Origin of the sequence: Calidithermus chliarophilus DSM 9957 (genome assembly GCF_000430045.1) — a bacterium.
Classification (GTDB): domain Bacteria; phylum Deinococcota; class Deinococci; order Deinococcales; family Thermaceae; genus Calidithermus; species Calidithermus chliarophilus.
Map to the genome: position 1 here is coordinate 1,516,891 of NZ_KE387023.1, position 57,501 is coordinate 1,574,391.

A 57,501-nucleotide genomic window follows, 5' to 3' on the forward strand; every position below is an offset into this window, starting at 1 on the left:
CGTCGTCACGGGAGCGGCCGGAGCCGGAGGAGCGGCTGCTGCGCCCGCGGTCGTCGTCGTCCTCACCCCAGCGGGCCCGCGCCCCCATCCGCCCGATCTCGCTGACGCGCTCCCGGCTCATCGAGGCGAAGCCGCGCCCGCCGCGGTCGTCGTCATCGTCATAACGGGACCCGCCGCGGCCAGAGCCGGAGAAACGCCCCCCGCGCCCACGGTCGTCGTCGTAGTCCTCGCCCCAACGCGCCCGGGCGCCCATCCGCCCGATCTCGCTCACCCGCTCGCGGTCCATGGAGGCGAAGCCCCGCCCGCCGCGGTCGTAATCGTCGTCCTCGTCGTAGCGGGAGCCGCCGCGCGAGCGCGAGCTGTAGCCGCGGTCGTCGTCTTCCTCGTAGCGGGAGCGGGAGCTCGAGCCGTAGCGCCCCCCGCGCCCGCGGTCCTCGTCGTCGTAGTCCTCGCCCCAGCGGGCGCGGGCGCCCATGCGCCCGGCCCGGCGGGCCTCTTCGGAGTCCCACTCGTAGGCGTCGCCGTACTCGTGGGCGGCCCGCCCGCCCCGGCTGGCGATCTCCCGCCGTTCCTCGCGGCCCATCGAGGCGAAGCCCCGGCCACCCCGGCCGTAGTCTTCTTCGTCCTCGTAGCGCGACCCGCCGCGCGAGCGCGAGCTGTAGCCGCGGTCCTCGTCGTCGTAGTCCTCGCCCCAGCGCGCCCGGGCGCCCATCCGCCCGATCTCGCTGACGCGCTCGCGGTCCATGGAGGCGAAGCCCCGGCCGCCGCGGTCGTAATCGTCGTCCTCGTCGTAGCGGGAGCCGCCGCGCGAGGAACGGGAGCTGTACCCGCGGTCGTCATCGTCGTACCGGGAGCGGCCCCCGCGCCCGCCGCGGTCGTCCTCGTAGCCCTCGTCGTCGCCCCAGCGGGCGCGGGCGCCCATCCGCCCGATCTCGCTGACGCGCTCGCGGTCCATGGACGCGAAGCCCCGCCCGCCGCCCCGGCCGCCCCGGTCGTCGTCCTCGTCATAGCGGGAGGAACGGGAGCTGTAGCCCCGGTCGTCGTCGTAGTCGCCACGCCCGCCGTGGGAGTGGCGCCCGCCTCGAGCGCGGTCCTCGTACGTCAGGTTCGAGCCGCGGCCGCCGCCTCGGCGGTCGTCGTCGTAGTCACGGGTGTTGCGTCCGTTCGCCATTATTGGACTCCTCAGGTGAGGGCGGGGTTGGCCTGGGCAGGGCTCGAGCACACCCCATCGGCTCGCTGCCCGTTCGCTGGGTGCCGGGGTGGGCGCGCCGAAACGCCCCCGCCCCGGGTTACGTCGTTTTGCCCCGGGCTTCCACCGGGTGCCCCGAGAGCAGGGCCCCCAGCTTCTCGAGGTCGTGCTCGAGCATCTTCTGCGGGTCCTTGAACACGCTGGCGAAGGCCTCGCCGATGGCGCCGCCCGGCGGGTCGTACTCGACGTGGACCGTGATCCTCGAGCCCGTGCCCTCGGGCCGCACGGTGATAAAGCCCCGGGTCTTGATCGAGCCCTCGACCGACTCCCACGCCAGGGTAGAGGGCGGCTCGAAGGTCTTGGTCACCGCCTTCCAGGACACCGGGATGCCCAAAGGCCCCGCCAGGTGCCACTCCGACGTGTTCTCGTCGAGCTTTCGCACCTCGCGCACGTTGGACATGAAGCGGTCGAAGTTCTGGTAGTTCGACACGAAGGCCCAGGCTTCCTGGACGCTGGCTTCGACCCTTACGCTAGCCTCTGCGACGTACATCGTCATCCTCCGGTTCAGCCCGGCATCCCGTTCCCCAAGAAGGGGTGAGGCCGGGATGGCCGCGCTCGTCTGGCCCGGGGCTTCCCCGTGAAGGGGGTCTACCCCGGGATCTGCGCTCGCCAGGGGCGAGCCGTCGTTCGCGCTGGCTTTCGGCCCGACGTCGGGCCGCGGGGGCGGGCGGGGGGCGCGCCGGTCGGGGTGGTTGCCGTGGGGGTGATCCGGTTCACGCTCTAAAGCCCTCCTTCCGCGCCGACGTGCGTCCAGTGTGGCACCGGGGCTATCTGCTGCCATCAGCGTGTGGAAGGGGCAAACCTTAACACTAAAGTGCCAACCCGGAAGGACTCAGGGTGCCTTCAGCATGATCCGGGAGACTCCTTAACGAGCATTAATTCGGCACCCGGCCCGGTGCCCTAGAAAGGAACGCGCATGAACTCCAGGGTTCGCATCCTGTTGGTGGACGATCATCCGATGGTACGTGAGGGGATCAAGCTCTTCCTCAAGCAGGACGGCTCGCTCGAGGTCGTGGGCGAGGTCTCCAACGGCGAGGAGGCCCTGCGCGCCGTCGAGCAGTTACAGCCCAACGTGGTGCTGATGGACCTCCTGATGCCGGTGATGGACGGGGTGAGCGCCATCCAGCAGCTCAAAAGCCGCCACCCCGAGGTCGAGGTGCTCGCCCTCACCAGCGTGCTCGAGGACGAGAAGGTGATCGGGGCGGTGCAGGCGGGGGCCAGCGGCTACTTGCTCAAGGACAGCCAGCCCTACGAGCTCATCGAGGCCATCCACGCCGCCGGGCGGGGCGAGGTGCGGCTGCACCCCGAGGCCGCCAAGCGCCTGATGCGCCAGGTCAAGACCCCCGAGATGCGCGAGCCGCTCACCCCGCGCGAGGTGGACATCCTGTGCCTGGTGGGCAAGGGCTACTCCAACAAGCGCATCGGCAAGCAGCTCAACCTCTCGGAGAACACGGTCAAGGCCCACGTCAGCTCGATCCTCTCCAAGCTGGGGCTCACCTCCCGCACCCAGGCCGCGCTCTTCGCGCTGCGCGAGGGCCTGATCCAGCTCGAGAACTGAGGGGGCGGCCCGTGGCGGAGCCCGCCCTCCCCGAGCCCCAGCACAGCGCCGCGCTGCTGGAGGGCTTCTTGGGCAGCGCCACGCTGGCCTTCGCCTTCTTCGACCCCGACCTGCGGCTGCGCCGCGCCAACCCCCGCTTGGCCGAGCTCGCCGGCCACGCCGAGCTGCTGGGCCGCCCCGTGGCCGAGGCCTTCCCCGACTGCGCCGCCGCGCTCGAGGCCCCCCTGCGCCGGGCGCTGCGGCAGGGCGAGCCGGTGGAGGGCCTGGAGATCGTGACGCCGCGGGGCTGGTGGCTGGTGAGCTGCTTCCCGGTGAGCGGCCCGGGGGGCGAGCGGCTGGGGGTGGGACTGGCCGCGCAGAACATCTGCGCGCAGAAGCAGGTCGAGGAGGCGCTGCGCAAGAGCGAGGAGCGCTTCCAGCTCGCCGAGGCCTCCTCGAGGGGCTTCCTCTACGAGTGGCGCCTGCCGGAGAACACGGTGTGGCGCTCGCGGGGCTTCGCGGTGACGCTGGGCCACCTGCCCGAGGAGGTGCCGCAGGACCCACAGTGGTGGGCCGCCCAGATCCACCCCGACGACGCAGCCTGCGCGCGGCAGGCCATGGAGGAGGCGCTGCGGCAGGGCGGGGAGTACTCCACCGAGTACCGGGTACGCCACCGCGAGGGGCGCTACGTCCACCTGTGGGACCGCGGCCGGGTGCTCTACGACACACAGGGCCGGCCCGCGCGGGTGCTGGGCACCGCCACCGACATCAGCGAGCGCAAGCGCCTGGAGGCCGAGCTGGAGCAGGCCAGCCGGCACGTGCGCGACGTGATCAACAGCCTGGTGGCCTTCGTGGGGGTCACCACCCCCAGCGGGGTGCTCATCGAGATCAACCGGGCGGCTTTGGAGACGGCGGGGCTCGAGGCGGGCGAGGTGCTGGGCCAGCGGCTGGAGGACACCTTCTGGTGGGGCCACAGCCCCGAGGTGCGCGCCCAGCTCTTCGACGGGTTGCGCCGGGCGCGGCAGGGCGAGGTGGTGCGTTTCGACCTCCCCACCCGCACCAAGGACGGCGGCATCACCCTCGACTTCATCATCTCCCCGCTCAAGGACGCCGAGGGCCGGGTGGCCTACCTCGTCACCTCCGGCATCGACATCAGCGCGCGCAAGGCCGCCGAGGCCGCCCAGGAGCGCCTGATCGAGCTGCTGCAGCAGTCCGAGCGCGAGGCGCTGGCCCTGGCCCAGATCGCCAACAGCCTCAGCCTCTCCGACCCCATGCAGACCAACCTCGACAGCCTGGCGGCCCAGATCGCCGAGGTGACGGGAGCCCTGGCCTGCACGGTCGAGCTGATGCGCGAGGATTTGAGCATCACCAGCATGGGCTCTTTCGGCCTCCCCGAGGCGCTGCTGGCCGGCTTCACGGCGGTGCAGGCGGCGGGCGAGCGCCTGCCCAGCCAGCGCACGGCCCAGCGGCGCGAGATGGACGTGGCGCGCCGCTTCCGGGACAACGCCCTGAGCGACCCCCGCTACGCCCCGCTGCACGAGGCCCTGCGTGCGGTGCGCTGGAACACCGTGGCGGCGGCCCCGCTGGTGCAGGGCCAGCGGGTGCTGGGGGCGGTGGTGGCCTACTACGCCGAGGACGACGAGCCTGCCATCTCCGACCTGCTGCAGCTTTCCACCATCACCTCCCAGGTGTCGCTGGTGGTGGAGAACATGCGGCTGTTCCAGGAGGTGCGGGGCAAGGCCGCCCTCGAGGAGCGCACCCGCTTAGCCCGCGACCTGCACGACTCGGTCTCGCAAGCCATCTACGGAATCAACCTGGGCGTGCACTCCGCCCGCGCCGCCCTGCCCCACAACCCCGCCGACGCCCTGCGATCCCTCGACTACGTGCTGCACATGGCCGAGACCGCCACCGCCGAGATGAAGAACCTCATCTTCGAGCTGCGCCCGGAGTCGCTCGAGCGCGAGGGCCTGGTGGCCGCCCTGCACAAGCAGACCCGCGCCCTGCGCCTGCGCCACAACCTGGAGTTCGACCTCGAGCTCCCCCGCGAGCCCGAGCTCCCCCTCCCCGCCAAGGAGGCCCTCTACCGCATCGCCCAGGAGGCCCTCAACAACGTCATCAAGCACGCCCAGGCCCGCCGCGTGAGCCTCGCCCTCGAGCCCCGCGAAGGCCGCTGGCGCCTGCGCGTCCGGGACGACGGCAAGGGCTTCGACCCCCACCGCGAGTTCCCCGGCCACCTCGGCCTGCACTCCATGCGCGAGCGCGCCCTCAGCGTGGGCGCCGAGTTCGTCCTGCACAGCGCACCGGGGGAGGGGACGTGCGTGGAGGTGTGGCTGGGGGTGGGGGGTGGGTAGTAGGGGACGGCAGGCTCGTGGCTCGTGGTTTGTGGCCTGTGGTAACCCCACCCCAGCCCTCCCCGCGTGCGGGGAAGGAATATCCCCCCTAGCCCCCCTTGCTAAGGGGGGAACAAGGCGTCTGGCGTTTAGCGTTTAGCGTTCGGCGTCCCCCGCCCCCGCCCGCGCCCCCTCGAACCACCCCAGCACCTCCAGGATGAGCAGCAACAGCAGCGTGGTGCCCACGGCGAGCAGGTAGCGCTCGAGGCCCACCGCCACCCCGACGCCCGCGGCGGCCAGTAGCGAGGCGGCGGTGGTGAGGCCGCGCACGCCCTGGCCGCGCGAGACGAAGATGGTGCCCGCGCCCAGGAAGCTCACGCCCGCCACCACGGCCTCGAGCACGCGGCTGACGTCGAGGCGCGACGAGCCGTCGGCGGCGGGGTAGCGCTGGAGCATCACCTCGCCCAGGATCATGAACAGCGCGGCGCTCACCCCCACCAGCATGTGGGTGCGAAAGCCCGCGGCCTTGCCCTGGGCCTCGCGCTCCCAGCCGATCAGGCCGGTGAGCCCGGCCGCGACGAGGAGGCGCAGGAGCAGGCTGAGGTCGTGGCTGACGGCGGGGTCCATGCGGTTTCCAGGGCAGTATTTACACCCGCGTAGCCCCTGGGTGCAAGCCCCTTTAGTGGGGACGCGCGGGGTACTATAGAGCGATGCACCGCCCGGGAGCGCCGGGCCAGACTGTTGCGAAGCCGCCCCTAGCGGGGCGAGGGGGGTATTCGTTGGGCCTTATTCACTTCATCGCACTCACCGAGGACCGGGGGGCCGTGGCGAAGGTCGGGCGGATGCTCGAGCGCCACCACCCGCGGGCGCAGCTCTCGGTCGTCGCCCGCGCCCCCCGGGTGCCCCTGGGCGGCAGCCGCGCCGAGACGCTGGAGAACGGCACCACCCTCATCCGCACCGCCGACGTGGGGGCCGTCGCGGCCGACGGCTTCGCCGCCGAGTGGCTCGAGCGCCTCGCCGAGGAGGTGAGCGCCCCGCACCGGCCGGGGCTGGCGCCGCTGGGCCGCCTGCTCACGGAGATGGGCCTCACGCCCGCGGAGGCCCGGCGCTACCTGGGCGAGCTGTACCAGGGGGCCACGCTGGTGCTGCTGCGGGGCTCGGCCGAGGCCGTGTGGCAGGTCTTGAACGCGCTGGAGTGGTCGCGCACCCGGGTCGTGGAGCACCCCGCGGCAGAGGGTGACCTGGCCCCGGGCGCCACCCCTTCCGTGGGCGAGGCCGACGGGAGCTGAGCCGCAGAGCAAAAAGAAGGGCCGGGACTCCCCGGCCCTTACCCCTTAATCCCCGTGGGGGATCAGCGTGAGCCGCGCGCGCCGCTCGAGCCGCCCTCGGCCGCCTCCGGGTTGATGAGCGACTCGGCCAGGCGGGTGAGCTTCTCGTCGGTGGCCTCCTCCTCCTCGAGGGTGCTGCCCAGCAGCTCTTTGTCTTCGCGCTTGCCCAGCATCTCGGCGAAGGTGCAGACGCTGCCGTAGGCCGCGATCTCGTAGTGCTCGACCTTCTGGGCCGCCACGATGAGCGCGGCGTCGAAGACCGCGGGGTCGGCCTCCTTCCGCTTGCCCAGCAGCTCCTCCCCCTCCTTCAGCAACCCCTCGATGCCCTCGCAGTGCTCGCCGGCGGGGTCTTCGCCCATGGCCTCGAAGACCTTCTCCAGGCGCTGGATCTGTTTCTTGGTCTGCTCGAGGTGCATCTGGAAGGCCCGCTGCAGCTCGGGCGAGGAGGCGGCCTCCATCATCTTGGGCAGGGCCTTGGTGATCTGCTTCTCGGCGTCGTAGAGGTCGCGCAGTTCTTCGAGGTATAGGTGTTCCAGGCTGTGCATTCGTCACCTCCTAAGGTGGTTGTCGTGAATAGCGTCCACGAAACGCTGCGCCGTGGACCCCTCCCAGCCTAGGCGGCGCGGCGGCGGCCCACATCGCCCCCATGGGTGGCGGGGGTTAACCCTTTAGTGTGCGCCCCGCCCGGCCGCCTCGAGCACCACCGCGCCCGCAGCGGGCACGTGCAGCACCCCGTCCCGCAGGGCCGGCTCGCCGTCGCTGGCTAGCAGGACGCGCCAGGGGCCTGCTGGAAGCTCGACGCGGGCGCCTTCGCCCCAGTGGGCCACCAGCAGCAGCACCTGGGGCGGGGTTTCCCGCCGCAGCAGCAGGGTTTCGCCGTCCGCGGGCCAGGCCCGCTGCCCCGAGCGCAGGGCCGGGTGGGTGCGGCGCAGGCGCAGCAGGGCGCGGTAGAACTCGAGCGTGGCCCGGTGCTCGCCCGCCTCGAGCTCGTCCCAGTTCAGCTTGGAGCGGAGGAAGGTGTCGGGGTCCTGGGGGTCGGGGATGGGCCCGCCCGCCGCGAAGCTCGAGAAGCCCGCGAACTCGGCGCGGCGCCCCTCGCTCACCCGCCGCCCCAGCTCGGCGTGGTGGTCGGTGAAGTAGAGGAAGGGGCTGCGGGCGGCCCACTCCTGGCCCATGAACAGCAGCGGGGTGGCCGCCTCGAGCAGCAGCAGCGCCGAGGCCGCCCGGAAGGCGCCGGGGCTCAGGTGGTGGTTGAGCCGTTCCCCGTGGGCGCGGTTGCCCACCTGGTCGTGGTTCTGGACGCAGTGCACGAAGGCGGGCAGGGGCACGCGGGCGGGGTCGCTGCCCCGGGGGTGCCCCTTGCGGCGGGTGGGCTGGCCGCAGTAGACCCAGCCCTGCTCCAGCGCCCGCGCGATCTCGGCGGCGGTGCCGTCGTACTCGGCGTAGTAGCCCTCCGAGTCGCCGGCTAAGGCCCGGCGCAGGCTGTGGTGGAAGTCGTCGGCCCACACCGCGTCGAGGCCCAGCCCGCCTTCCTCCGCCGGCAGCACCAGCCGCGCCTCGTTGCGCTCGTCCTCGGCGACGAAGAGGAGCTTGCGCGGGATGCGCTCCCTGGCCCGCTCGGCGATCTCCCGCAGCACGTGGCGGGGGGAGTCGTCGAGGATGGCGTGGGTGGCGTCGAAGCGCAGGCCGTCGAGGTGGAACTCCTCGAGCCAGTACAGCGCGTTTTCCACGAAAAAAGCCCGCACCGGCCCCAGCTCGAAGTTGGGCCCGTCGCCCCAGGGGGTCTTGTGGCGGGCGGTGAAGTGGTCGCGGCTGTAGGACCACAGGTAGTTGCCGTCGGGGCCCAGGTGGTTGTAGACCACGTCCAGCAGCACCGCCAGCCCGTGGGCGTGGGCCGCGTCCACCAGCCGCTTGAGGTCTTCGGGCCGCCCGTAGGCGCGGGAAGGGGCGTAGAGCGAGACCCCGTCGTAGCCCCAGTTCCAGCGGCCGGGGAAGTCGGCCAGGGGCATGAGCTCGAGCGCCGTCACCCCCAGCTCGCGGTAGTGGGGCAGCTTCTCGGCCAGGGCGGCGAAGGTGCCCTCGGGGGTGGCGGTGCCCACGTGCACCTCCATCACCACCAGCTCCTCCAGCCCCAGCCCCTCCCACGCCCCGTCGGTCCAGGGGAAGGCCGCCTGCACCACCTCGGAGGGGCCGTGCACGCCCTCGGGCTGGAAGCGCGAGGCGGGGTCGGGGAAGGGCCCCTCCCCGTCCACGCGGTACTTGTAGCGCTGCCCGGGGACCACGCCCTCGAGCCAGGCCGTGAAGTAGCCTTCGCCCTCGGGCTCCATGAGGTGGTAGGACTCCTCCCCCTCCCCGTAGAGCACCACCTCCAGCCGCTCGTGCCCCGCCGCCCACACCCGGAAGCGCGTGCCCGCGCCCTCGAGCCAGGCCCCCGCCCGTTTCACGTCTCCTCCTCGAGCTGGGCCAGCAGCACCAGCGAGAGGGGCTCCAGGGTCACGCCCCGGCCCCCGTTCACGCGCTCCTCGCCTTCCTCGAGCTCGGGCCGCGCGGTGTCGAGCAGCACCTCCCAACCGGCCCCGGGGGCGAAGCGGGGCATGTGGAAGGTCACGGGGTCCTTGCCGCCGTTGAGCAGGAGCAGCAGGTTGCGGCCCCGGATGGGTTCGCCGCGCTCGTTGGTGATGTTCTCGAGGTGGCCGTTGAGGTAGACCCCCAGCTCGTTCACGTCGGGGGCCTGCCACTCGGCGTCGGTCATGTCCTCGCCGCTGGGCTTGAGCCAGTGGATGTCGCGGATGCCCTCGCCGCGGATGCTCTGCCCCTGGAAGAACTTGGGCCGGCGCAGCACCGGGTGCTCTTGGCGCAGCCGCACCAGCCGGCGGGTGAAGCGGAGCAAGTCGCGCTGGCGGCGGTCGAGCCTCCAGTTGACCCAGGAGACCTCGTTGTCCTGGCAGTAGGCGTTGTTGTTGCCCCGCTGGGTGCGCCCGATCTCGTCGCCGCCCAAAATCATCGGCACCCCCTGGCTGAAGAGCAGCGTGGCCAGGAAGTTGCGCTTCTGCTTCTCGCGCAGGTAGTTGATCTGGGGGTCGTCGGTCGGGCCCTCGGCGCCGAAGTTGAGGTTGTGGTTGTGCACGTCGCCGTCGCGGTTGCCCTCGCCGTTGGCCTCGTTGTGCTTCTGGGCGTGGCTCACCAGGTCGTTGAGGGTGAAGCCGTCGTGGGCGGTGACGAAGTTGATGGAGGCGTAGGGGCGGCGCCCGCTGTGGCTGTAGAGGTCGCTCGAGCCCGACAGCCGGTAGGCCACCTCGGCCACCCCGGTGTCGAAGCCGTTCCAGAAGCGGCGCACCGAGTCGCGGTACTTGCCGTTCCACTCCGCCCACAGCACCGGGAAGTTGCCCACCTGATAGCCCCCCTCGCCCAGGTCCCACGGCTCGGCGATGAGCTTGACCTGGCTGAGCACGGGGTCCTGGTGGATGATGGTGAAGAAGCTCGAGAGCTGGTCCACCTCGTGCAGGGTGCGGGCCAGCGCCGCCGCCAGGTCGAAGCGGAAGCCATCGACGTGCATCTCGATCACCCAGTAGCGCAGGCTGTCCATGATGAGCTGCAGCGTGCGGGGGTGGGGGGCGTTGAGGGTGTTGCCGGTGCCGGTGTAGTCGACGTAGTAGCGCGGGTTCTGGGGGCTCAGCCGGTAGTAGACCGAGTTGTCGATGCCCTTGAAGGAGAGGGTGGGGCCTAAGTGGTTGCCCTCGGCGGTGTGGTTGTAGACCACGTCGAGGATGACCTCGATGCCGGCGGCGTGCAGGGTCTTGACCATGGCCTTGAACTCGCGCACCTGCTCGCCCAGCACGCCCGAGGAGCTGTAGCTGCACTCGGGCGCGAAGTAGCCCAGGGTGTTGTAGCCCCAGTAGTTCGACAGGCCCTTCTCCACCAGCAGCCGGTCGTGGACCTTGTGGTGCACGGGCAACAGCTCCACGGCCGTCACGCCCAGCGACTTGAGGTAGTCCACCACCGGGGGCGAGGCCAGGCCGGCGTAGGTGCCGCGCAGCGCCGGGGGCACCTCGGGGTGGCACATGGTGAAGCCGCGCACGTGCAGCTCATAGATCACCGAGCGGTGCAGCGGGGTGCGGGGCGGGCGGTCGTCGCCCCAGGGGAAGGCCGCGTCGGTGACCACGCACTTGGGCACGAAGGCCACGCTGTCGCGCGAGTCGGGGGCTAAGTCGGCCTTTTTGTGCCCGATGCGGTAGCCGAAGGGCACGTCCGACCAGCGCACGTGGCCGCTGATGGCCTTGGCGTAGGGGTCGAGGAGCAGCTTCTTGGGGTTGAAGCGCAGGCCGCGGCCGGGGTCGTAGGGGCCGTGGACGCGGTAGCCGTAGAGCTGCCCCGGCTGCAGGCCCGGCACGTAGACGTGCCAGACCTGGTCGGTGTGCTCGGTGAGCCGGATGCGCTCGGCCTCCTTGGTGCTCTTGGGCGAGCTGAACAGGCACAGCTCGACCGCCTCGGCGTTCTCGGAGAAGAGGGCGAAGTTGACCCCGGTGCCGTCCCAGGTCGCGCCCAGGGGGTAGGGGGTGCCCGGCCAGGTGCGGTTCAGGCTCATGGGGCGGCCTCGAGGTGCAGCATCGCCACCGGAAAGTGGGCCAGCAGGTCCGAAAGTTCGATCACTCCGTCCACGGTGAATACCTCCCCGGTGAAGAGGTGGTGGTAGCGGCCTTCGGGCAGCTCGAGCCGGGTCCCGTGCCAGGGCTGCGCGCCCAGCGCGGGCACGTCGGCCCCGGCCGACAGGCGCACCCACAGCCGGGGGGCCACGGCCACCAGCCGCGCCGCCCCGGCCTCGCGGGCGAAGGCTACGGCGTGGGCGGCGGCCGGCCCGTCCACCCCCAGCGGCCGGTAGCCGCCCTCACGGTACACCCCGGGGTTGGCCCGGCGGTGCTGCAGGGCCTGGTGGGTCACCCACAGCTTGACCCGCCCGTCGGGCCAGCTCGCCAGCAGCTCCCCGGCGAGCCCCACGCCGGGGTAGCGCCCCTCGAGCCCCCCCAGCAGCGCCTCGAGCCGCGCGAAGTCCACGGGGCGGCGGTTGTCGGGGTCGACGAGCGAGAAGTCCCACGCCTCGTTGCCCTGGTAGAGGTCGGGGACGCCGGGCGAGGCGTACTTGAGCACGGTCTGCGTCAGCGAGTTCAGCATCCCGTACACGGCCACCTTGCGCCGCAGCGGCTCGAAGCGGGCGAGGAACTTGGGGTCGTCGAGCACGGCCCGCACGAAGAGCTCGAGGGCCTGGTCGTAGGCCGCGCTGGGCGCGACCCAGGAGGTGTGGACCTTGGCCTCCTTGGCCGCCTTGGTCATGTAGGCCACCAGCCGCTCGGGCAGGCCGGGGTCGGGCTGCAGCGGCCACACCCCCAGCAGGGTCTGGTAGAAGAGGTACTCGTCGTCGCGGCCGGGGGCGGCCTCGCCCTCCACCACCGTCTTCTTGCCCTTGTTGTGCCGCGCCCAGGCGAACACCGCCCGCCGCCACTCCTCGGGCAGCTCCGAGAGCACCGCCAGCCGCGCGCGCACGTCCTCCGAGCGCTTGGTGTCGTGGGTGGAGGTCGAGATCATGGTGTGGGGGAAGCGGGCGACGCGGGACTGGTTCTGGCGGTGGAAGGCCTCGAGCGAGGTGCCGAAGCGCCCGGGCTCGCCCCCCACCTCGTTGAGCGCCACCAGCCGGTTGTAGCGGTAGAAGGCGGTGTCCTCGAGGCCTTTAGCCGTCACCGGCCCGGTGAGCTGCTGGAATTTGAGCACGAAGGCCCGCGCCTCCTCGCCCAGCTCGGGGATCTCCAGCAGCAGCAAGCGGCGCAGGAACTCGAAGACCGAGGCCTCGGCGGTGGGGTTGCGCCGGCGGGCGGCGCGCACGGCGAGCTCCACGGCCTCGCGGTCGTGCTCGTCGGGGCGGAGGGTGTCGGGCCGGACGTAGGTGCGGTAGACCCCGAAGGCGGCGATGACCTCGCGCAGCGCCTCGGTGAGCGAGCCCAGCGTGAAGTCGCGGTAGTGGCGGTGGCGCTCGGAGAGCCGCGCCAGCCGGTGGGCCAGCACCTGCAGCTCCGAGGCCAGCGAGCTCTGCAGGATCAGCCGCTTGGCCTGGTAGACGGTCTCGCCGTAGCGCGGCTTCTCGCCGGTGAAGCGCTGGTAGGTGTCGGTGAGGGCGCGGGCGTTGGCGCTGTCCACCAGCAGCCCGGTGGCGGCGTTGAGGAACTCGTAGCCGGTGGTGCCGTGGATGGCCCAGTCGGCGGGCAGCGCCTCCTCCGGGGCCACGATCTTCTCGGCCACCACGTACAACCCCGCACCCGGCCCCTCCTCCCGTTGGGCCAGGCCCTGCAGGGCCTGGAAGTAGCCGGCCGGGTCGTAGAGACCGTCGGGGTGGTCCACCCGCACCCCCCGCACCCGTCCGGCCCGGACCTGCTCGCGCAGCCAGGCGTGGGTGGCGGCGAAGACCTCGGGCTCCTCCACGCGGATGGCGGCGAGCTCGTTGACGTCGAAGAAGCGGCGGTAGTTGATCTCCTCGGCCGCCACCCGCCAGTAAGCCAGCCGGTAGGCCTGGTCCTGGAGCAGCCGGTCGAGGCGGTCGAAGGAGGCGGGGTCGCCGGGGGTGCCGTTGTACTCGGCGAGGACCGCCTCGAGCGCCCCCTCCAGCGCCGGGCACTCCTCCAGCAGCCGCGCCAGCCGCCCCTTGACCACCTCCTTCTCCCGCTGCCGTTCCTGCCGCTTGGCCTCGTCGGTCGTCGGGCGGGGGGGCAGGTTGCGCAGCGCGGTGAGGATGCTCTGCAGCTCGACGTAGGCCGCCTGGGGGCCGGGCTCGAGCCGGGCGGCGGCCTCCTCCAGCAGCGGGACGTAGCTGCAGGGGTCGAGGGGCAGGGCGCGCTCGTGGTAGCGGCAGAAGAAGGCCCCGCGCTCGCGCTCCAGCCGCAGCTCGCCGCGCTCGAGCACCCGCCCGTACTGGTCGCCCAGCAGCGGCAGCAGCACCCGGCCGTGCAGTTCGGGCTTGAGCGGGGCGAAGTCGATGTCGAAGTAGCGGGCGTAGGGCGAGGCCGGGCCGTTCTCGAGCACCTCGTCCCACCAGGCGTTGCCCTGCCGGATACCCATGTGGTTGGGCACCACGTCCACGATCAGGCCCAGCCCCAGCTCCCGCAGCCGGTCGCTCCAGGCCAGGAAGTCCTCGGCGCTGCCCAGCGCCGGGTTGACCCGGGTGGGGTCGGTGACGTCGTAGCCGTGGGGCGAGACGGCGGCCATCAGCGGCGAGGCGTACACGTCGCTCACGCCCAGGCGGGCGAGGTAGCCGGCCAGCGCGGCGGCCTGGGCGAAGCCGGAGGCCCCCATCTGCAGCCGGTAGGCGGCCAGGGGGAGCTCGGCGGGGAGGGGGCGGGGGAGGGTCATGGCGGGGTTCAGCCCAGGTAGAGGCAGGGGTCGTCGAATTCCTCGCCCTCGCCGGGCTCTTCCCCCTGGCCCGGCCAGGCCTCAGGGCCGGGGCCGGCCTCGAGCAGCTCCAGCGGGGGCGCTTCCAGCAGCAGGTAACGCCAGTAGGCCTCGAGACCGGCCTCGGGGTCGGGCGTGTTTGTGGGGGGCAGCTTCGAATCTCGGTTATCTTCCATGTTTCGTCCCGCTCACGCAGAGTTAACCCGCCCTCACTGAGGCTGCCCTGAGGCGGTGCTGATCCCGTTACCGCCCTAAGGCTTCAGCGCTTCATGTAGTAGCGGGTCAGCCAGCGGGAGAGCCCGTCGAGGCCGGGGAAGAGCACCCGCTCGGTGACGCCGGCCTGGTCGAGCTTGTCGCGCACCTCCCACTTGAGCGCGGCCGGGACACGGATGAGGCGGTAGGCCCCGGGCGAGCGCTCGCCCAGGCCCTCGAGCCACTCCCGCAGGTCGAGGTCGGGCCTCGAGGCCAGCGAGAAGAGGGCCTGCTGGTTAACGATGCGCTGGTCGAGCGAGGGCGGCTCGAAGAAGACCACGAAGTCCTCCTCGCCCAGGCGGTCGAACTCGCGCAGGCCGCGGGCCACGCGGCTGAGCATCTCGGCGGTGAAGACCGGGGTGCCTTCCTCCCGCAGCACCCGGCGCAAGGCCCCGGGCAGCAGCTCGTTGGTGCGGGAGAAGTCCACGGCCCACACCGCCCCGTCCTGCTCGAAGTGCGCGGGGTCGTGGGTGGCGAAGTGCAGCGCCACCAGCGGCGAGTAGCTCCAGTCGAGCAGGCGCGTGGGCAGGCCGTGGTGCTGGGCCAGGGCCAGCCAGTTCCACTCCGCGTCGTCCACGCGGGCCTCGTAGGCGTACTTGCGGAAGGCCCGCAGGACGTGGGCCTCGAGCTCGTACGAGCGCCCGGCGACCAGCCGCGAGAGGCTGCTCTGGAGGCTGTGGTCGGCCTGGGCGGTGCCGCGGAAGGCCACGTTGAGGCGGTGGCGCCCGATCTGCGGGTTCCACGAGCCCTGGTAGAGCACCTCGAGCAGCTCGGCCCAGCTCGATACCACGACCGTGTTGGCGCTGTTGCCCTCCGGCACGGCCTCACCTCCCCCACGTGGCGAAGAGCCCCACCGCCGCCAGGGCCATCACCGCCGTCGCCAGCCAGCCCAGCAGCTTCAGGCGCGGCGAGAGGGTGAAGCGGCCCATCACCTTGGGGCTCGAGCTCATCAGCATCATCAGGGCCATCACCGGCACCGCCACCAGCCCGTTGACCACCGCGGCCCACACCAGCGCCTCGATGGGGTTGACGGGGGTGAGGTTGATCGCCAGCCCGATCAGGGTGGCGGTGGCGATGACGGCGTAGAAGCCCTTGGCCTCCAGCGGCTTGCGCCCCAAGCCGGTCGGCCAGCGCAGCGCCTCGCCCAGGGCGTAAGCCGCCGAGGCCGCCAGCACCGGCACCGCCAGCAGGCCGGTCCCGATGATCCCGGCGGCGAAGAGCAGCTTGGCGAAGGGGCCCGCGACGGGCTCGAGCGCCGCCGCGGCCTGCGCGGCCGAGCCGATGTCGGTGGCCCCGGCCGCGTGCAGGGTGGCGGCGCTGGTGAGCATGATGCACCAGGCGATGAGGTTGGAGACCCCCATGCCCAAGTAGGTGTCGGCCTTGATGCGCCAGAACTGGGCCGGGGCCTGGCGGGGCGCACGGCGCAGGGGCTCGTCGTCGGGCTCCTTCTCGATCTCCTCGACCTCGGCGGAGGCCTGCCAGAAGAAGAGGTAGGGGCTGATGGTGGTGCCCAGCACCGCCACGACCATCGCCAGGTGGGCGGCGTCGAGGCGCAGGGAGGGGACGAGGGTGCTGGCGAGCGCGGTGCCCCAGGGGACGCCCACCACGAAGGCCGCGGCCACGTACACCAGCAGGGCCAGGGTGAGCCACTTGAGGACGGCGGCGTAGCGCTCGTAGGGCATCCAGACCTCCAGCGTCAGGCACAGCAGCGCGAAGAAGGCGGTGTAGAGCAGGGCCTCGCCGCCCAGCAGCAGCTTGGCGGCCGCGCCCATCGCGCCCAGGTCGGCGCCGAGGTTGATGGTGTTGGCCACGAGCAGCAGGCCCACCACGGGGTAGGTGAGCCAGGGCGGGTACTGGCGGCGCAGGTTGCCCGCGATGCCCCGCCCGGTCACCCGCCCGATGCGCGCGGCGACCTCCTGGATGGCGCCCATCAGCGGGTAGGTCAGCAGCAGCGTCCACAGCATCCCGTAGCCGAAGGCGGCCCCCGCCTGCGCGTAGGTGGCGATGCCGCTGGGGTCGTCGTCGGAGGCCCCGGTGACGAGACCGGGGCCCAGGGCGTGCAGCACGTTGCGGTCGGGCGGGCCGGGGGCGGCGTCGGAAGGCGGCGGTTCCACAGTGAGGGCCAGCTTACGTTTGACGCCTGAAGCCGCCCTGACGCCGGGCTGAGGGCGGGCGGGCCCGGCCGGAGCCCTCGGTCTTAAGACCTAGGCCCGCCTCGGCCCGGGGCCAGACGCCGCCCGCGCCCGCTTCCCCTACCCTTGGCTTCGGAAAGGGAGGAACCGAAGATGCTCGACCTGTACAACCTGCTGGTCATGGTCCGGCCCGAGCGCCAGGCCCAGCGCGAACGGGCACGCCTCGAGGCCGAAGCCCGCGAGCCCCGCCGCTCCCCCGAGCCCGCCCAGGCGCTCCAGCCCGCCCCCCAGGAGGAGCCATGCGCCTAGAGCCCAAAGTCGCCCTCGTCACCGGTGCCAGCCGCGGGTTGGGGCTGGCCCTGGCCCGGTCCCTGGCCGAGCGGGGCTGGTCGCTGGTCATCGACGCCCGAGAGGCACAGGCCCTCGAGCTCGCCCGCGCCGAACTCGCCGCCCGCACCCGGGTCGTCGCCCTCCCCGGCGACGTGGCCGACCCCCGCCACGCCCGGGCCCTCGTCGAGGCCGCCCGCGAACTCGGCGGCCTCGACCTGCTCGTCAACAACGCCAGCGTCCTGGGCCCCAGCCCCCAGCCCGCCTTGGCCGACTACCCCCTCGAGGCGCTCGAGCAGGTCTACCGCGTCAACGTCTTCGCCCCGCTGCGGCTCATCCAGCTTGCCCTGCCCGCCCTCAAGCCGGGCGCCCGCCTCCTCAACGTCACCTCCGACGCGGCGGTGGAGGGCTACGCGGGCTGGGGCGGCTACGGCTCGAGCAAGGCCGCGCTCGAGCAGCTCTCCCGCGTGCTCGCCGCCGAGCACCCCGAATTGCGCGTCTACTGGGTGGACCCCGGCGACATGAACACCCGGATGCAGCAGGAGGCCTTCCCCGGCGAGGACATCTCCGACCGCCCCCCGCCCGAGGCGAGTGTGCCGGGGCTCCTGAAGCTGATCGAGGGGGATTTGCCGAGTGGGCGCTACAAAGCCCGTGAGATCGGCCAGAAACCCAGCCGGGTCCGGGAGTTTCGCTTCGCCGTCACGGTGCGGGACTTCGACGGCGTTCTGCGGCTTTTGCGCGAGGGGCTGGGCCTGGAGGTGGCCCAGGAGTGGGACAACGGCGGGCGCGGGGTGTTGTTGAACCTGGAAAAGGCCACGCTCGAGCTCTTTGACGAGCCCCAGGCCGATTGGGTGGACCGGCTCGAGGCGGGCGAGCGGGTTTCGGGGCCGGTGCGCTTAGCCCTTGAGGTCGAGCGCCTGGAGGAGGCGGCCAGGGCCCTGCAAGAAGCCGGAGCCCAGGTGGTCAAGTCGCCCGTTCTCACGCCCTGGGGCGACCATAACCAGCGCTTGCGAGCCCCCGGCGGGTTGCAGATCACGCTGTACGAGGCCGGGAAGACCGAGGAGCCCGTTTCATGACGCTGAAAGGGCCTTCGCTCGAGTTCGCCCTCCCCAAGGAGCTCGAGGCCCACGCCCCCCCGGAGGCGCGGGGCCTCAGCCGCGACGGGGTGCGGCTGATGGTCTCCTACCGGCAGGGCGACCGCCTGGTCCACGCCCGCTTCCGCGACCTGCCCGAGTTCCTGCGCGAGGGGGACGTCCTGGTCATCAACACCTCGGGCACCCTGCCCGCCGCGCTGCCGGCCTTCCGGGAGGACGGGAGCGAGCTCCGCCTCCACCTCTCCACCCGCCTGCCGGGCGGGGTGTGGACCGTGGAACTGCGGCGGCTCGAGGACGGCGCCACCAAGCCCTACGGCGGGGGCGAGGCGGGGGAGACCCTGCGCCTGCCGGGCGGGGCGTCGGTCACGCTGCTGGCCCGGCACCGGATGGAGGAGGCCGGAAAAGCTGGTTCGCGCCTGTGGGTCGCCAGTTTCTCTCTCCCCGAGCCCTACGCCCCCGACCCGCTGCCCTACCTCCTCGAGCACGGCAAGCCCATCCGCTACGGCTACGTGGCGGGGGAGTGGCCGCTGGAGTTCTACCAGACCGTCTACGCCACCGAGCCGGGCAGCGCCGAGATGCCCTCGGCGGGGCGGGCCTTCACGCCCGAGGTCCTCACCCGGCTGCTGGCGCGGGGGGTGCTGGTGGTCCCGCTGCTGCTGCACACCGGGGTGGCCTCGCTCGAGTCCCACGAGCCGCCCTACGAGGAGTTCTACCGCGTGCCCCCCGTCACGGCCCAGGCGGTGAGCCAGGCTAGGGCCGAAGGAAGGCGGGTGCTCGCGGTAGGCACCACCGTGGTGCGGGCGCTCGAGACCGTCGCCGACCCGCTGGGCCGGGTTCACCCCGGCGAGGGCTGGACCCGGCTGCTCGTCACGCCCGAGCGCGGCGTGCGGGCGGTGGACGGCATCCTCACCGGCTGGCACGAGCCCAAGGCCACCCACCTGGCGATGCTCGAGGCCATCGCGGGGCGGCGGCACCTCGAGGCCGCTTACCAAGCCGCGCTCGAGCACCGCTACCTCTGGCACGAGTTCGGGGACTTACACTTGGTCTTGCCGTAGAACGCTCGTCGATAGTCGATAGTCGATAGTCAATAGTCGATAGCCGATAGCCGATAGCGATATCGGCCCGCGAGTCCAGCACGGCTTCAAGCGTTTTATTCGAGAAAATCGGACATCTGGAGACTTCATGCGGATTCATCAACTCTGGCTTTCCACCGGGCGGCTGGCCGAGCTCAGGGCCTTTTACGCCGGCGTGCTCGAGCTGCCCGTCCTGGACGAAACCCCCGGGGCCGTCACCTTCGGGGTGGGGGCTTCGCGCCTGACCTTCGAGCAGGCCGCGGACGGCCCCAGCCCTTTCTACCACTTCGCCTTCAACGTTCCCGAGCACCGCTTCGCCGAGGCCGAAGCCTGGGCCCGCGAGCGGGTGCGCCTCATCCCCGACGCACAGCGCCAGGACACCTTCCGCTCGGAGAACTGGAACGCCCACATGCTCTACTTCTACGACCCGGCGGGCAACGTCGGCGAGCTCATCGCCCGGCACACCCTCCCGGGCGACGGGGGCGGCTCCTTCTCCTCGAGGAGCCTCGAGTGCGTCAGCGAGATCGGGGTGGCCTCCGAGGACGTCCCGGCCACCGTAGCCCGTTTGCAGCGGCGCACCGCCGCCGCGCTCTACCGCGCCGAGCTCAACGACACCTTCGTGCCCGTGGGCGACGAGCACGGGCTGTTCATCGTGGTTAGGCGGGGGCGCGTCTGGTTCCCCGACACCGGCAAAGCGGCGCAGCCCGCCCCGTTCCGGGTGTCGGTGGCGGGCCCGGACGGCGCCCCCCTCACCCTCAGCGACGCCGACCTATGAGCCCTGTCCTTGTGCTTGTCCGCGAGCCGCGCTGCTTCCCGGTCTGCGCGCTGGCCCCCGAAAACCTGCCCAACGCTTACCGGGAGGCCCTACGGCAGGGGCGAAGGCCCGGCTACACGAACCCCCGGCTCGAGGCCGAGGCCGCACGGGAGGAAGCATGATGCGCTACAAACTGTTGGGACGCAGCGGGTTGCGGGTGTCGGAACTGGCCCTGGGGACCATGACCTTCGGCGAGGACTGGGGCTGGGGCGCGAGCCGCGAGGAGAGCGGGCGCATCTTCGAGGCCTACGCCGAGGCGGGCGGTAACTTCATCGACACCGCCTGCAACTACACGGGCGGCACCAGCGAACGCTATGTGGGCGAGTTCGTGAAGGCCGACCGCGACCACTTCGTCCTCGCCACCAAGTACACCCTCTCCGACCGGCAGGGCGACCTCAACTTCGGCGGCAACCACCGCAAGAACCTCATGCGCTCGCTCAAGGGGAGCCTCGAGCGCCTCCAGACCGACCACGTTGACCTGTTGTGGCTGCACGCCTGGGACTTCACCACCCCGCCCCAGGAGGTCATGCGCGCCCTCGACGACGCGGTGCGAAGCGGGCAGGTGCACTACGTGGGCATCTCCGACAGCCCGGCCTGGGTGGTCGCCCAGGCCAACACCCTCGCCGACCTGCGCGGCTGGAGCCCCTTCGTGGCGCTGCAGGTGCCCTACAGCCTGGCCTCGCGCGACGCGGAGCGCGACCTGCTGCCCATGGCCCGCGCCCTGGGCCTGGCCGTGACCCCCTGGGCGGTGCTGGGCGGCGGGGTGCTGAGCGGGAAGTACAACCAGCCCGCCGCCGGCCCCACCCGCCAGCAGCGCGAGAACATCGCCCCCGAGCGGCTCAGGCTTGCCGAGGCCGTGATGGAAGTGGCGCGGGAAATAGGGCGCAGCCCGGCCCAGGTCGCCCTCAACTGGGTGCGCCAGCAGCAGCACCGCGCCCAGATTATCCCCATCCTGGGGGCGCGCACCGAGGCGCAGGCGCGCGACAACCTGGGCGCCCTCGAGTTCACCCTCGAGGAGGCCCACCTCGAGCGCTTGCGGGAGGCCAACCCCTTCAAGCCGGGCTTCCCCCACGAGTGGTTCGGGCAGGACCACGTGCAGCAGCTCATCTTCGGCGACCTCAGGGGGTCGCTCGAGCGGAGGACCTGACATGGCGCACTACCTCGTACGGGCCAAAGCCCTCCCCCACAAGCTCCCCGAGCTCCGCTCCCGGCTCGACAGCGGGGAGATCCGCGCGATGCAACCTTTCGGCAAGGCCCTGGACTATTCGCTCAGGAACGCCCGGCTGGAGGGCGAGTGGCTGGTGTGGGAGGAAGAGGACTACTGCCGCCCGCCCCTGGCGATGGAGCGGGCCGCCGTGCTCGACGCCTACTTCACCGACCTCGGCGTGGAGCGCGTGGAGGGGGGCGAAGGCTGGAAGCGCCTGGAGGGGCTGCCGCGCCTGTGGGAGGTGCCGTGAGCCTGAGGCGGGAGGGGCTCGAGCGCTGGCTCCGTGCCTTGGGCCAGGCCTGGGAGCAGGCCGACGCCGAGCGGGCCGCCGGGCTCTTCGACCCCGGCGTGACCTACCAGGAGAACCCCTTCGACCCCCCGGTCCGGGGCTTCGACGCGGTGAAGCGCTACTGGCTCGAGAACCTCGCCACCCAGCGGGACGTGAAGTTCGAGGGCGAGGTCCTGGCGGTGGAGGGGGACGTGGCCGTGGTCAACTGGCGGGTCGAGTTCACCCGGGTGCCCGGCGGCGAGCGGGTCCGGCTGGACGGCGTGAGCGTGGGCCGGTTCAGCGCGGAGGGGAGGCCGGTCGATTGGCGGGAGTGGTGGCACCGGGGAGAATTAAGGCATGAACGATAGGCGCGTGGTCATCGTGACGGGGGGCGGCACCGGGATGGGCCGGGCTATCGCCGAGGCTTTTGCCCATGACGGGGAGCAGGTGGTGATCCTGGGCCGCCGCGAGGAGGTGCTGCGGGACACGGCCGAGGCCGTCGGGGCGGCCTGGCGCCGGGCCGACGTGAGCTGCCGGGAGGAGGTCGCGGCCGCGGTCGCCGGGGTGGTGCGGGAGTTCGGGCGCATCGACGTGCTGGTCAACAACGCCGGCTTCGTGCGCGGCGTCAGTACCCGCATGGCACTCGAGGAGGCCGAGCGCGCGTGGGACGATGAGATCGGCACCAACCTCAAGGGCGCCTTCCTGATGAGCCTGGCCGTCGCGCCGCACCTGGCACGGCCCGGGGGGCGTATCGTCAACGTCGGCTCGATCGCGGCCTACACCGGGGGGAGCCGGGGCGGGGCCATCGGCTACGCTGCCGCCAAGGCCGGAGTCCACGGCCTGACCGTGGGGCTGGCCCGGGAGCTCAGCGCCGAGGGCATCACCGTCAACACGGTGGCCCCCGGGCTCGTCGCCGGGACCGAGTTCTTCGGCGGGCCGCTTCCTGACGAACGCCTGCGAAGCCTCGTCGGGCAGATCCCGGCGGGCCGCTCCGGCAGCCCCGAGGACGTAGCGGCCGCCGTGCGCTTCCTGGCTTCCCCCGAGGCCGCCTACGTCACCGGGGAAGTCCTCAACGTCAACGGCGGCTGGCTGTTCGGGCGGTGAGTGGCGATGCCCCGCTCCGCCGCCCTCCAACGCCGCCTCAGGGAACTGGCGACGCTCAACCAGATCCTCGAGGTGCTCAACAAACAGGCCGACTTCAACCAGGCCTTGCAGGCCGCGCTGGAGGAACTGGTCGAACTGCTGGGCCTGAGCACGGGCTGGGTGTTCGTGACCCAGGTAGACCCCGGCGACGCCCGGCAGGGGCAGCTATCGCTGTCGAGCTGCACCGGCCTGCCGCCCGCGCTGGTCGCCGACGAGCAGCGCAGCCTGCGCGAGAAAAGCTGCGACTGCCACTGGCTCTTCCGGCACGGCGAGCTCGACCGGGGGGTCAACATCGTGACCTGTAGCCGCCTCGAGAGCGCCCAGGGCGACAAGGGGGGGCTCGAGGTCCACGCCAGCGTGCCGCTGCTGACCAAGGATGGCCCGGTGGGCATCCTCAACCTGGCCGCGCCGGGACGTGAGCCCTTCGACGCCGAGACGCTGGAGTTCCTCACCGCCGTGGGCCGCACCCTGGGGCTGGCCTTCCGCCGCGCCCGTCTGCAGGAGCAGCAGGTGCGCGAGCGCGAGGCGCTGGCCGCGCTCGAGGAGCGGGCCCGGCTGGCGCGGGAGATGCACGACTCGGTGGCCCAACTGCTCTTCGCCGCCGAGCTCTCGCTCAACGTGGCCCGCGAGAGCCCCAAGCAGCGCGAGGCCGCCCTCGAGCGCTCCGCCGAGCTGGTCTCCTCGGCGCTGTCGGAGCTGCGCGGCCTGGTCGAGCTGTTGCGGCCTGCCGACCTCTCCCAGGGCCTCGCCCCAGCCCTCTCCCGCCTGGCCGACCGCGTGAACGGGGTGGTGCGGGTCCACCTCGACGCCCAGCCCCTCGAGCTGCCCGATGGCCTGGCCGAGACCCTCTACCGCGTCGCCCAGGAAGGCGTGCACAACGCGCTGCGCCACGCCCACCCCAAAAACCTCTGGATTCGCCTGGACCGTCACCGCGGACAGGCCCGGCTGCGCCTCGAGGACGACGGGCGCGGCCTGCCCCAGCAGGTCACGCGGGGGATGGGCTTGCTCTCGCTCGAGCAGCGCACGCAGGCCCTGGGCGGCAGCTTGCGCGTGAGCAACCGGGCCCGCGGGGGCGTGCTGCTCGAGGCCCGCATCCCCCTGCGGGCCGCGCCGGCGGGCGCCAGGGAGGTCGAGTGATGCCCACCCGGCTGCTGATCGTGGATGACCACCCCATCGTGCGCGAGGGCCTCAAGGCCTTCCTCAGCCTCTACGACGACCTCGAGCTCGTCGGGGAGGCCGAAGAGGGTCACGACGCCCTCGCCAAGGCCCACAGCCTGCGCCCCGACCTCGTGCTGCTCGACCTGCACCTTTCTGACGGCCATGCCCTGGCCTGGGTCCGCCGCTTCCTCGAGCTCGACGACGCCCCCAAGGTGCTCATCCTCACCAGCTTCCTCGAGGAGGAAACCCTGCGCCAGGCCCTGCACGCGGGCGCCTCCGGCTACCTGCTCAAGCACGCCGGCCCCGCCGCCCTGCTCGACGGCATCCGGGCGGCAGCCCGGGGCGAGGTGCCCCTCGACCCCGCCGCCGTGCGCCTGCTGGCCCGCCCCCACCACGACCGCCTGGCCGGGCTCACCGCCAAGGAGCGCGAGGTGCTCGCCCTCGTCGCCCAGGGCCTCTCCAACAAGGCCATCGCCCAGCGCCTGGGCATCGCCGAGAAGACCGTCAAGACCCACGTCAGCAGCCTCCTCGCCAAACTGAACCTCAAGGGCCGCACCCAGGCGGCGCTGCTGGCCCGCGAACTGGGGCTATAGTGGACCCATGAGCGAGGAACTGGGGGCCCTCTACCTGCGCAGCAGCCTCGAGACCTTCCGCGCCTACAAGGAACTCGCGGAGGGGGCCTTAGCCCAGGTCTCGCCCCAGGACTGGTTCTTCACCCCCGACCTCGCCTCCAACAGCATCGCCGTGATCCTCAAGCACGTCGGCGGCAACCTGCGCTCGCGCTGGACCGACTTCCTCACCAGCGACGGCGAAAAGCCCGACCGCAACCGCGACGCCGAGTTCGAAGTCCACGGCGACAGCGCCGAAGAGCTGTGGCTGGCCTGGGAGAACGGCTGGACCGCCCTGCTCATCACCCTCGAGAACCTCCGCCCCGAACACCTTACCCAGAAGGTGCTTATCCGCAGCCGCCAGCTAAGCGTGCTCGAGGCCATCGACCGCTCGCTCGCCCACACCGCCTACCACGTGGGCCAGATTGTCTACCTCGCCAAGCACCTGCGCGGGGGAGAGTTCAAGTCGTTGAGCATTCCCAAGGGGAAGTCGGAGGCGTGGAAGAAGGGGAAGCGCTGAAGGGCTGATAGCCGGACGCCGGGTGCGGGTCGTACGTCCTACGTCGTACGCCAAACGCCAAACGCCAAACGCCAAACGCGAAACGCGAAACGCAAAATGCAAGACGCCTTGTTCCCCCCTTAGCAAGGGGGGTTAGGGGGGATAAACCCTCCCCGCCGGCGTCGAGGGCCGGGGAAGGGGCAACCACGAGCCACGAGCTGGCGGCTGAAAGCGGACTGCTGACAGCTTGTCGCTTCCCCAAACACCAAACCCGCCCCGTAGGGCGGGCAGGAATTCGATAGATGCGTTAGCGCCGACCGCGGCCGCCTTTGCCCTTGCCGGGCTTCTTGCTGCCTCCGCCGCCGAAGCCGCCTCCGCCCGAACCGCGCAAGAAGCTCTTGAGCTTGTTCTCGAACTCGGGGGCCTGGCGCGGCAGGCGCTTGGGACGCGGGGGTTCGACGGGCGCGGGGGTGAGCTCCTTGATGGAGAGGTCCAGGCGGCCTTTTTCGTCGCGGCCCAGCACCATCACCTGCACCACCTCGCCCTCGGAGAGGTGATCGCGCACGTTCTTGACGAACTCGTGGGCGATCTGCGAGATGTGGACAAGCCCCGACTCGCCGTTGGGCAACTCCACGAAAGCCCCGAAATCCATGATCCGCGTCACACGGCCTTCAACGATGGCACCAGCTTCGATCTGCATTCAGCTATTCCTCCATGGGGCGTGAGCTTTCTTCCCCAATGGGGACAGCATTGGTACTTGGGGATGTCTCACGGTGTCCTCACTATAGCACGAGGGGATGACAAAGGGATTTGTTCAATCACCAAGCTCCACAACCACGAATCGAATTTCGTCAGGGACGTGCTCGGCTCGAGGTGTTTTGCGCAGGGAGCGGTAAGCCGTCAGCCATCAGCACAAGGCCCGTGGCGCTCGAGGTCGAGGGTCAAGGATCCAGGGCCAGGGCGTCTTGCGTTTTGCGTCTCGCGTATTGCGTTTTGCGTACGACGTACGACGCAGGACGTACGACCCGCGCCCGGCGCCCGGCCATCGGCTATCGACTATCGACTATCGACGCAGAACTCCCATACCCCCATACCCCCACCCCCGATTGATATATGACGCTTTTACGTTATGATGTTCCTAAAGCGTTATGTTTGTCGGAGGTCAGGATGCTGCTCACTGAAAAATCCCGCGAACTGTGGTTCGAGCTCGGCCCCGAGGAGCGCCAGATCGTCGGCGCGTTGCGCGACTTCTTGCAGGCTGAGGTGGCCCCGGGCGCCGCCGAGCGTGACCGCACGGGCGAGTTCCCCATGGAGATCGTGAAGAAGCTGGGCGAGCTAGGGGTGATGGGGGCCAACGTGCCCGAGGCTTACGGCGGGGCCGGGCTCAGCACGCGCGTGTTCGCCCGCATCGTCGAGGAGGTCGGGGCCGTGGACGGTTCCTTGGGCCTCACCGTGGCCTCGCACAACTCGCTGTGCACCGGGCACATCCTGATCGCCGGCAGCGAGGCCCACAAGCGCGAGTTCCTGCCCAAGCTGGCGAGCGCCGAACTGCTGGGCGCGTGGGGCCTCACCGAGCCGGGCTCCGGCTCCGACGCCGCCGCCATGCGCACCCGGGCCGACGAGACCCCCGAGGGCTTCGTGATCAACGGCTCCAAGCAGTTCATCACCCAGGGCTCGGTGGGCGGGGTCTACGTGGTCAACGCCCGCACCGACGCCGCCCCCTCCCCCGACAAGAAGCACCTGGGGCTGTCGGCCTTCGTGTTCTACCGCCCGGCGGAGGGCCTGCGGATCGGCCGCAAGGAGGAGAAGCTCGGCCTCAACTCCTCCGACACCGCCCAGCTCATCTTCGAGGACCTGCGCGTGGGCAAGGACGCGCTCATGGGCGAGCGCGGCAAGGGCTTCTACGACGTGATGAAGGTGCTCGAGGGCGGGCGTATCGGCATCGCCGCGCTGTCGGTGGGGCTGGGGCGGGCCGCGCTCGAGTTCGCCGCGAAGTACGCGCTCGAGCGCGAGCAGTTCGGCAAGCCCATCGCCGAGTTCCAGGGCGTGAGCTTCAAGCTCGCCGAGATGGCGACCAACCTCGAGGCCGCCCGCCTGCTCTACCTGCGCGCCGCCGAGCTGCGCGACGCGGGCCGCCCCTTCGGCACGGAGGCCGCGCAGGCCAAGATGTTCGCCTCCGAGGTCGCGGTAAAGGCCTGCGACGAGGCCATCCAGGTGCTCGGCGGCTACGGCTACATCAAGGAGTACCCCGTCGAGCGCTACTGGCGGGACGCCCGCCTCATGCGCATCGGCGAGGGCACCACCGAGGTACTCAAGGTCATCATCGCGCGCAACCTGCTGGCGCGGTTCAGGTAAGGCGCAGGCCGAGCCGTGCGAGTGATGAGCTATTTACACATCATGTGTATAATGCTCAAAAGCCATGATCCGCCTCGCCGCCAACGGAACGCCCGAACTGTTCGAATTGCTCTACACCCACGACCTGCCGCTCGACTACATCAAGTGCCCGCTCAGCCCGGACTCCCGGCGCGAGGTCCTGCGGGCGCGGCACTACCTGCCGGTGCTGCTGCACGGCTGGGGACCGCCGGGCTACTCCCTCACCATGCCGGAAATCCCAGAGCCCGGGCTGTTGTGCGAGCTCGCGGGGCTCAGCGGCACGCCCTTCGTCTCCGCCCACCTCGACTACCTCCCCGGGCGCGACGGCGAGCTAAGCCCTGAAGCCCTGCTGGGGCGCGTCGCCTCGAGCGCCTCCCGGCTACGGGCCCTCACCGGGAAGGAGGTCCTGCTCGAGAACCTCCCCTGGTACGCCTGGAAAAGCCGTCCCCGCTACACCACCGACCCCGCCTTCATCGCACAGGCGCTCGAGTGCAGCGGGAGCGATCTGCTGCTGGACCTGGCCCACGCCCGCGTGGCGGCCTGGAACCGCGGGGAGGAGGTCCGGGACTACCTCGCCGCCTTGCCGCTGGGGCGGGTGCGGGAGGTCCACGTCTCGGGGCCGCGGCTCGAGCCGGAGGGCCTGCGCGACCGGCACCGCAGCCTGAGCGAGGAGGACTATCGCCTGCTGGAGTGGGTGATGCCCCGGCTTCCCCGCCTGGAGGTGCTCACGCTGGAGTACATGGGCTCGAGGCCCGGCGGCGAGGCGGGCGGCCCGGAGGTCTGGCTCGAGCAGATCGAGCGCCTCGAGCGCGTGCGCGAGGCCCAAATGAGAGCGGCCTAGCATTCGCGTCGCCTGTTATTGCATACCCTGAAAAACGTGAAAGCCTACTGGTCTGGCATGCCCCGCAGCCCCCTGGCCTGGGTGGGCCTCGGGTTGGCCTTGGTCATCGGACTGTTCCTGGCGGTGTGGCTCTTCGCGACGCTGTGGGTGCTGGGCCTCATCGGCGCGGCCCTCGCCGCCTTGAGCTACGGCGGCCGCCGTTTGTTCCCACAGCGCTGGAAACGCCGCAGGCTCCCCCAGCCCTGGCGGTAGGAAACTGATTTTTTTGTGGCGAGTCCGCTTTAGGCGGGCTCGTTCCTTAATGGTCTGTTGAGGGATCAATTAACGGCCTTAATGTATTTATATGCCTAATTTATGGTCTGATTTCGCTTGGGTAACGCAAGAACAGGCTGAATTTTGCCGTTCATCCGGGCCAAAGGGTTTTCTCATAGATGAGACGTGATGCAGAGTTTGGCTAATTGCAGCCTCAGCTAGTCCTCTGACTTCCTTCAGCCCCTACGGGTACACCTTGACATAGAGCGATTGCGCAACGGCATTAGCCCCTGTGGGCTAAGTTAGGGCGCGCTCTAGGAGGAACGATATGCACAAACCATTGGTTCGCGCCGCGGTTATGGGCGCATTCGGCCTGGGCATGATTCTCGCAGTGCAGCAATCGACTCCCAGTTTCCGCGACGTTCCCGCGGGTCACTGGGCCAAGGAAGCCGTGGATTTCATCGCCGAGTGCGGTCTGATCCAGGGTTTCGAGGACGGTACTTATCGAGGAAACCAGAACCTCACGCGTTATCAAGCGGCTCTGATCTTCTACCGCTTCATCCAGGCGGGTAGCACCTGCCCGGGCCAGGCCGCGACCCCGGAGGACCAGGCCACCGTGCAGAAGGGCATGGAGGAGGTGAGCCGGGAGCTCGAGACCCTGCGCACCCAGATCGCCGGGTTCGGTGAGACCAACACCGCGCAGGACGCCCGCCTCCAGGCCCTGGAGGAGCAGATCAAGAACCTGAGCACCGCGCAGGCCCAGCCCGCCCAGCCGGCGGCCCCCGCCCCCGACACCAGCGCCCTCGAGGCCCGCATCGCCGCCCTGGAGGAGGAGCTGAAGAAGGTCACCGAGGCCCAGGCCCAGCCGGCCCAGCCCGCGGCCCCTGACACCAGCGCGTTGGAGACCCGCATCGCCGCCCTGGAGGAGCAGATCAAGAACCTGACCGCGGCCCAGGCGCAGCCCGCCCAGCCGGCCCAGCCCGCGGCGCCCGCGGCCACCACTACCGAGCAGGAGGCCAGCCAGCAGTCCCGCCTGGAGGCGCTCGAGGGCCAGGTCCGGGCGCTCAACGACCAGGTCAACACGCTCCGGGGCGAGCTCAACACCCTCCGCACCGACATCGACACCATGCGCTCGACCGCTGCTACGCCTCCGGCCCCGACCACCCCGCCCGCTCCCGAGGTGACCACCCCGGCCCCCGTGACCCCCGAGCCCGTCCCGGCTCCGGCCCCCTTGCCCCGCCTGTACTTCGGCCTGGGCGCCGCCTACCCCATCGAGCCCCCGGCCGCCGGCCCCGTCGAGCAGGCCCTGGGCATCAGCGCCTTCATTGGCGCGCACGACGTGATCTTCGGCTTCGGCCCCCGCGTGGGCGTGGATTACTCCCTGGGCACCGGCTCGGTGAACGTCACCGCCTACCTGGTGCGCAACTTCAACCGCGGCGCCTTCTTCGACCCCTACCTGGGCCTGGGCGTGCGCTACGACACCACCAGCGCCGCCGCGCTGCCCCTCTACGGCGACGCCGTCCTGGGCGCGGGCTTCAACTTCTCCCGCAACTTCGGCCTCTTCCTCGAGGGCAACCCCGGCTTCGGCGACGACCTGAGCTTCCGCTTCGGCGTGCGCGCGGGCCTGAAGGTGGCCTTCTAGGCCCAGAGCATCCGCTCCTGTTTCCACGAAGCCCCCGGAGTGATCCGGGGGCTCGGTTTATTGATCGCGGGTAGCTGGGCTTCTAATGCCGATAGCCGATAGCCGAACGCTAAACGCGGTCGTACATCGTACGCCGTACGCAAGACGCAAAACGTGAAACGCAAAACGCGAAACGCAAGACGCCTTGTCACCCCCCTTAGCAAGGGGGGCTGGGGGGGATAAACCCTCCCCGCGCGCGGGGAGGGAAGGCTGATCGACGCGGTGGCGGTTTTGCTCACGCCCAAACCCTCCCCGCGCGCGGGGAGGGAAGAGGAAGGGTTCACCACAAGCCACAAGCCACAGGCAACCAGCGTTTTGCCTGTGGCGTTCGGCATTCGGCGTTTAGCGTTCGACGCTCAGCACTCGGCGTTTAGCGTTCGACGCTCGGCATTCCGCGCCCGATCACTCCCACTTCCAGTCCTTGAACTGCTCGCGGAGCTGAGCCTTGAGGAATTTGCCCGTGCTGGTGCGGGGGATTTCGCTGATAAACACGAAGGCGTCGGGGAGCCACCACTTGGCGACTTTGGGCTCGAGGAAGGCCCGCAGTTCCTCGGGGGTGGCGTTCATGCCTTCCTTGAGCACTACGGCGGCCAGTGGGCGTTCGGCCCACTTAGGGTGGGGGATGGCGATGACGGCGGCTTCCTTGACGGCGGGGTGGCCCATTAGGGCGTTCTCGAGGTCCAGGCTGGAGATCCACTCCCCGCCCGACTTGATGAGGTCCTTGGTGCGGTCGGTGATCTTGACGTAGCCCTCGGGGTCGATGGTCACCACGTCGCCGGTGCGGAACCAGCCGTCGGGGGTCCACTTGTCACGCTCGCTCTCGAGGCGGAAGTAGCTCTGGGCCACCCAGGGGCCGCGCACCTCGAGTTCGCCCATGCTCTTGCCGTCCCAGGGCACCACGCCCCTCTCGCCCACGGCCCGTACCTCGACCAGCGGGGTGGGCAGGCCCTGGGTGGCGCGGTAGGCGTATTGCTCGTCGGGGGAGCGCTGCTTGAGGTGGGGTTTGAGGCGGCTCGTCGTACCCAGCGGGCTGGTCTCGGTCATGCCCCAGGCGTGCAGCACCTTGAGGTTGAACTGGTCGAAGCCCCGGATCATCGCCTCTGGGGCGGCCGAGCCGCCCACCACCATCTCCATGCCGGGCACCAGCTTGAAGCGGGCGGGGTCTTTCTGCAGGGTTTGCAGCACCCCCAGCCAGATGGTGGGCACCCCGGCGGTCTTGGTGACGCGCTCGCCCTCGTAGAGCTCGAGCAGGCTCACCGGGTCGAGGTGCGGCCCCGGCAGCACCATCTTGGAGCCCATCATCACCCCGGTGAAAGGCAGGCCCCAGGCCATCACGTGGAACATCGGCACCACCGGGCACAGCACGTCCTGGGCCGAGAGGTCGAGCGCGTCGGGGAGGGCGGAGGCCAGGCTGTGCAGGATGGTCGAGCGGTGGGAGTAGACCACCCCCTTGGGCTTGCCGGTGGTCCCGGAGGTGTAGCACATCCCCAGCGCCTCGCGCTCCTCGAGCTCGGGGTACTGGAAATCGCCGCCGGCTTCCGCGATGAACGCCTCGTAGTCGGTGAGCCCCTCGGGCACGGGTTGCCCGGTGAGGGGCACCACGATGACCTTCTCGAGCTTCACGTGGTCCTTGATGGCCTCGTAGAGCTTCAGGAGCACGTCGTCCACGATCAGGAAGCGGTCTTCGGCGTGGTGGATGATGTAGGCGATGTCGGAGGGGTGCAGCCGCAGGTTGAGGGTGTGCAGCACGCCCCCGGCCGCCGGGATGCCGAAGTAGGCCTCGAGGTGGGCGTAGGTGTTCCACGACAGCGTGGCGACCCGGTCGCCCTTGCGTAAGCCCGCCTTCTGCAGCGCCTCGGCCAGCGCCCGGCTGCGCCGGTAGAAGTCGGCGTAGGTGTAGCGGTGCAGGCTCCTGTCGGGCAGGCGCGTAACGATCTCCTGCCGGCTGAAGAGCCCTCCGGCCCGCTCGAGCAGGTGGGGCAGGGTGAGGGGAAAATCCATCATGGTGGACTGCATGGCGTTCTCCTTTATCGTGCGAAAAGCCTACCGCTTTTGGCGTGAACAGAGTGTAAAAAGGCCGGGCTTCACCGCTAGGGGATTGACTCGCTTTTTGGACTCCTGGGTATAAGGCATAGACCGTGAACGGGTAGCAGAGGTTAGTGGCCCGTGGCCTGTGGCGTGTAGTTGACCCCTCTCCTGCCCTCCCCGCGTGCGGGGAGGGGGTATCCCCCCCTGCTCCCCTTGCTAAGGGGGGAACAAGGCGTCTTGCGTCTTGCGTTTGGCGTACGGCGTAGGACGTAGGACGTACGCCGCACGACCGCGTTTAGCGTTCGGCTATCAGCTATCGGCTACCGACCATCAGCCCCCGCCATAAGCCATACACATTCCACATTCGTCGTCCAGGACAATCGTCTCTTGCCCCGACCCCCTTTCCGGCCGAGCATTAACCCAAAGTTCCGAGCCGCGACGACCCACGGGGCCGCCCTGGCCGAGGAGCCACCCGATGCGGGTCATGCCGGGCGGCCCCTCCAGGGCCAGCCGGGCGACCGACTGACCTGCTGCTCGCAAAGGAACTGCCTCCGGGCGGTTCTATCGTTTTTTTGCGCCAGGGGGCCGGGAAGGGGTGAGGGCGTGGGACGAGGGACGGTTCGACTCGGGCTAAAGGTTGGGCTCGGCATCGTGATGGCGGGTCTGCTGGTCTGGGCGCTCGGCCAGGGGCGTACGGCCTACACGGGCGCGGCTACCAGCCTGCTCAGCGCGCCCAAAGGGGCCAACCTGGGGTCGCTGACCCCGGGAACCCGGGTGGCCGTGCTCAAGGAGCAGGCCGGGTTCAGCCAGGTGCAACTCCAGGGCTGGTCGCCGCAGGGGGGAGCCACGGCTTTGTTCGAGGCCAAGGGCCAGCGCGTCCTGCTGGCGAGCTTTACGGGACAAGTGCAGCGGCGGGTGAGGGGCCAGGGCAAGGACGAGGGGGGCACGGTTTGGGAGCAGGTGGAGGTGGTGGGGTGGGTCGCCAAGTCCGCCCTGATTGCTGACGTGAACACCCTGTGGAAGCAGGCGGGTGTGCTCTACCAGCAGCGGTGCAGCACCTGCCACGCCCTGCCGGAGACCGGCAAATTCACGGCGAACCAGTGGCCGCCGATCATGCGCGGGATGGGCCCGCGCTCGGGGCTCACGGCCGAACAGACCCAATTGCTCACGCGCTACGCGCAGGCCCACGCCAAGCGCTGATGGGGGAGGATCGTATGAAGAAGATTTCGCGGCGGAAATTCTTGCAGGCCACGGCGGCCACGGCGGCGCTGGCCTCGGCGGCGGCGCAGAGCCCTTCGGGAGCCATCCTCGAGCGCTCCAACCGCATCAGCGCCAACCACTGGGGCGCTTTTTACGTCAACGTGCGCGGGGGGCGGATGGTGGGCGTGACCCCTTACGTCAAGGACGCCTACCCCACGCCCATGCTCGAGGCCATGGCCGACCGGGTCTACGCCCAAAACCGCATCCAGTACCCCATGGTGCGGGCGAGCTACCTGCGCGACGGCCCGGGCGCCGACCCCACCCTGCGCGGCGCCGAGCCCTTCGTGCGGGTGAGCTGGCGCGAGGCCTTCGACCTGGTGGCCAAGGAGCTCAACCGGGTCAAGAAGGAATTCGGCCCCGCCAGCATCTTCGCCGGCAGCTACGGCTGGTACGACGCGGGCCAGATCAACAACCCCCCGGTGCTGCTGCAGCGCATGCTGCGTCTGCACGGCGGCTTCGTGGGCGGCAGCGGCGACTACAGCACCGCCGCGGGCCAGGTCATCATGCCGCACGTGGTGGGGACGCTCGAGGTCTACGAGCAGCAGACCGCCTGGCCGGTGATCCTGGACAGCACCCAGCTCATCGTGCTGTGGGGCGCCGACCCCTTGCTCAACTGCCAGATCGGCTGGGCCCCCGCCGACCACTACGCCTACGGGGCCATCGAGGAGCTCAAGAAACGGCGGGGCCGCATCGAGGTGGTCTCGATCGACCCCCGCGTGACCGACACCGCCCGCTACCTGGACGCCCGCTGGATCGCCCCCCGCCCCGGCACCGACACCGCGCTGATGCTGGGCATCGCCCACGCCCTCTACAGCGAGAAGCGCCACGACCAGGCCTTCCTCGACAAGTACACCGTCGGCTTCGCCCGCTTCGCCGAGTACCTCACCGGCAAGAGCGACGGCACCCCCAAGACCCCCGAGTGGGCCGCGAACATCAGCGGGGTGGAGGCCTCGGTGATCCGCAACCTCGCCCGCCAGATGGCCGCCAAGCGCACCATGCTGATGGGCGGCTGGGCCATCCAGCGCCAGCACCACGGCGAGCAGGCCCACTGGATGCTGGTGACGCTGGCGGCGATGCTCGGCCAGATCGGGCTGCCCGGCGGCGGCTTCGGCCTGAGCTACCACTACGACTCCGGCGGCAACCTCACCGCCAACGCCCCCGGCCTGCCCGGCATCACCTCCGGCGCGGCCTCGGGCGGGGCGGCCTGGCTCTCCAAAGACGCCAACGCCATTCCCGTAGCCCGCGTGGCCGACATGCTCCTCAACCCCGGCCAGCCCTTCGACTTCAACGGCAAGCGCCAGACCTACCCCGACATCAAGCTCGTCTACTGGGCGGGCGGCAACCCCTTCGTCCACCACCAAGACCGCAACCGCCTGATCCAGGCCTGGCAGAAGCCCCAGACCGTCATCGTGCAGGACCCTTTCTGGACCCCCACCGCCAAGTTCGCCGACATCGTGCTGCCCGCGAGCACCACCTTCGAGCGCGACGACATCGCCCAGGTGGGGAGCTACTCGAGGGTCCGCATCGTCGCGATGAAGAAGGCCGTGGAGCCCCTCTACGAGTCGCGCAGCGACTTCGAGATCTTCGCCGAGCTCTCGCGCCGGCTGGGCTTCGGCCCCAAGTTCACCGAGGGCCGCGACACCCTGGGCTGGGTCCGCTTCGTCTACGGCGAGGCCCGCAAGCAGGCCGCCCAGCTCAAGCTGCCCATGCCCGACTTCGACACCTTCTGGAACGGCACGGGCGTGGTGGAGTTCCCCATCCCCGGCGAGTCCCGCAGCTTCGTGCGCTACGGGGACTTCCGCAAAGACCCCATTCTGAACGCCCTGGGAACCCCCTCCGGCAAGATCGAGATCTACTCCAAGACCATCGAGGGCTTCAAGTACGACGACTGCCCGCCGCACCCCACCTGGCTCGAGCCCGCCGAGCGGCTGGGCAGTGAGAAGGCCCGCCAGTACCCGCTGCACCTGTCCTCCCCCCACCCCAAGTACCGGCTGCACTCCCAGCTCAACAACACCTGGATCCGCCGCTGGTACGAGGTGCACGAGCGCGAGCCGGTGTGGATCAACCCGGTGGACGCCGAGGCGAGGGGCATCCGGAACGGCGACGTGGTGCGGCTGTTCAACGAGCGCGGCCAGACCCTGGCCGGGGCCGTGGTCACCGACCGGGTGCGCCGGGGCGTGGTGGTGATGGCCGAGGGCGCTTGGTACGACCCCGCCGAGCCCGGCAAGGTCGGGGCCTTGTGCAAGCACGGCGACGTCAACGTGCTGACCATCGACCGGGGCACCTCCAAGCTGGCCCAGGGCAACATCGCCCACACCGCGCTGGTGCAGCTCGAGAAGTTCGGCGGCGAGCTCCCCGAGGTCACGGCCTTCGACCCGCCCAAGAGTGCTGAGCGCGGCTGAACCCGCTCGCTCCGAGGCTGAGGCCGGAAAGCCTCAGCCTTTCGTGTGTGTCTAAAAGGCCCGTAGCCCCGCCGGGGTCTCGAGCTCGGCCCTGAGTTCGGTCCGGTCGGAGGGCTCGAGCTCCAGCTCCAGCCCCAGCGCCCCCAAGCGGGCCCCGACCCGCTCGGGGTGGGGATGCAGGCCCCACAAGCGCCGCAGCCGGCAGCCCACGTCGGGGAGGCGGGTGGTGGGGTGCGGGGCGTCGCCCCAGGCGATCAGGGTGGGGACCAGGCCGCCCCCCAGCAGCTCCCCGTCGTCGGGGATGGTGATGTCCCACTCGAGGTCGCCCCGGCTCATGCGGTGGACCCGGCCCAGCTCCGGCACCGCCGCCACCGCCGCGCGGAGGTCGTCGGCGCGGGCGACCCAGTGCAGCAGGCGGGGGGATTCGCGCAGCTCGGCCTGGAGGCGGGGGTTGTCGAGCCCGAACCAGCGCGGGCGGCCCGGGTCGGCGCCTTCGGGGTCGAGGGCGATGACCTCGAGGTAGACCCCCTCGCCCAGGCTCAGCAGGCGGTTGTGGGTGCCCATCCGGAGGTGCCGCCCGCCGGGGCTGAGCGGCACGCCCAGCAGCCCTTCGACGTATGCGGCACCCTGCTCGAGGGTGTGCGCCGCTACGACGAGGTGGTCGAGGACGGCCCTCACCACGCCCCCCGGCTGAGGCAGACCTCCCACAGGGGGCAGCCCTCGCACAGCGGCTTGCGGGCCGTGCAGCGGTAGCGCCCGAAGAGGATGAGGGCGTGGTGGGTGAAGACCCACTTCTCGCGGGGGAACAGGCGCTCGAGGTCCCCCCCGATCTTCTCGGGGTCGCGCTGCTCGGAGAAGCCCAGCCGGCGGGCCAGCCGGGTCAGGTGGGTGTCCACCGCGATGCCCGGGACCTTGAACGCCGCGCCCAGCACCACGGTGGCGGTCTTCCAGCCTACGCCGGGCAATTCCTGCAGCTTGGTCCTGTCCACCGGGATTTCCCCGCCGTGCTCCTCGACGAGCTTGCGGGCCAGCAGCACGACGTTGCGGGCCTTGGCCCGGTAGAGCCCGATGCTCTTGATGTAGGGCTCGACCTCCTCCGGCGTGGCCCGCGCGAGGCTGGCGGCGTCGGGGTAGCGGGCGAAGAGGGCAGGGGTGGCCTTGTTCACCGAGGCGTCGGTGGCCTGCGCCGAGAGCACGGTGGCGACGAGCAGTTCGAAGGGGTTGCTGTGCTCGAGCTCGGTCGCGGCGTTGGGGTAGAGCTCCTCGAGCACCTCCAGCACCCGCGCCGCCCGCGCCTGCTTCTCCTCGAGCGTCTGCGCCGGCAAAACCGGGGCGGGCGGGGTTTTAGGCGCTCGGGACAGGTTTTTCTCGAGGCTCTTCGCCCTTTGTTTTCCTCGGGTGATGCTTTTGCCTGCCACGTTCTGAAGTGTATCGCCGATAGCCGATAGCTGATAGCAAAATGCCGAACGCCGAACGCCGAACGCCAAACGCCGAACGCAAGACGCCAAACGCAAGACGCCAAACGCAAAACGCCAAACGCCTTTTCACCCCCCTTAGCAAGGGGGGCTGGGGGGGGATACCCCCTCCCCGCACGCGGGGAGGGCAGGAGAGGGGTCAACTACACGCCACACGCCACGGGCCACAAGCTGATGGCTGACGGCTGACCGCTCCCCCATGCCTGCCCTTCTCTTTCTCCCACGAGCCGCTACGCCTCTACTAGCTCCCCCGGATACCGCAACCCCCACTGGGCCCGGAATGCGTCCATGACCTCCATGACCGCGATGGTCTCGGATAGGGGCATGACCTCCGACTCGAGCTTTCCCGCCCGGATGCAGTTCATGGCCTCGAGGGCCTGGAACTGGTCGCCGTGGCCTTCGTAGGGGCACTCGAGGGTTTCGGCGTGGCCGTTTTTGTGCAGCACCAGCGACTTGGCGCGGTACCAGGGGCTGGGGATCTCGACGTAGCCTTCGGTGCCGTAGAGGTAGGCCGAGACGGTGGTGGGGGTGTGGAGGCTCGAGATCAGCGTCGCCATGCGGCCGTCGCGGTAGCCCAGCAGCAGGACGGCCTGCTCGTCCACGCCGGTAGGGCCCAGGTACACCTGGCTGTCGAGGCGTTCGGGCTTTCCCCAGACCATCGAGGTGAAGGAGAGCGGGTACACGCCCACGTCGAGCAGGGCGCCCCCGGCGAGTTCGGGGTTGATGAGCCGGTGCTCGGGGCCCACCTGGGCGCGGAATCCCATGCTGACCTGGATCATCCGCACCTCGCCGATGACCCCCCGCGCCAGCAGCTCGCGCAGCTTCACCATGTGCGGCAGGAAGCGCGTCCACATGGCCTCCATCAGGAAGAGCCCCTTCTGCCGGGCCTTCAGGGCCATGCGGCGCGCCTCGAGCGCGTTGTGGGCGAAGGCCTTCTCGCACAGCACGTGCTTGCCGTGCTCGAGGCACAGCAGGGTGTGGGCGTAGTGGTGGCTGTGGGGCGAGGCCACGTAGATGATGTCGAGCTCGGGGTCGGCGGCGAGCTCGGCGTAGCTGCCGTAGCGGCGGGGGATGCCGTACTGCTCCCCGAAGACGTGCGCGGCCTCGAGGCTCCTCGAGCCCACCGCCAAAAGCTCGGCCCCCTCGAGGCCGCGCAGGGTGTCGGCCAACCGCCCCGCGATGCGCCCGGTGCTCAGGATGCCCCAGCGGATCTTCTCCATTCCCACATTGTAGGGGGCGCTTTCGAGCGCTCCCAGCTATCGTTTCCACCCTGGCAACCAGGAAGCCGTCAGCTATCAGCCGTCAGCCGTCAGCGGGAGGCTCGTGCCCGTGGCTAGTGGTCTGTGGTTTGCCCCTCCCCGCAGTCGGGGAGAGGGTATCCCCCCGACCCCCCTTAGCAAGGGGGGTGACAAGGCATCTGGCGTTCGGCTATCGGCTATCGACTATCGACTATCGACTATCGACTATCGACTATCGACTATCGACTATCGACCCTCTAGTACGCCTTAGCAAACAGGATCCGCTTGCCATAAGCGCTCGGTTTGCCGCAGCGGACGCAACTGCCGTGGGCTTCGGGCTCGTCGAAGGGGATGCAGCGGGTGGTGGCGGTGGTCTCGGCCTTGATCTGCTTCTCGCACTCCTTATCGCCGCAGTGGAAGGCCTTGACGAAGCCCTGCTCGACCTTTTCCTTGAACTCCTCGAAGCTGTCCACTTCCCAGGTGTGGCTGTCGCGGAACTCGAGCGCCCGCTGGTAGAGCGCCGCCTGGAAGGCCTCGAGCTTCTGCGGGATCAGCCCCACGACCTCGGCGAGCTGCACGGTCTCCTTGCCGCCCAGGCGACTCGCCAGCACGGCGGTGCCCGCCTCCACGTCGCGGGGGCCGATCTCCAGGCGCAGCGGCACGCCCTTGAGCTCCCACTCGTTGAACTTGAAGCCGGGGCTGTACTGGTCGCGGTCGTCGAGCACGACGCGCACGCCCGCGGCCTTGAGGTCGGCGGCCAGCCGCTCCACCGCGGGCATCACCTGCTCGCGGGTGTCCGACTTGTAGATGGGCACGATCACCACCTGGACCGGGGCGATGCGCGGGGGCAGGATCAGGCCCTTGTCGTCGCCGTGGGTCATGATCACCGCGCCCACCATGCGGGTGGAGAGCCCCCAGCTCGTGGTGTGGACGTACTTGTTCTGCTGGTCGCGGTCCTGGAACTGGATGTCGAAGGCCTTGGCGAAGTTGGTGCCCAGGTAGTGGCTGGTGCCCGACTGCAGCGCCTTGCCGTCGCGCATCATGGCCTCGATGGTGGTGGTGTAGACCGCCCCGGCGAACTTCTCGCTCTCGGTCTTGACCCCCTCCCACACCGGCACCGCAGCCCACTCGCGCGACATCCGGGCATAAACGCCCAGCATCTGCCGCACCTCGGCCTCGGCCTCCTCCTGGGTGGCGTGGGCGGTGTGGCCCTCCTGCCACAGGAATTCGCTGGTGCGCAAGAAGGGCTTGGTGCGCAGCTCCCAGCGCACCACGTTGCCCCACTGGTTGAGGAGCTGGGGCAGGTCGCGGTAGGTGCGCACCCACTTGGCCCACATGTGCCCGATGATGGTCTCGGACGTGGGGCGCACGGCGAGGGGCTCCTCGAGCTCCTCCCCGCCCGCGTGGGTCACCACCGCCAGCTCGGGCGCGAAGCCTTCGACGTGCTCGGCCTCCTTCTGGAAGAAGCTCATGGGGATGAAGAGGGGGAAGTACGCATTGGTGTGCCCGGTGGCCTTGAACATGTCGTCGAGGGCACGCTGGATGTTCTCCCACAGCCCGAAGCCGTAGGGCCGGATGACCATGGTGCCGCGCACCGGGCCGTAGTCCACGAGTTCGGCCCGTTGGATGACTTCGTTGTACCACTCGTTGAAATCCTGGCTCTGCGGGGTGAGGCCTTTCTCCTTCGCCATACCGCACCATGATACTTGCTCGTTCCAGACCCGGGCCGCCGTGCCGCAGCCCCGCCATGGGCCTCCGGCTCCCTCAAAACGGCGGGCCTATCCCCGCTAATTCAGCCCTCCGGATAGGCGCGAATCGCCCGGTTATCTTCATGAACCGGCTATCTAGACCCGTTCCTTGACTTTTGCTTTCCCGCACGTCTATGCTGAAGAAGTTTTCGATTTTCACAATTCAGGCATTGGGGTAAGAAGGAGGCATTTATGGGCAGGCTGATTTTGGCGGCTTTCACGCTCTTCGTACTTGTCTCGTGCAATTCCCTCCAGACCCGGCCGTCGGACGGGCCCGACGCTCAGGCCGTCGGTGCCGTCCGGCGCGTCCCCCCGAAATTCGCTGAGCCTAAGGCCTTCGACGTCTCCCGCGCCCTCCGGGACATGGTCGGGCAGGCGTCCGGCGAGGTCTCTTCCGACCCCGACGCGGTGCGGGAGATCCGCCCGGACCGTGGGCCCCTCCCGACGGACCAGGGCTTCTCGGGCGACGCGGCCGTGCAACGGGCGATGAAGCCTACGAGGCCAGGGCTGCAGGCCGCGGCCATCCCGGCCCCGCTGCTCACCTTCGAGGGCCTGAGCAACCAGGACAACTTCAACCTCTTCGGCTTCCGCGTCAACCCGCCCGACCCCGTCGGCGACGTCGGCCCCAACCACTACGTGGAGATGGTCAACCTGGCCTTTGCCGTCTACGACAAGCAGGGCAACTTGTTGATGGGGCCTGCGCGGATCGGCGACTTGTGGAGCGGGTTCGCCATCGAGGACTGCACCGACCCCTCGGGCGACCCGATCGTGCTCTACGACCAGCTCGAGGACCGCTGGATCCTCAGCCAGTTCACCACCCGCGGCCTCGCCAACCCGGCCCTGCCCTTTTACAACTGCGTCGCCATCTCGCAGACCGGCGACCCGACCGGGCCGTACTACCGCTACGCCTTCATCACCCAGCCCGACCCGGACGGGGGGTATTTCTTCCCCGACTACCCGAAGTACGGCGTGTGGACCGACTCCTACATCCTCACCACCCGCGACTTCGGCACGGTCAACGGCTACGGGATCAGCGTCTACGCGCTCGAGAAGAACAAGATGCTCGCCGGCAACCCCAAAGCCCGCGCGGTGCAGTTCTTCCTCGACTCCGACGTGGTGCCGCTCAACCTGATGGGTGACGGGCTCTTGCCCCCCGACATCGACGGCACGCGCCGCCCCATCGACCGGATCGCCGCCCCGATCGTCGGCACCCAGGACAACGGGGGCTTCTACGGCGCCGCCTTCGACGCGCTCAACGTTTTCGAGCTGACCGTGCAGTGGAGGGCAAACCCGGCCGCGGCGCTGAACCTGGCGGCCCAGTTGCCGGTCGCCGCCTTCGACTCGATCTTCCCCTGCGCGCCGACGAGCCGCGACTGCCTGCCCCAGCCGGGCATCGTCAACCCTGCCCAGTACCTCGACATCCTCTCCTACCGCCAGCGCCCGACCCACCGCCTGGCGTACCGGAACTTCGGCAACCACGAGGCCTTAGTCACCAGCCAGTCGGTAGAGGCCCTGCCGGGGGTCGCGGGCATGCGCTGGTACGAGATCCGGCGCTCGGGGGGCGTGTACTCCGTGTACCAGCAGGGCACCTTCGCCCCGAACGACGGGGTCCACCGCTGGATGGGCAGCGTCGCCATGGACTGGCAGGGCAACGTCGCGCTCGGCTACAGCGTGGTCAACGGGGTGAACGTCTACCCCGGCATCCGCTACACCGGCCGCCTCAGCGGCGACCCGCTGGGCCAGATGACCCTGGGCGAGGGCGTCATCATCAACGGCTCGGGGGTGCAGACGACCACCAACTCCCGCTGGGGCGACTACACCTCCATGAACATCGACCCTGCCGACGACTGCACCTTCTGGTACGTCAACGAGTACTACACCGCCGCAGGGCAGGCCTCCAGCCCTGCCGGGTGGCAGACCCGCATCGGGAGCTTCAAGCTGCCCGGCTGCGCGCCGAAGGCGGATTGACGTACACGGTCGGCCCGCGATCCGTCGAGCTGTGTCCAGCCCGGAGGCCTGCCCACAGGCGGGCCTCCGGCATCCGTTAATTTGGTGTTTCCCCCCGGGTAGTACCATCGGAGGTGGTCGAGCGAATTGCGGGCTCGGAAAGGAGTCAGGGTGAAGGTCCGGTATGTTCTGGCAGCACTCCTGGTGCCCGGCTGGTTCCTGACGGGCTGCTACCAGCCCCGGCTGCAGCCGCCGCCTGAGACCACCGGCCCCACCGTTCACCTGAGCGTTTCGCCCACCCGTGTGGCCTGCCCCGCTCCCGTCACCCTCACCGCGACGGCGAGTTCGGGCGTGATTCGGGTGGACTTCTACAAGCAGAAACTGGGCGCCGACCCCCAACCTCTGCTGATCGGGACCGATGCTTCCGCGCCTTACGGCCTGGTTTACCCCGAGCAGGGCTTTGGCGAGCCGGACGACGGAGCCTACGACTTCGTGGCCCGGGCTTACGACGGCCAGGGGCTCGAGGCCAGCAGCAACCCCGTTCGGGTGACGGTGCTGATCGGGAAAGCCGACACGCCCTGCCCGCAAACCTCCTGACCTCCCGGTGAGGACTGGCGCGATGAGCCGGAGACGTTGGCGGCGGCCGGGGCTGCCCGGGGCGCCTGGTGCGGTCGGAATGCTTCCTTTTTGCCATGCCCCCTTAACGTCAGGGGTAACGCCCCGGCTCTCGAGGCCCGGGGCGTATACTGGAGCCAACGAACAACCGGGGTATCGGGCAGTCTGGCGCTCGGGCAGGGCGTGGCTTCGATGGCAGATGCACTCGTTTGGCCTGCTGGAATTCTCCGCCTTCCGTGGTGGCTTGAAAGGGGGTGAGGACTGTCTTCGTCAGGAAACCTCGAGGTTAAGCGCTCCAATCCCGCATTAGCGAGGTGAAACCCCTATGCATTGGAAGTACTGGTTTTTGGCGATCACCGCGGTATTTCTGCTGGCCCTGGCGGCCTGCAGCCCCAAGCCCTCGAGCCAAGGCCAAGGCGTGAGCACCCAGAGCGTTCAGGAGGTGACCCCCGCGTCCCCCCTTCCCTCGCCTGACACCTCACCCACCGACGAAAGCACCAGGCTGTGGTTCGTCGAGCTGACCAGCCCCCCGGCAGCCGACGGGACCAGCCTGTCCGCCCTCGAGGCCGAGCAGCAAGCCTTCCGGGACAACGCCCGCAGGGCCGGGCTGAAGTACAAGGAGCGCTTCGCGTACAAGGAGCTGTGGAACGGGCTCTCGATCGAACTGGCCGGCAGCGCTGAGCGCTCGAGGCTGGGCCGCGTCGCCGGGGTGAAGGCTGTGTACCCGGTAGCCACGGTGGTGCTACCCCCCACCGCCCCCGTCGCCGACCCCGAGCTGGCCACCGCCCTGGCCATGACCGGTGCCGACGTGGCCCAGAACGAGCTGGGCTACACCGGCGCGGGCATCAAGGTGGCCGTGATGGACACCGGCGTCGACTACCACCACCCCGACCTGGGCGGCTGCTTCGGGCCGGGCTGCCGGGTGGCCTACGGCTACGACTTCGTCGGCGACGCCTACAACGCCAACCCGGCGGACACCGCCTACAACCCCACCCCCGCCCCGGATAACGACCCCGACGACTGCAACGGCCACGGGACGCACGTCGCGGGCATCGTGGGCGCCAACGGCGCGGTCAAGGGCGTGGCCCCCGCGGTGAGCTTCGGGGCCTACCGGGTCTTCGGCTGCGAGGGCTCCACCACCGCCGACATCATGCTCGCTGCCATGGAGCGGGCCCTGAGCGACGGCATGCACGTGCTCAACATGAGCATCGGCTCGGCCTTCCAGTGGCCGCAGTACCCCACCGCCCAGGCCAGCGACCGCCTGGTCAACAAGGGCGTGGTGGTGGTGGCCTCCATCGGCAACAGCGGGGCCAACGGGCTGTACTCGGCGAGCGCCCCGGGCCTGGGGGCGAAGGTGATCGGGGTGGCCTCCTTCGACAACAGCCACGTTACGGTGAACACCTTCACCGTAACCCCCGCCAACCTCACCGTCGGGTACGCCAACGCGACCGCGGCTCCTCCCGCCCCCACCTCGGGGAGCCTGCCGCTGGCCAAGACCGGCACCCCTACCACCGCCAACGACGCCTGCAGCCCGCTGCCCGCGGGCAGCCTGAGCGGCAAGGCGGCCCTGATCCGCCGCGGCACCTGTACGTTCCACGTCAAAGCGCTCAACGCGCAAAACGCGGGCGCGGCGGCGGTCGTGCTGTACAACAACGCGCCGGGTCGCTTCATCCCGACGGTGGCGGGCACGCCGGCGATCACCATCCCGGTGGTGGCCGTCTCGGACGCCGAGGGCGTGGCCATCAACAACGCCATCAATTCGGGGCCGCAGACGCTCAACTGGACCGGCCAGTTCGGATCTTTCCCCAACCCCACCGGCGGGCTGATCTCGTCCTTCAGCTCCTACGGCCTCTCGCCCGACCTCAGCTTGAAGCCCGACATCAGCGCGCCCGGCGGCCTCATCCGCTCGACCTACCCGCTCGAGCGGGGCGCTTACGCCACCATCAGCGGCACCTCCATGGCCAGCCCCCACGTCGCCGGGGCAGCGGCCCTGCTGCTCGAGGCGCGCCCGAACACGCCCTCGCAGGCCGTGCGCGGCATCCTGCAAAACAGCGCCGTTCCCAAGGCGTGGTGGGGCAACCCCGCCCTGGGCTTCCTGGATAACGTCCACCGCCAGGGCGCGGGCATGCTGGACGTCGCAGGGGCGATCCTCTCCACCACCAAGATCGAGCCCGCCAAGCTCTCGCTCGGGGAGAGCCAGAGCGGCCCCGCCACCCGCACCCTCACCCTCGAGAACAACGGGCCCAGCGCCGTGACCTACGACCTGTCCTTCACCAACGCCCTCTCGACAGGCCCCAACACCTTCTCGCCCTCCTTCCATCTCTCCAACGCCAGCGTGGTCTTCGGCGCGCCGAGCGTGACCGTCCCGGCGGGCGGCACTGCCAGCGTGAGCGTCACCATCCACCCGGCCACCGCGCCGGTAGGCGGCCAGTACGGCGGCTACGTCGTCTTCACCCCGCAGGGCGGCGGGCAGACCTACCGCGTGCCATTCGCCGGCTACATCGGCGATTACCAGGCCCGGCAGGTGTTCACGGGCGGTTTCCCCTTCCTGGGCAAGCTGGTCTCGTGCACGCCGGCCTCGCTGCTGCGGGGCAACGACTGCTTCGGCACCGGCTCTTACAGCGTGTTCCCCGCGGGCGCGACCTACACCCTGACCGACGCTTTCAACACCCCCTACGTCCTGGTGCACCTCGACCACCAGGTGCGCCGCCTGCGGATGGAGGTGTTCGACGCCAACACCGGCAAGGCCTGGCACCGCGCCCTCGACCAGGAGTACGTCGCCCGCAACTCCACCGCGACCAGCTTCTTCGCCTACCCCTGGGACGGCAGCACCGCCGCAGGAAACAAGACCTACACCGTCCCCGACGGCAGCTACGTGGTCAAGGTTTCGGTGCTGAAAGCCCTGGGCGACGACAACAACCCGGCCCACTGGGAAAGCTGGACCTCTCCCGTGATCACCATCGACCGGCCCTGAGCCCCTCGTCTCTGCCCCCCTCCCGAGTTTGGGGAGGGGGGTTTTGGCTGGCCGGGCACCGGCCGCGGTTCGCCACGGGGAGGCGCTTCCGGGGCTCGAGCCGCGGGCGACCCGGCGGCCGTCACCGGGTGTTACCTCACAGGTAACTCCCGGGTAACGCTTCACTTCATGCCCCTCGCCCTTGACCCCGGCGTGAATATCCGATTAGTCTGAACCCAGACCAACTAGTTGACCTCGCTAATCCACCGTGCGGTTGAGCGCGGGGGTGGAATTTGGTCCGGTGGTCGCGTAACAGGGATTCACGGCATGAGGAGGAGGCGGATGAAACTACGGCTTTTAGGCATTGGCGTACTGGCGCTGCTGCTGAGCGCCTGCGGACTGCAGAGCAAGCGCTCCGGCGGCAACAGCGCCGTCGAAGTGATCCAGCCCGGCGGCTCGGCGCCCGCCGGCGAGATCGTCAACGAAACGACCCCGTACTGGTTCGTGGAGCTCGAGGGCGCCCCGACCGCCGAAGGCGGCAGCCTGAGCGCCATCCGGGCCGAGCAGAAGGCTTTCTGGGACGCGGCGGCCCAGGCCGGGATCAAGCTGCGGCCGCGGCAGGCCTTCAGCAGCCTGTTCAACGGCTTCTCGGTCGAGCTCCAGGACGGCAACGTGGCCGCCCTCAGCGCCCTGCCGGGCGTGGTGGGGGTGTACCCCCTCCTGACCGACGTGATCCCCGAGGTCTCCCTCGTCAGCGACCCCGACCTCGCCACCGCCGTCACCCAGACCGGCGCCGACGTGGCCCAGAACGAGCTGGGCCTGCGGGGTGAGGGCATCAAGGTGGGCGTCATCGACACCGGCGTCGACGTCGACCACCCCGACCTGGCCGGGCGCGTCGTGGCCGGCTACGACTTCGTCGGCGACGCCTACAACGCCGCCGACCCTGCCAAGAGCACCCCCGCCCCCGACGAGAACCCCGACGACTGCAACGGCCACGGGACGCACGTCGCGGGCATCGTGGGCGCCAACGGCGCGGTCAAGGGCGTGGCCCCCGCGGTGAGCTTCGGGGCCTACCGGGTCTTCGGCTGCGAGGGCAGCAGCAGCGCCGACGTGATCCTCGCGGCGATGGAGCGCGCCTACGCCGACGGCATGGACATCATCAACATGAGCCTGGGCGCGGCCTTCCAGTGGCCCGAGTACCCCACCGCCAAGGCCGCCGACCGGCTGGTGCGCAAGGGCATGGTGGTGGTGGCCTCGGCGGGCAACAGCGGCGCCAGCGGGCTTTACTCGCTGGGCGCCCCCGGCCTGGGCCGGGAGGTCATCGGCGTGGCCTCCTTCGATAACGTGGGCATCGCCCTCAACTTCTTCACCCTGCCCGACGGCTTCAAGGTGGGCTACACCGCGGCCACCGGCGCCCCGGCGGCCCCCACCAGCGGCAGCCTGCCCATCGCGGCCACCGGCACCCCCACCACCGCCAACGACGCCTGCAGCCCGCTGCCCGCAGGCAGCCTGAGCGGCAAGGCGGCCCTGATCCGCCGCGGCACCTGCTCCTTCTACATCAAGGCCACCAACGCCCAGAACGCCGGGGCCAGCGCGGTCATCCTCTACAACAACGCGCCGGGCCGCGTCAGCCCGACCGTGGCCGGCGACCCGCCCATCACCATCCCGGTGGTCGCCATCTCCGACGCCGAGGGCCTCGAGATCGCCAACCGCCTGGCCTCCGGGCCGGTGAGCCTCACCTGGCAGAGCGGGGTCGCCAGCTTCCCCAACGCCACCGGCAACCTCATCAGCAGCTTCAGCTCCTACGGGCTCACGCCCGACCTCGGCATGAAGCCCGACGTGGGCGCGCCCGGCGGCTTCATCCGCTCGACGTACCCGCTCGAGAAAGGCGGCTACGCCACCATCAGCGGCACCTCGATGTCGGCCCCGCACGTGGCGGGCGCCGCCGCCCTGCTGATCCAGGGCCGCTCGATGATCTACGGGGCGCCCCGGGCCAGCCAGGTGCGCACCTTCCTGCAGAACACCGCCGTGCCCAAGAACTGGTCGGGCAACCCCGGCCTGGGCTTCCTCGACCACTCCTTCCGCCAGGGCGCGGGCATGATCGACATCGTCAGCGCCATCACCGCCCCGGCGCGGGTCGAGCCCTCCAGGCTGGCGGTGGGCGAGAGCAAGTACGGCCCGCGCACCTTCAACCTCACCATCCGCAACCAGGGCAACAGCGACATCACCTACGACATCACCCACGTCCCGGCGCTCGCCGCGGGCGGCAGCACCTTCAGCCCCAGCATCTACAACGCCCCGGCCAACGTGAGCTTCAGCCACGACTGGATCACCGTGCCCCGGCGTGGCACCACCGGCATCCAGGTGCACATCGACGCCAACGCGGGCCTGCCCAACAACAGCCAGTACGGCGGCTACGTCGTGCTCACCCCCCGCGGCGGCGGCCTGACCCTGCGGGTGCCCTACGCGGGCTTCAAGGGCGACGTCACCTCCATCCCGGTGCTCACCCCCACCTCCGCCGGCTTCCCCTGGGTCGCCAAGCGGGTCAACTTCACCCCGCCCACCCAGCCCGCCCCCCTTGCTGACTGGAGCAAGCTCCCCAGCGACGGCGGCACCTTCACCCTGCAGGGCAACGACCAGCCCTGGATCCTGCTGCACCTCGACCACTTCGCGCGCAAGCTCCAGGTCGAGATCATCGACGTCAAGACCGGCAAGCCGGTGCACCCGACGAAGAACAAGGCCCTCGACCTCGACTACGTGGCCCGCAACTCCACGGCCGGGGGCTTCCTGGCCTTCCCCTGGGACGGCACCCGCATCATCAAGAAGCAGTACTTCAACGAGGTCGTCGAGACCCGCGCCGTCCCCGACGGGCAGTACGTGCTGAAGATCAAGGTGCTCAAGGCCCTGGGCTACGAGACCGTGGACGCCCACTGGGAGACCTGGACCTCCCCGGTCATCACCATCGACCGGCCCTAGCCTGCCGGGCTCGAGGAGCGGTCCGCCCCCGCGGCGGGCCGTTCCTTTTCGCGGGATCAGGGTCGCGGCAGTTGCCCGGAGTTATTCTGACCTTTCCGGGCCAGGTCGCGAGGTAACGAGGCCTTAACTTACTGGCGTAACGGGGCGTTATTGACCATGAGAGCGCGTCCGGCATACAGTGCGCGGTGACCAATAAAGGTCCCATAAGGCAGCACCTCGAGGAGGTTTGGTGTGCGAAATACCCTTTTGTTCGGCCTCGGCGTCTTCATCCTGGCAGGCTGCGGGATTCAGGAGGAGAAAAGCGCCCCGCTCAGCGCGCTCAGCGCCTCCCGCACCTACATCGTCAGCAGCGCCACGGCCCTGCCCGGCGACTTCAGCGGCTTCGTCAAAGCCCAGGGCGACACCTTGCGGGCCTTCAAGCCCGAAGCCGGCTTCGCCTCGGTGACCACGAGCAACCCCAAGGCGTACAAGCGCTTCGCCGACGTGGTGGTTGAGGACGTGCGCCTCGAGCGCAACCTGCCCAAGGTGGAGCCGGTGGCCGGGCCCTCCCTCGACGTCGGCAACCCGCCCAACAGCGGCGACGACGACACCCGCTTCAACCTGCAGTGGGGCCACGACGCCGTCAACGCCCCCGAGGCCTGGAACGCCGGGGTGCGGGGCAAGGGCGTAGTGGTGGCGGTGCTGGACGGGGGCTTCAGCCTCAACCACCCCGACATCGCCCCCAACGTCGTCGGCTGGGCCGACATGACCGGCGAGGGCATCGCCTACGGCCCCAACCCCGACGACCCCACCGGCATCTTCAGCCACGGCATGCACGTCGCGGGCACCATCGCCGCCGCCGACAACGGCCTGGGCACCATCGGCGTGGCGCCCGCGGCCAAGCTGCTGCTGGTGAAGGTGCTGTTCAACGTGGGCAGCGGGTCCTTCGAGGACGTGCTCGAGGGCATCTACTACGCCGCCGACTACGGCGTGGACGTGATCAACATGAGCCTTGGCGCCGACATCCCCCAGGGCTCGGGCAAGGGCTCCAACGAGATCGCCGAGCTGCGCAAGGCGATGAACCGCGCCATCGGCTACGCCTACCAGAAGGGCGCGACCGTGATCGTGGCGGCGGGCAACGACGGCCGCGACCTCGACAAGGACCGCTCCACCACCGTGTTCCCCGCCCAGATGCCCCACGCCATATCGATTTCGGCCACCGCGCCCGTCGGCTGGGCCAAGGCCCCCGCCACCACTTTCCTCGACAACCTGGCCAGCTACTCCAATTACGGCCAGTCGGGCGTGGACTTCAGCGCACCCGGGGGCGACTCCAGCTACCCGGGCAACGAAAACTGCACGCTGGCGGGCCTGACCCGGCCCTGCTGGATCTTCGACCTGGTCTTCAGCACCGGGGCCGTGGTCGGGCCTTCGGCCTTCTACTACTGGTCGGCGGGCACCAGCATGGCCGCCCCGCACGCGGCGGGCGTGGCCGCGCTGATCATCAGCGAGAAGGGCGGCGAGTTGCACCCCGCCCAGGTGAAGGCCGAGCTCGCCGCCCGTGCCGCCGACCTCGGCAAACCCGGCAACGACGACGTTTACGGGGCGGGGGCCATCCGCAGCGGCTACTGAGCGCGTTTCCGCGAACACCCGCCGGCCCTGGCAGGTGTTTTACCCCGCACGGCTAACCCGGCCGTGCGGGGTGTTCGTGGTGGGCTCCCTGAGCGCGTGGTTCCTTCCGGGGCCCGCGGTCTGGTTCGGGCACGGAACCCGTCCCGCCGTTCGGCTCGGCCTTTGTTAAAGGCGCTCTAAGCAAAACCGCGAGCAGGGGCGTATATTCGGTGTAAAGCGGTCGCAAAAAAAGGGGGTGGGCCAATAGCGGATTCAGGCATTCGGCTCGAGGACTCGTGCCCTATTCGGTTGTAAAGGAAAGCAAATGCGAGCGATCCGTTGGCTATTTTTCGCAGGATTGGGTGCTGTGCTCACGGCGTGCCCGGGCGGTGAGAACACCGGCTTAGAGATCAGCATCCCCGGCATTGACGGCGCGGTGCGCGAGATCTCCAAGGCCACCACCGTGACGTTGCCCACGGGGGTAATGGCTACGGAAGAGAACTATGTGCCGGGCAAATTCTACGACCAGGTGTCCCCGCTGTTCCGCTACCGCAAGGGCCTGACCCCCAGCGGCCGGGAGGCCGTACCCGGCGGCGTGAACGCCGGGCAAAGCGGCCTCGAGGCGCCGTCCGGGGCGAGCGCGGCGGTGAGCCAGGTGGCGAGCTTCGAGGGCCTCAACCACTTCCAGCACCGCTTTGCCAACGACGGCAACCAGTTCAGCGTCGAGCCCCCGGACCAGGCGCTGTGCGTGGGCAACGGCTTCATCTTCGAGTCGGTCAACACCACGCTGCGGGTCTACGGCCTCGACGGGACCCCCAAGACCAACCCCATCGACCTCAACACCTTCTACGGCTACCCCGACGCCATCGACCGGGTCAACGGCAACAAGATCGGGCCCAACGTCATCGACCCGGTCTGCCACTACGACCCCGAGACCAAGCGCTTCTTCCACGTGATCACCACCTTGCACGTCGACGAGAACGGGGAATTCACCGGGCGCAACACCCTCGACGTCGCGGTGAGCAAGACCTCCGACCCCACCAAGGCCTGGGACATCTACTACATCCCCATCACTAACGACGCCAGCGAGGGGACCCCCGACCATAACTGCCCGCAGGACGCCTGCTTCGGCGACTACCCCCACCTCGGGATGGACGCCTACGGCCTCTACATCACCACCAACGAGTTCCCGCTGTTCGACAACGGGTACATGGGGGTCAACGTTTACGCGATCTCCAAGAAGGCCCTGGCCAACGGCGACGCGAAGATCAAGATGGTGGAGTTCTTCGCCCCCTTCAACCCCGCCACACCCCCCACCCCCTTCACCCTGATCCCGGCCATCTCCCCGGGCACGAGCTTCGAGAAGAAGTTCGGCGGCGTGGAGTACCTCCTCAGCGCCGACGCCGACGCCCTGTTCGACGACCCGAGCCAGGCCAGCCAGCTCTTCGCCTGGGCCGTGGTCAACACCCGCGCCCTCGACGCCAAGATGCCGCAGATGCGGCTCATCCGCAGCGCGGTGCCGGTGAAGCCCTACTCGGTGCCGCCCAGGGTCGAGCAGAAGCCCGGGAACTTCCCGCTGGGGCAGTGCATCAACGACACCACCACCCCGGTCAAAGTGGGGGATGAGACGAAGAACGGTTGCTGGAACCTCCTGCTCACGACCGAGCCCGCCCACGACGAGGTGCTGCCCAAGATCGACGCCAGCGACGCCCGCATGCAGCAGGTCACCTTCGCCGCCGGCAGGCTGTGGGGCGCGCTGGCGAGCGGGTTCACCGTCAATTCCGCCACCAAGGTCGGCGTGGCCTACTACATCCTCCAGCCCAACCTCACCAAGGACGCCTTCACCCTCAGCGTGGTCAAGGACGGCTACCTGATGTCCGACACCGCCAACCTGATCTACCCCGCCCTGGGCGTGACCGCGGCGGGCAAGGGCGTGATGGGCTTCACCCTCGTCGGGCCCAACGACCACCCCAGCGCCGCCTACGCCACGCTGGACGCCACGGCGGGGGCCGGGCCCATCGTCGTCGCGGCGCCGGGCCAGGGGCCCAACGACGGCTTCACCGGCTACAAGGCCCTCACCAACAACCAGCCCCGCCCGCGCTGGGGCGACTACGGCGCGGCGGCGGTGGACGGCGACACGGTCTGGGTCGCCAACGAGTACATCGCCCAGACCTGCACCCTGGCGCAGTGGATCACGGGCACGACCTGCGGCGGCACGCGTTCGGCCCTCGCCAACTGGTCCACCCGGATCACCGGGGTGAACACCCAGTAGCCCCGCCCCTGAACGCGAAGCCCCCCTCGAGGGGGGCTTTTCCGTGGCGGGCGCGCCACCTACCGCATCCCGGAGTCGTAGACGATGACCACCTTGGTGAAGCGCCCGGCCTCGACATTGACGGGGATCTGGGCCTCGGCGGGGCGGGCGAGGGCCTTGCGCTGGGGCACCAGGGTGTAGGTCCCGGGCTCGAGCACGATCTTGAAGCGCCCGTCCTCGTCGCTGCTGAAGCGGGCGAGCACCTCGTCGCCGGCGTGCACCTCGATGGTGGCCTGGAGGGGGCGGTTGGTGCAGTTGGGGTTCTCGGCCTGCGCCACCGGGCACACCGGCCCCACCCACACCTGCCCCTCGATGCCCCCCACCACCCCCACCGCCCGTTCGGGCCGGACGGCCTGGACCTCGGGGTTTTGCGCCTGAGGCACGCAGGCGGGCAGCAGCAGGCACAGCAGCAGCATCCACGGGCTCATGAGGTTCATGCGACCTCACCTCCACGGCCATGCTAGGGCATGGCCGAATGTAGCGTATGATAGCCGGCCCCTATCGTGTATTTCCCGTGCCGCGTGGGGCACGCGCCGGGGCCGGGCACGGGTGCGCGACCGGCGTCGTGTGGCCGGTTCCGCCGCCTGGGTGAGCGGCAAACACCCGTGAGGCGCACTATGCTGGGGGCATGGAACTCCACGGCTCCGGCGTGTTGCTCCGCCCTTTCCGCTGGGAAGACGCCCCCGACCTGTTCCCGCTGTGCCAGGACGAGGAGCTGACGCGCTTCCTGGCCTGGTGGCCGCACCAGAGCCTCGAGGACACCTACCGCATGCTCGAGGGCTACGTGGGCCAGGAGCGCCAGTGGGCGGTGGAGGTGGAGGGGAAGGCGGCGGGCTGGATCGCCCTGCTCGTGGACTGGCAGAACCAGATCGCCGAGATCGCCACCTGGCTGGGCCGGCCTTACTGGGGCCGCGGCGTCAACCGCGAGGCCAAGCGCTTGGTGCTCGACTACGGCTTCGGGACGCTCAACCTCCAGCGCATCGAGTCGATCACCCACGTGGAGAACGTCAAGGCGCAGAAGGGGCTGGAGAAGCTGGGCTTCGTGCGGGAGGGCGTGCTGCGGCGCTACCGCTGGGTCAAGGGCTGGCACTGGGACATGGTGATGTACAGCCTCATGCCCGAGGAGTGGCTGCAGCAGCCGGGCAGGTAGCCCCGCGCTAGGCGGCGTTACCGCCCCGTTACCGCGGCGGCCCCACACTCCGGGCGAGGAGGAACGACCATGCGAAGCCTCGCGCTGTTGGTGCTGCTGGCGGCCCAGGGGTGGGCCCTGGCCCAGGAGATGGAGGCCGGGCGGGAGTACCCGGGCGGCTCGAGCCTGAGGAACAGCTATTTCGGGGTGCAGGTGCGCGTGCCCAGGGGTTTCATGGCCCGGCTCGCCGAGGAGAACGGGGTGCAGGCTTTGGGGATGGGCTCGCCGGAGGGGGTGGGGGCGCTGCTGCTCTTCCAGTTCGGGGTGCCGCAGGCCAGCTACCGGCGCCTGCTTTCCCAGCCTTTGCCGCTGGGCGAAGCGCGGCTGGAGCCCCGGCAAGCCCCCCGCAGCCAGGGCAACCGGGTGAGCGTGCGCGGCGCCGACGGCGAGCGGGGCCTGGTGGCGCGGTCGGGCTCGGTGAACGCCCCGAGCGGGGCCAGCGTGCTGCTGCTGGTGGTGGGACCGGTGGGCCTCGAGGCCCGGGTCGCGGCCACCTTCGACGCCCTCGTCGCAGGGCTGCAATTCTCCAAACCGCTGGCCGGGGGCGGGGACGCCAAGCTGCGCCAGGCCTGGCAGAACCGGCTGCTGGGCCGCCTGCTCAGCGGCTCCATGGCCGATGGCAACAGCAGCGCGAACGGCTCGGGCGGGGTGGCCTCCGACACCCGGCTGGCGCTGTGCCGGGGTGGGCGCTTCGTCTACGAGTCCCGCAGCACGGCCTTCGTCAGCATCCCCGGCGGCTCGGGGGTCAGCAGCGTGAGCGAGGACGGCGCCGAGGGCACCTGGGCGCTGGAGTTTGCCGGCTCGAGCGGGGCTATCCTCGCGCTCACCGACTCGAGCGGCCTGCAACGGCGCGTGAACGTGCGGATGGCGGGCGGGCGCGTGCTGCTCGACGGGCGGGCGGTGTCGCTGAGCCCTGGCGGTTGTTGAGCGGTGGGGGAGAGGATTCAGGAGGTGGGTATGCGAGGGCGGCTTATTTGCTTCGGCATCGGCCTGGCGCTGGCGGCCTGCGGGCGCGCGCCGGAAGGGCAGCCCCAGCCCGTGCAGGCGGTGATCACCCCGGCCGGGGGCGGCCTCGAGGTGCGCGACGCGCAGGGCGGGGCGTTGCGCGGTCAACTGGCCGACGGGGGGGTGCGGCAGGACACCCCCTTCACCCTCACCCCGCTCCCGGCCCAAGACGGCGCCCTCACCGCCTTCCGGGTCGAGCCGGCCGGGCTGCTGCTGCTCGAGCGGGCCCGGCTGAGCTACGCCCCGGCCGGTTCGCTCCCTGCCCGGGCCCACTTCTTCTGGAAGAATGCGGCGGGCCGCAACGCGGTGCCCACGGTGCGGCAGGGGGGCGGGCTCGAGGCCGACGTCGGGGTGCTGGGCTACCCGCAGCCCGGGAGGGCTCCGCGGGCTCGCCGCCGCCGAGGCGCCCGAGAACACCCTGGAGGTCGCCGTGCTCGACTGCCAGGGCGAGGTCGCCGGGCTCGAGGCCCGGCTGGCCCAGGCGCTCGCCCACGACGACCTCGGCCAGGCCCAGGCCCTCTTCGACGAGCTCCAGGCCGTGGTGCTGGCCTGCCAGCAGCTCGAGGTCGCCCGGCTCAAACAGAAGGCCTGCGACGCCTACGCCGCCGCCGAGCTGCGCGCTCAGGCCGTCGCTGCCGACAGCTTCGCCGCCTTCGACCAGCTCGCGGTCCCCCTGATCGCGGGCCTGGTCTACACCCAGCTCACCGGGGCCGAGTGCGACACCGGCGCATTTAGTGCCGTGCTGGATGCCAAGTTCGGCCAGTTCCTCGACTTCGTGGAGGCCGAGGTCGCCAAGCCCAGCTTCGACGCCGTTTTCGAGGCCATCGTGGACCGCTTCCGCGACCTCGTGGACTACCACGCCCACTGCCAGCTCATGGGGCTCTCCGAGGCGGTGTGCGACCGCTTTGCCCAGCACCTTTACCCGGAGGTGCTCGAGCGGCTGCGCGAGGCGGCCTACCGTGAGTGCCGCGCCGAGGGCAACCTGCTGACCTTGAGCCAGATGCACGCCCAGGTGTTGCCGCGCCCGGTCGTGGGCAACCGCCCGCGGCCCCGGCTGCGCGCCCTGCGGGGCGGCCCCTACCTCGACTTCGCCCGCTACACCTACGCCGACCTCGAGGCCGACCTCGCCCACTGCCGCTCCGAGCTCGGCGTGCGGGTCTTCGACGACGCGGCCACCGTGCCCGTCGAGCTCGCCAGCCAACAGCGCGCCCTGCAGGGCGGGGCCCTGCCCGGCGGCCACGCCACCGCCGCCAGCGTCCGGGTCCCGAAAGACGGCAGCCTGACCCTCGGCGGCGCGGTAAAAGCCCTCCTCTGCCCGGACGGGAGCTTCAGCGACGACGCCTTGGTCTTCCGGGTCGGCGGCGCGGCGGTGGCCCAGCGGGCCCGCAACGGCGGGGGCTTCACCCTCGAGACCAGCCCCGCCGACCTCGTGCTCGAGCAAGTGCTCGCCACCGCCGGCCTGCCGCCCGACACCGCCGGCTTCACGCTCGAGGTCTTCCGCGAGGGCAGCGCCTGCGGCGGCGGGTTCAGCAGCCCGTTCAAGCTCTACGAGGTCAGCGTCGAGGTGGTCTCGCTCAGCCTCGACGGCATCAGCGGCTCGCCCACCATCGTCTACAACACCACCGAGAACTACCTGCTGTTCTGGTCGGGCAACCCGAAGTTCCCGGTCCAGATCAAAACCCGCACCCTCTCCTGCGGCGTAGATGCCTGCACCTTCCCGCCGCTCGTCACCGTCAACTCCCTCCAGCGGCCCCAGCCCTTCCCCCTGCGCTGCACCGGCAGCGACGACACCCCGGCGGGCACCATCGTCTCGGAGAGCGTGATGGTGGACGCCGACGGCATCGCCAGCAACCCGCTGCGCCTCACCGTCACCTGCGTCCCCGCGCCCCAGCCCTCGAGCCCCGTGCGCGGGGCGGGTCGTTAGAATAGGTCGCATGAGCCTGTTCCCGATCCTCGAGGAGATCTCCCAGCCCACCCCCAGCAAGATTTTGTTCGTCGTGCTCGACGGGGTGGGCGGCCTGCCCCGGCAATTCGGCGGCCCCACCGAGCTCGCCGCCGCCCAAACCCCCAACCTCGACGCCCTGGCGAAGCAGTCCATGCTGGGCCTGCAATACCCGGTGGCCCCCGGCATCGCGCCCGGCTCGGGCCCGGGCCACCTCTCGCTCTTCGGCTACGACCCCATCCAGTACCAGGTGGGCCGGGGGGCGCTCTCGGCCATCGGCATCGGGGCCGAGTTCCGCGAGGGCGACGTGGGCGTGCGGGGCAACTTCGCCACCCTCGACGCCTCGGGCCTGGTCAGCGACCGCCGCGCCGGGCGGCCCAGCAACGAGGAGAACGCGCGGGTGGTGGGCAAGCTCAAGGCGGCCATCCGGGAGGTCGAGGGCGTGCGGGTGAGCTTCTACACCGAGAGCGAGCACCGCTTCGTGGTGATCCTCTCCGGCGCCGAGTTGGGCGAGAAGGTCTCCGACACCGACCCCCAGAAGACCGGCGTGGCGCCCCTGCAAGCCCACGCCCACGACCCCGCCGACGCCGCCAGCGCCCGCACCGCCGCCGTGCTCAACGCCCTCAGCGCCCGCATCCGCGAGGTGCTGCGGGATGAGCCCACCATCAACGGGGCCCTCTTCCGCGGCATCTCCGAGCGCCCCAAGTTCCCCTCCATGCAGCAGGTCTACAAGCTCAACCCCGCCTGCGTGGCCTCCTACCCCATGTACAAGGGCGTGGCGAGCCTGGTGGGGATGAGGGTGCTCGAGGTCGTGGGCGAGGAGGACGCGCCCGAGGGCAAGGTGAAGGCCCTGCAGACCCACTGGGCCGAGCACGACTTCTTCTACCTGCACTTCAAGAAGACCGACTCCACCGGCGAGGACGGCGACTTCGACGAGAAGGTGCACAAGGTCGAGCTCTTCGACGGCCTGCTGCCCGAGTTGCTGGCCCTAAAGCCCGACGTGCTCGTGATCACCGGCGACCACTCCACCCCCAGCGTGCTGAGGGCCCACTCCTGGCACCCGGTCCCGGTGCTGCTGCACGGCCCCTACCTCCGCAACGACCCCGCCCAGCGCTTCACCGAGGACGAGGCCGCCCGGGGCACCCTGGGCACCCTGCGCGGCACCGACCTGATGCCCCTGATGCTGGCCCACGCGGGCAAGCTGCAGAAGTTCGGGGCCTGACCGGAG

The 57,501-nt window shown here is 70.1% G+C and carries 48 protein-coding genes; 31 read left to right on the forward strand and 17 right to left on the reverse strand.

What is annotated here, in order from left to right; all coding sequences use genetic code 11:
• Together MEICH_RS24125 and MEICH_RS29230 are read right to left on the reverse strand one after the other, a co-directional pair.
• On the reverse strand, positions 1 to 1,171 hold a 1,171-nt coding region (locus MEICH_RS24125), incomplete at its 3' end, for a KGG domain-containing protein (protein ID WP_051304026.1).
• Between the two features lie 118 nt (positions 1,172 to 1,289).
• Positions 1,290 to 1,739, reverse strand: coding sequence for an SRPBCC family protein (locus MEICH_RS29230; protein WP_027892063.1), 450 nt, complete (start codon positions 1,737 to 1,739; stop codon positions 1,290 to 1,292).
• 426 nt (positions 1,740 to 2,165) lie between these two features.
• On the opposite strand from MEICH_RS29230, the gene MEICH_RS0107330 reads away from it, so the two are divergent.
• The gene (locus MEICH_RS0107330; RefSeq protein ID WP_027892064.1) at positions 2,166 to 2,807 is read left to right on the forward strand and encodes a response regulator; all 642 of its coding nucleotides are present in this window, start codon (positions 2,166 to 2,168) and stop codon (positions 2,805 to 2,807) included.
• Positions 2,808 to 2,818: 11 nt separating this feature from the next.
• On the forward strand, positions 2,819 to 5,137 hold the full coding sequence (locus MEICH_RS27005) for a PAS domain-containing protein (protein WP_027892065.1): 2,319 nt from the start codon (positions 2,819 to 2,821) through the stop codon (positions 5,135 to 5,137).
• A 135-nt stretch (positions 5,138 to 5,272) separates the two neighbouring features.
• Here MEICH_RS27005 and MEICH_RS0107340 read toward each other — a convergent pair whose 3' ends face one another.
• Positions 5,273 to 5,743, reverse strand: a complete 471-nt coding sequence (locus MEICH_RS0107340; RefSeq protein ID WP_027892066.1) for an MgtC/SapB family protein — start codon at positions 5,741 to 5,743, stop codon at positions 5,273 to 5,275.
• Positions 5,744 to 5,895: 152 nt separating this feature from the next.
• On the opposite strand from MEICH_RS0107340, the gene MEICH_RS0107345 reads away from it, so the two are divergent.
• Positions 5,896 to 6,405 carry a hypothetical protein gene (locus MEICH_RS0107345; RefSeq protein WP_157202655.1) on the forward strand — a complete coding sequence of 170 codons (510 nt, stop codon included), beginning with the start codon at positions 5,896 to 5,898 and terminating at the stop codon, positions 6,403 to 6,405.
• Between the two features lie 62 nt (positions 6,406 to 6,467).
• On the opposite strand, the gene MEICH_RS0107350 is transcribed toward MEICH_RS0107345, so the two are convergent.
• From MEICH_RS0107350 to MEICH_RS0107380, 7 genes are all read right to left on the reverse strand, one after another.
• The gene (locus MEICH_RS0107350) at positions 6,468 to 6,989 is read right to left on the reverse strand and encodes a YciE/YciF ferroxidase family protein (protein WP_027892068.1); all 522 of its coding nucleotides are present in this window, start codon (positions 6,987 to 6,989) and stop codon (positions 6,468 to 6,470) included.
• 123 nt (positions 6,990 to 7,112) lie between these two features.
• Entirely contained in the window at positions 7,113 to 8,888 is a 1,776-nt protein-coding gene (gene treZ, locus MEICH_RS24135; RefSeq protein ID WP_051304027.1) for a malto-oligosyltrehalose trehalohydrolase, read from the reverse strand.
• Positions 8,885 to 11,029, reverse strand: coding sequence for a glycogen debranching protein GlgX (gene glgX / locus MEICH_RS0107360; RefSeq protein WP_027892069.1), 2,145 nt, complete (start codon positions 11,027 to 11,029; stop codon positions 8,885 to 8,887). The genes treZ and glgX overlap by 4 nt, the downstream gene beginning before the upstream one ends.
• Positions 11,026 to 13,836 carry a malto-oligosyltrehalose synthase gene (gene treY / locus MEICH_RS0107365; RefSeq protein ID WP_027892070.1) on the reverse strand — a complete coding sequence of 937 codons (2,811 nt, stop codon included), beginning with the start codon at positions 13,834 to 13,836 and terminating at the stop codon, positions 11,026 to 11,028. The genes glgX and treY overlap by 4 nt, the downstream gene beginning before the upstream one ends.
• 8 nt (positions 13,837 to 13,844) lie before the next feature.
• A complete protein-coding gene (locus tag MEICH_RS0107370) occupies positions 13,845 to 14,051 on the reverse strand; it encodes a hypothetical protein (RefSeq protein WP_027892071.1) in 207 nt (68 codons plus the stop codon).
• A gap of 83 nt (positions 14,052 to 14,134) precedes the next feature.
• Entirely contained in the window at positions 14,135 to 14,947 is an 813-nt protein-coding gene (locus MEICH_RS0107375) for an FRG domain-containing protein (RefSeq protein WP_027892072.1), read from the reverse strand.
• A gap of 4 nt (positions 14,948 to 14,951) precedes the next feature.
• Entirely contained in the window at positions 14,952 to 16,241 is a 1,290-nt protein-coding gene (locus MEICH_RS0107380; RefSeq protein ID WP_027892073.1) for an NRAMP family divalent metal transporter, read from the reverse strand.
• Between the two features lie 171 nt (positions 16,242 to 16,412).
• Here MEICH_RS0107380 and MEICH_RS28500 point away from each other — a divergent pair, with 171 nt between their 5' ends.
• The 12 genes from MEICH_RS28500 to MEICH_RS0107435 all read left to right on the forward strand — a co-directional run bounded on the left by MEICH_RS28500 (position 16,413) and on the right by MEICH_RS0107435 (position 24,471).
• On the forward strand, positions 16,413 to 16,568 hold the full coding sequence (locus MEICH_RS28500; RefSeq protein WP_157202656.1) for a hypothetical protein: 156 nt from the start codon (positions 16,413 to 16,415) through the stop codon (positions 16,566 to 16,568).
• Positions 16,559 to 17,662, forward strand: coding sequence for an SDR family NAD(P)-dependent oxidoreductase (locus tag MEICH_RS30440; RefSeq protein WP_036218446.1), 1,104 nt, complete (start codon positions 16,559 to 16,561; stop codon positions 17,660 to 17,662). The genes MEICH_RS28500 and MEICH_RS30440 overlap by 10 nt, the downstream gene beginning before the upstream one ends.
• The gene (locus MEICH_RS0107395) at positions 17,659 to 18,735 is read left to right on the forward strand and encodes an S-adenosylmethionine:tRNA ribosyltransferase-isomerase (RefSeq protein ID WP_027892074.1); all 1,077 of its coding nucleotides are present in this window, start codon (positions 17,659 to 17,661) and stop codon (positions 18,733 to 18,735) included. Before MEICH_RS30440 ends, MEICH_RS0107395 begins: the two co-directional genes overlap by 4 nt.
• A gap of 127 nt (positions 18,736 to 18,862) precedes the next feature.
• Positions 18,863 to 19,528 (forward strand): VOC family protein, encoded by a 666-nt coding sequence (locus tag MEICH_RS24145; RefSeq protein ID WP_051304028.1) that lies wholly within the window; start codon positions 18,863 to 18,865, stop codon positions 19,526 to 19,528.
• Between the two features lie 11 nt (positions 19,529 to 19,539).
• Positions 19,540 to 19,689: a hypothetical protein gene (locus MEICH_RS28505; protein ID WP_157202657.1), complete on the forward strand. Its 150-nt coding sequence runs from the start codon at positions 19,540 to 19,542 to the stop codon at positions 19,687 to 19,689.
• Positions 19,686 to 20,714, forward strand: a complete 1,029-nt coding sequence (locus MEICH_RS24150; protein WP_218916392.1) for an aldo/keto reductase — start codon at positions 19,686 to 19,688, stop codon at positions 20,712 to 20,714. Before MEICH_RS28505 ends, MEICH_RS24150 begins: the two co-directional genes overlap by 4 nt.
• Position 20,715: 1 nt before the next feature.
• Positions 20,716 to 21,024, forward strand: a complete 309-nt coding sequence (locus tag MEICH_RS0107410) for a hypothetical protein (protein WP_027892075.1) — start codon at positions 20,716 to 20,718, stop codon at positions 21,022 to 21,024.
• On the forward strand, positions 21,021 to 21,410 hold the full coding sequence (locus MEICH_RS0107415; protein ID WP_027892076.1) for a nuclear transport factor 2 family protein: 390 nt from the start codon (positions 21,021 to 21,023) through the stop codon (positions 21,408 to 21,410). The genes MEICH_RS0107410 and MEICH_RS0107415 overlap by 4 nt, the downstream gene beginning before the upstream one ends.
• On the forward strand, positions 21,400 to 22,146 hold the full coding sequence (locus MEICH_RS0107420; protein ID WP_027892077.1) for an SDR family NAD(P)-dependent oxidoreductase: 747 nt from the start codon (positions 21,400 to 21,402) through the stop codon (positions 22,144 to 22,146). Before MEICH_RS0107415 ends, MEICH_RS0107420 begins: the two co-directional genes overlap by 11 nt.
• Positions 22,147 to 22,152: 6 nt before the next feature.
• A complete protein-coding gene (locus tag MEICH_RS0107425) occupies positions 22,153 to 23,322 on the forward strand; it encodes a GAF domain-containing sensor histidine kinase (RefSeq protein ID WP_027892078.1) in 1,170 nt (389 codons plus the stop codon).
• Complete coding sequence (locus MEICH_RS0107430; RefSeq protein WP_036218449.1) at positions 23,322 to 23,936, forward strand: response regulator; 615 nt, start codon at positions 23,322 to 23,324, stop codon at positions 23,934 to 23,936. Before MEICH_RS0107425 ends, MEICH_RS0107430 begins: the two co-directional genes overlap by 1 nt.
• Positions 23,937 to 23,943: 7 nt before the next feature.
• Positions 23,944 to 24,471 carry a DUF1572 family protein gene (locus MEICH_RS0107435; protein ID WP_027892080.1) on the forward strand — a complete coding sequence of 176 codons (528 nt, stop codon included), beginning with the start codon at positions 23,944 to 23,946 and terminating at the stop codon, positions 24,469 to 24,471.
• Positions 24,472 to 24,757: 286 nt separating this feature from the next.
• Here the strand turns inward: MEICH_RS0107435 and MEICH_RS0107440 are convergent, their stop codons facing one another.
• Positions 24,758 to 25,150 (reverse strand): S1 RNA-binding domain-containing protein, encoded by a 393-nt coding sequence (locus tag MEICH_RS0107440; RefSeq protein ID WP_027892081.1) that lies wholly within the window; start codon positions 25,148 to 25,150, stop codon positions 24,758 to 24,760.
• A gap of 467 nt (positions 25,151 to 25,617) precedes the next feature.
• Between MEICH_RS0107440 and MEICH_RS0107445 the strand changes: the two genes are divergently transcribed.
• From MEICH_RS0107445 to MEICH_RS27015, 4 genes are all read left to right on the forward strand, one after another.
• Complete coding sequence (locus MEICH_RS0107445; protein WP_036218450.1) at positions 25,618 to 26,805, forward strand: acyl-CoA dehydrogenase family protein; 1,188 nt, start codon at positions 25,618 to 25,620, stop codon at positions 26,803 to 26,805.
• Between the two features lie 64 nt (positions 26,806 to 26,869).
• Entirely contained in the window at positions 26,870 to 27,664 is a 795-nt protein-coding gene (locus tag MEICH_RS27010; protein WP_027892083.1) for a multinuclear nonheme iron-dependent oxidase, read from the forward strand.
• Positions 27,665 to 27,700: 36 nt separating this feature from the next.
• Positions 27,701 to 27,916, forward strand: coding sequence for a hypothetical protein (locus MEICH_RS0107455; protein ID WP_027892084.1), 216 nt, complete (start codon positions 27,701 to 27,703; stop codon positions 27,914 to 27,916).
• A 379-nt stretch (positions 27,917 to 28,295) separates the two neighbouring features.
• Positions 28,296 to 29,558, forward strand: coding sequence for an S-layer homology domain-containing protein (locus tag MEICH_RS27015; protein ID WP_275052624.1), 1,263 nt, complete (start codon positions 28,296 to 28,298; stop codon positions 29,556 to 29,558).
• 441 nt (positions 29,559 to 29,999) lie between these two features.
• Here MEICH_RS27015 and MEICH_RS0107465 read toward each other — a convergent pair whose 3' ends face one another.
• Entirely contained in the window at positions 30,000 to 31,613 is a 1,614-nt protein-coding gene (locus MEICH_RS0107465) for a long-chain fatty acid--CoA ligase (protein ID WP_027892086.1), read from the reverse strand.
• Positions 31,614 to 32,279: 666 nt separating this feature from the next.
• Between MEICH_RS0107465 and MEICH_RS0107470 the strand changes: the two genes are divergently transcribed.
• Positions 32,280 to 32,825: a hypothetical protein gene (locus MEICH_RS0107470; protein WP_027892087.1), complete on the forward strand. Its 546-nt coding sequence runs from the start codon at positions 32,280 to 32,282 to the stop codon at positions 32,823 to 32,825.
• A 14-nt stretch (positions 32,826 to 32,839) separates the two neighbouring features.
• Positions 32,840 to 35,287 (forward strand): trimethylamine-N-oxide reductase TorA, encoded by a 2,448-nt coding sequence (gene torA, locus MEICH_RS0107475; protein WP_027892088.1) that lies wholly within the window; start codon positions 32,840 to 32,842, stop codon positions 35,285 to 35,287.
• Between the two features lie 51 nt (positions 35,288 to 35,338).
• On the opposite strand, the gene MEICH_RS0107480 is transcribed toward torA, so the two are convergent.
• The 4 genes from MEICH_RS0107480 to proS form a co-directional block, all read right to left on the reverse strand.
• The gene (locus MEICH_RS0107480; RefSeq protein ID WP_027892089.1) at positions 35,339 to 35,965 is read right to left on the reverse strand and encodes a VOC family protein; all 627 of its coding nucleotides are present in this window, start codon (positions 35,963 to 35,965) and stop codon (positions 35,339 to 35,341) included.
• Positions 35,962 to 36,612, reverse strand: a complete 651-nt coding sequence (gene nth, locus MEICH_RS0107485) for an endonuclease III (protein ID WP_027892090.1) — start codon at positions 36,610 to 36,612, stop codon at positions 35,962 to 35,964. The genes MEICH_RS0107480 and nth overlap by 4 nt, the downstream gene beginning before the upstream one ends.
• A gap of 380 nt (positions 36,613 to 36,992) precedes the next feature.
• Positions 36,993 to 37,982 carry a Gfo/Idh/MocA family protein gene (locus MEICH_RS0107490; protein WP_027892091.1) on the reverse strand — a complete coding sequence of 330 codons (990 nt, stop codon included), beginning with the start codon at positions 37,980 to 37,982 and terminating at the stop codon, positions 36,993 to 36,995.
• 275 nt (positions 37,983 to 38,257) lie between these two features.
• Positions 38,258 to 39,691 carry a proline--tRNA ligase gene (gene proS / locus MEICH_RS0107495; RefSeq protein ID WP_027892092.1) on the reverse strand — a complete coding sequence of 478 codons (1,434 nt, stop codon included), beginning with the start codon at positions 39,689 to 39,691 and terminating at the stop codon, positions 38,258 to 38,260.
• Positions 39,692 to 39,940: 249 nt separating this feature from the next.
• On the opposite strand from proS, the gene MEICH_RS24165 reads away from it, so the two are divergent.
• The 6 genes from MEICH_RS24165 to MEICH_RS24175 all read left to right on the forward strand — a co-directional run bounded on the left by MEICH_RS24165 (position 39,941) and on the right by MEICH_RS24175 (position 52,098).
• Complete coding sequence (locus MEICH_RS24165; RefSeq protein ID WP_157202659.1) at positions 39,941 to 41,716, forward strand: hypothetical protein; 1,776 nt, start codon at positions 39,941 to 39,943, stop codon at positions 41,714 to 41,716.
• A 150-nt stretch (positions 41,717 to 41,866) separates the two neighbouring features.
• Complete coding sequence (locus tag MEICH_RS0107505; protein WP_157202660.1) at positions 41,867 to 42,292, forward strand: hypothetical protein; 426 nt, start codon at positions 41,867 to 41,869, stop codon at positions 42,290 to 42,292.
• Between the two features lie 343 nt (positions 42,293 to 42,635).
• Positions 42,636 to 45,284 carry a S8 family peptidase gene (locus MEICH_RS30445; RefSeq protein ID WP_036218451.1) on the forward strand — a complete coding sequence of 883 codons (2,649 nt, stop codon included), beginning with the start codon at positions 42,636 to 42,638 and terminating at the stop codon, positions 45,282 to 45,284.
• Between the two features lie 321 nt (positions 45,285 to 45,605).
• Positions 45,606 to 48,239, forward strand: a complete 2,634-nt coding sequence (locus tag MEICH_RS30450; protein WP_084542226.1) for a S8 family peptidase — start codon at positions 45,606 to 45,608, stop codon at positions 48,237 to 48,239.
• Between the two features lie 231 nt (positions 48,240 to 48,470).
• The gene (locus tag MEICH_RS24170) at positions 48,471 to 49,847 is read left to right on the forward strand and encodes a S8 family serine peptidase (protein ID WP_036218452.1); all 1,377 of its coding nucleotides are present in this window, start codon (positions 48,471 to 48,473) and stop codon (positions 49,845 to 49,847) included.
• A 346-nt stretch (positions 49,848 to 50,193) separates the two neighbouring features.
• Positions 50,194 to 52,098, forward strand: a complete 1,905-nt coding sequence (locus tag MEICH_RS24175; RefSeq protein WP_051304034.1) for a hypothetical protein — start codon at positions 50,194 to 50,196, stop codon at positions 52,096 to 52,098.
• Between the two features lie 59 nt (positions 52,099 to 52,157).
• On the opposite strand, the gene MEICH_RS0107530 is transcribed toward MEICH_RS24175, so the two are convergent.
• A complete protein-coding gene (locus MEICH_RS0107530; protein WP_027892096.1) occupies positions 52,158 to 52,574 on the reverse strand; it encodes a prealbumin-like fold domain-containing protein in 417 nt (138 codons plus the stop codon).
• A gap of 191 nt (positions 52,575 to 52,765) precedes the next feature.
• Here MEICH_RS0107530 and MEICH_RS0107535 point away from each other — a divergent pair, with 191 nt between their 5' ends.
• The 4 genes from MEICH_RS0107535 to MEICH_RS0107550 all read left to right on the forward strand — a co-directional run bounded on the left by MEICH_RS0107535 (position 52,766) and on the right by MEICH_RS0107550 (position 57,495).
• Positions 52,766 to 53,287, forward strand: a complete 522-nt coding sequence (locus MEICH_RS0107535) for a GNAT family N-acetyltransferase (RefSeq protein ID WP_027892097.1) — start codon at positions 52,766 to 52,768, stop codon at positions 53,285 to 53,287.
• Between the two features lie 69 nt (positions 53,288 to 53,356).
• Positions 53,357 to 54,253, forward strand: a complete 897-nt coding sequence (locus tag MEICH_RS0107540) for a hypothetical protein (protein ID WP_157202661.1) — start codon at positions 53,357 to 53,359, stop codon at positions 54,251 to 54,253.
• Between the two features lie 508 nt (positions 54,254 to 54,761).
• Positions 54,762 to 56,255, forward strand: coding sequence for a hypothetical protein (locus tag MEICH_RS0107545; RefSeq protein ID WP_027892099.1), 1,494 nt, complete (start codon positions 54,762 to 54,764; stop codon positions 56,253 to 56,255).
• A gap of 10 nt (positions 56,256 to 56,265) precedes the next feature.
• Positions 56,266 to 57,495 (forward strand): 2,3-bisphosphoglycerate-independent phosphoglycerate mutase, encoded by a 1,230-nt coding sequence (locus MEICH_RS0107550; protein ID WP_027892100.1) that lies wholly within the window; start codon positions 56,266 to 56,268, stop codon positions 57,493 to 57,495.
• Positions 57,496 to 57,501 lie beyond the last annotated feature (6 nt).

Coding starts and splice junctions, on each gene's coding strand:
- MEICH_RS0107440 (WP_027892081.1), bottom strand. CDS start 25,150: ATGCAGATCGAAGCTGGTGCCATCGTTGAAGGCCGTGTGACGCGGATC.
- MEICH_RS0107395 (WP_027892074.1), top strand. CDS start 17,659: ATGACGCTGAAAGGGCCTTCGCTCGAGTTCGCCCTCCCCAAGGAGCTC.
- MEICH_RS0107435 (WP_027892080.1), top strand. CDS start 23,944: ATGAGCGAGGAACTGGGGGCCCTCTACCTGCGCAGCAGCCTCGAGACC.
- glgX (WP_027892069.1), bottom strand. CDS start 11,029: ATGAGCCTGAACCGCACCTGGCCGGGCACCCCCTACCCCCTGGGCGCG.
- MEICH_RS0107370 (WP_027892071.1), bottom strand. CDS start 14,051: ATGGAAGATAACCGAGATTCGAAGCTGCCCCCCACAAACACGCCCGAC.
- MEICH_RS30440 (WP_036218446.1), top strand. CDS start 16,559: ATGCGCCTAGAGCCCAAAGTCGCCCTCGTCACCGGTGCCAGCCGCGGG.
- MEICH_RS0107350 (WP_027892068.1), bottom strand. CDS start 6,989: ATGCACAGCCTGGAACACCTATACCTCGAAGAACTGCGCGACCTCTAC.
- MEICH_RS0107535 (WP_027892097.1), top strand. CDS start 52,766: ATGGAACTCCACGGCTCCGGCGTGTTGCTCCGCCCTTTCCGCTGGGAA.
- MEICH_RS27015 (WP_275052624.1), top strand. CDS start 28,296: ATGATTCTCGCAGTGCAGCAATCGACTCCCAGTTTCCGCGACGTTCCC.
- MEICH_RS0107340 (WP_027892066.1), bottom strand. CDS start 5,743: ATGGACCCCGCCGTCAGCCACGACCTCAGCCTGCTCCTGCGCCTCCTC.
- treY (WP_027892070.1), bottom strand. CDS start 13,836: ATGACCCTCCCCCGCCCCCTCCCCGCCGAGCTCCCCCTGGCCGCCTAC.
- MEICH_RS0107540 (WP_157202661.1), top strand. CDS start 53,357: ATGCGAAGCCTCGCGCTGTTGGTGCTGCTGGCGGCCCAGGGGTGGGCC.
- MEICH_RS24165 (WP_157202659.1), top strand. CDS start 39,941: ATGGGCAGGCTGATTTTGGCGGCTTTCACGCTCTTCGTACTTGTCTCG.
- MEICH_RS24145 (WP_051304028.1), top strand. CDS start 18,863: ATGCGGATTCATCAACTCTGGCTTTCCACCGGGCGGCTGGCCGAGCTC.
- MEICH_RS27010 (WP_027892083.1), top strand. CDS start 26,870: ATGATCCGCCTCGCCGCCAACGGAACGCCCGAACTGTTCGAATTGCTC.
- MEICH_RS0107490 (WP_027892091.1), bottom strand. CDS start 37,982: ATGGAGAAGATCCGCTGGGGCATCCTGAGCACCGGGCGCATCGCGGGG.
- MEICH_RS0107420 (WP_027892077.1), top strand. CDS start 21,400: ATGAACGATAGGCGCGTGGTCATCGTGACGGGGGGCGGCACCGGGATG.
- MEICH_RS24150 (WP_218916392.1), top strand. CDS start 19,686: ATGATGCGCTACAAACTGTTGGGACGCAGCGGGTTGCGGGTGTCGGAA.
- MEICH_RS29230 (WP_027892063.1), bottom strand. CDS start 1,739: ATGTACGTCGCAGAGGCTAGCGTAAGGGTCGAAGCCAGCGTCCAGGAA.
- MEICH_RS0107330 (WP_027892064.1), top strand. CDS start 2,166: ATGAACTCCAGGGTTCGCATCCTGTTGGTGGACGATCATCCGATGGTA.
- MEICH_RS0107425 (WP_027892078.1), top strand. CDS start 22,153: ATGCCCCGCTCCGCCGCCCTCCAACGCCGCCTCAGGGAACTGGCGACG.
- MEICH_RS0107470 (WP_027892087.1), top strand. CDS start 32,280: ATGGCGGGTCTGCTGGTCTGGGCGCTCGGCCAGGGGCGTACGGCCTAC.
- MEICH_RS0107445 (WP_036218450.1), top strand. CDS start 25,618: ATGCTGCTCACTGAAAAATCCCGCGAACTGTGGTTCGAGCTCGGCCCC.
- MEICH_RS0107410 (WP_027892075.1), top strand. CDS start 20,716: ATGGCGCACTACCTCGTACGGGCCAAAGCCCTCCCCCACAAGCTCCCC.
- MEICH_RS30445 (WP_036218451.1), top strand. CDS start 42,636: ATGCATTGGAAGTACTGGTTTTTGGCGATCACCGCGGTATTTCTGCTG.
- proS (WP_027892092.1), bottom strand. CDS start 39,691: ATGGCGAAGGAGAAAGGCCTCACCCCGCAGAGCCAGGATTTCAACGAG.
- MEICH_RS0107550 (WP_027892100.1), top strand. CDS start 56,266: ATGAGCCTGTTCCCGATCCTCGAGGAGATCTCCCAGCCCACCCCCAGC.
- MEICH_RS0107465 (WP_027892086.1), bottom strand. CDS start 31,613: ATGCAGTCCACCATGATGGATTTTCCCCTCACCCTGCCCCACCTGCTC.
- torA (WP_027892088.1), top strand. CDS start 32,840: ATGAAGAAGATTTCGCGGCGGAAATTCTTGCAGGCCACGGCGGCCACG.
- MEICH_RS28500 (WP_157202656.1), top strand. CDS start 16,413: ATGCTCGACCTGTACAACCTGCTGGTCATGGTCCGGCCCGAGCGCCAG.
- MEICH_RS30450 (WP_084542226.1), top strand. CDS start 45,606: ATGAAACTACGGCTTTTAGGCATTGGCGTACTGGCGCTGCTGCTGAGC.
- MEICH_RS0107430 (WP_036218449.1), top strand. CDS start 23,322: ATGCCCACCCGGCTGCTGATCGTGGATGACCACCCCATCGTGCGCGAG.
- MEICH_RS0107530 (WP_027892096.1), bottom strand. CDS start 52,574: ATGAACCTCATGAGCCCGTGGATGCTGCTGCTGTGCCTGCTGCTGCCC.